The organism is uncultured Rothia sp., from assembly GCF_916715725.1.
GTDB lineage: Bacteria > Actinomycetota > Actinomycetes > Actinomycetales > Micrococcaceae > Rothia.
This window is the reverse complement of sequence record NZ_CAKAPD010000003.1, coordinates 115,344-173,014: the sequence shown is the minus strand read 5'-3', so window position 1 is coordinate 173,014 and position 57,671 is coordinate 115,344. Positions and strand designations below refer to the sequence as shown.

Below are 57,671 nucleotides of genomic sequence, written 5' to 3'. Positions count from 1 at the left end.
GCGGGTTGTAATCCTGATGCGCCTGCATCACCAGAGCGGCAATACCGGTCACATGCGGGGTAGCCATGGAGGTGCCGGTGAAGGAAACACCCTTATTACCCATACCCACAGCGGCAGACACAATCTCAGTACCCGGCGCCGCAAGGTCAGGCTTAATGAAGCCGTCAGAACCGTGCTGACCGCGAGCACTCGAAGTGTTCAGGTCAAAAGCGTGCGAGTGGGAGCTACGACCCGAAGCCTTGTAGTCCAGGTTCATCTCAACGGTCACAGGGCCGGCAGCCAGAGCCTTCTCCAGGTCCTTCGTCGAAGAAGCAGTCAGACGCAGACCCGGAATGGTTGCGTTACCGCCAATGCCGATGGAGTAGCGCTCAGCCTTACCTGCCATCACCACACCAACACCGCCGGCAGCCTGAACGTTATCGAAACGCACCTTCGAACCGCACGGGAACGTCAAATCGTCCTGGTCCCAGTCGAAGTAAACCCACTTACCCTTCAGAGCCTTCGCCTCTTCAGCGGTGAAAGCCTCGCAGGCGTAACGGTTACGCTTCGGCGCGGCAACAACCTCGCCGCGCAGCTGATCAGCGGACGCCTTCGAATAATCGAAGTTCACCGAATAATCACCCTGCAACCACTCCAAACCGGTCTTCGTGGTCACGCGGGCACGGTCAATCGGCTGAGTGGAGCCGTAGGCGTTCGCCACCGACAGCGCCGCAGCCGCATTCGCCGGGCTACCCGAATCGGAGTAGGTGTCACCCACACCGTTGTAGTTATTCGCGTTACCGGCAGCAGCCACAGTGAACACGCCCTGGCGCGCCATCGTATTAATCATGTACGACTCAGGGTCGTCAGCCGGGGCGAACTCGCCACCGAGCGACAGGTTCACAATGTCGGCGCGGTCAGAGAAATCACCGTCACCATTCGGGTCCATGACAGTATCGAGCGCCTTCATCACAACACTCGAATTGCCGTAGCAACCGAACACGCGAATCGCCAGAAGCTGAGCCTCAGGAGCAGTACCGGGGCCAATAGACATGCCCTTCAGCTGCTCCTCCGTCAGGTTCTTGTAATCGCCACGGTAAGTCGTACCGTTCGCCGTCACACCATAACCGGCGGCAGTACCCGCCACGTGCGTGCCGTGACCGCCAGAACCGAAACCATCCGGGCGGCAATCCAGCGGGTTATTATCCGGCTGCGGAGTCGACTTCTCAGCCACCGACGCATTGTAGTCATCACCGACCAAGTCAATGCCGCCAATGAACTTATTACGATCAATCAGACCCGAATCAGCAGTCGGAAGCTCCGTCATCGCCTTAGCCTTCAGGTACGAATCCACCGTACCGGGGCCACCAAAATCAGCGTGCGTATAGTCAACACCGGAGTCAACGATCGCAATCTTCACGCCCTTACCCGTGTACCCCGTATTCTCACGAGTCCACGTGGCAAGAGTCTTCGTATCGATCTCGCTACCGGAGTTCATGCGCTCCTTCGCGATAATCGGCGAAATACGCTCCACATCCGGGCGCTCCGCCAACGCACGAATCTGCGCAGCATCACCAGTAATCGCCGCACCACGCATCGCATTATGCGTGGTGTACATCAGCTTCGCGCCAGAAGCAGCCGCCACAGACTGAGCCTGCGACTGCACCTGAGCTGCAATAGCCTGCACCTGCGCCTGACGGTTCGCCGGCGCCTCCTTACGTGCCAGAACAGCCGCGGACTGGGTCTGCTCATACGCGCCCTTGCCCTTGAACTGCACATACACGGTGATTTGGCCTTCAGCCTTCTGCAGGCCCGGGCTAATACGCGAAGCAGCGTTATCGGATGCGCTCGCAGTGCTTCCTTCGACCTGCTGGGGGCTCTGAGCGTGAGCTGCAGAGAAAGTGGCGGGAACGCCGAGAGTAAGGGCAAGAGCCGCACTCAAACCGGTCGCACCGACAGCCTTCATTCTGCGGCGTGGCGCATGAGGCGTTGTCATGGAATCCTCCTTCGGATTTTCTATTTTTCGATAGTGCTGTGTGCTCTGTGGTTGTGTATCGGTGATGTGCGGAGGCGGCTCCACCGGCAGACGACGAGTGAGTGCATCCGCCGGTGAAACCGCCACCAAAACTTGAGAGGTTCCGGGATTTTCAGGCCCCGGAGTCTGCCGGTTCCAGGTGCCCCTCCCACCCCATGCAGGAGGTGGGAGGGGACCCGAACCGTTCGCTACCGGTTAGCTACCGTCTAGCGGCCGGCCTGGTTAGCAACCTTCTCGGTGTAGCGGTAGATGAACGCCGCCATTGCGTCGCGGGCAATGGGGGTCACCGGGCGGTAGGTGCCGTCCGGCCAGCCGGTGCTGATGCCCTTCGAAGCCAGCCACGTGATTTCACGGTAGAACTGGTTATCGGTGGAAACATCGCTGAAGTGGCTGGTTGCGGGCAGATCCACGTGCGGGGAACCCGCTGCACGGTAGAAGAACGCAGCCATGGCGTCACGGTTCACCGGTGCGGAGGGGCGGAACGTGCCGTCCGAGTAGCCGGTGGTGATGCCCTGAGCCTTCATCCACTCAATCTCCTTGTAGAAGGGGTGCGTGGTGGGCACGTCCTTGAAGCTCGGAGTGGAGGGGGCAGTGAACTGCGGGGAACCCTGCATGCGGTAGAAGAACGCCGCCATTGCGCCACGTTCCACGGACTCCAGCGGGCGGTAGGTGCCGTCCGGGTAGCCGGTGGTGATGCCGCGCTGAGCCAACCAAGAAATTTCGGTGTAGAACTGGTCGGTGTTCTTCACATCGGTGAAGCGGGACGGAGTGATGTACTCGGTCTGCTGCTCCTTGATGTTCAGCACCTCGGCGCGGTTGCCCTTGGCGCCGTTGGTACCGGAGAGGTCGCCGGTGCCGTTGTGCAGGTGCAGCAGCAGCGCCTTGGCGGGGGTGCCGGATTCGCCGAGCGCGGGGATTGCGTCAGCGGAGCGGTGCGCCGTCAGGGTGGTGGTGGAGGCATCCGGGTGAAGGCCAGCCACGGCGGAGGAGTCGCCGCTGAACCACAGCTTGGGGCTGAAGGGGCGGTACTTGATCCAGCCGGTTTCGCTGACGTTACCCCACTCGTACTGGGTGGTTGCGCTGACTCGGTACTGGATGTCCGGGTTGTTTGCGCTGGTCAGGCCCAGGTCCTTGAGGGGTGCACCCATGATGAGGGTGTTGGTGTCCATCATGTTGGTGTCCACATCACCCCAGGCGCCGTTGAGCGGGTAGTAGGCGAGCTCAACGAGGTTGCCGTTCTTGTAGCCGTAGAGGCGAACCAGCGGGTAGTCCAGGCCCTTAGCACGGTCGGTGACCAGCTTGTAGTCGGCACGGTTGTTGCCGTCGGTGTCGATTTCTACGGTGAAGGTGTTCTCGTAGGAGACAACATCCCAGTTCGCCCAGGTGGAGATACCGAAGCGCAGGGTGCCGTCATCGGCGTTGCCGCCGGCAGCCTTCAGCGCGGGCGCATCCGAGGAAGCACCAACGTACTGCAGGTTCGCCTTAACGTTGCTGTTCAGCGACAGCGAGGTGGGAGCCACACGGTCCACGCTCGCACCGTACTCGAAAGCGCCAAGCAGGGAGCGGTAGCCGCCCTGGCTGACCTCGGTGCCGCGCAGCGAAATCTGGGACTTGGTCCAGCCGGTGTCTGCCTTCTGTGCCTCGTCGCTAGAGGGCTTCTGAGTGAAGGTGACGGTGTCTTCGGCAGCGTGCATGGTGCTCACGGGCTTGGGTGCCACGTGGATGGGCAGGCGCAGTGCCTTGGTGCCGTCTTCAGTGAGGACGAGTCGGCCGGATGCGCTCGCAATGTACTGACGGTACTGTGCGGGAACGGTTTCGTTGCCGGTGTAGTAGTCAGTTGCGTTCTGGGTTGCGTCCATTGCCGCGTCGCGGGTCTTCTCCAGCTTGGACGGGTCGATGCGCACGCTCAGTTCGAACTTCTTCGTCTCACCGGGTGCGAGGGTGACCGAGGAGGGGAAGGAATATTCCACACCGGGAATATTAGTGCTTTCAGCGTAGGACAGTGCATAGGTGTGCGCCACGGAGTCGGTGTTCTCAACCGTCACCTCGCGGGTGAGGGTCTGAACGCCCGCATCCGGTGCGTACTCAAGCACGCCAAAGCTCAGGGACACGGTACCGCTCTTGTCAGCGTTGTAGACGAGGGACTTCGACTGCACAGCAGCGAGGGTGTCGACTCGTCCAGCGCCCACACGGTCCACCGCGTATACGGCACCGGATTCGGTGCGCACATCGTGGGTGGCGGTGTTCATGAGGGCGGACTTGACCTGTGCGGGGGTGTAGGTCGGGTGGCTCTGCATGACCAGGGCGGCGGAGCCGGTCACGTAGGGTGCCGCCATGGAGGTGCCGCTGAAAGTCACGGAGTTGCTACCGGTCGCTACCGCCGCGGAGGTGATGTACGAGCCGGGTGCCGCAATGTCGGGCTTGGTGTAGCCGTAGCTGCCGTGGAAGCCGCGGGCACTCATGGGGTTCAGCTGATCCAGCTTGTCGGTGTCCACGCGCAGGGAGGACTTCAGCTCATTGCCGAGGCGCACGGTCAGGGGCTTACCTGCCGCTTCTGCTGCGGTGATCTGTGCACGCAGGTCCTTAGCGGCGGATGCTGCCAGGCGGAAACCGGGCAGGGTATCGTTACCGGCGATGCCCAGGCCAGGCTCTTCATCGTTGCCTGCAAGCAGTACGCCCTTGGCGCCTGCCGCCTCCAGGTTGTCGAAGCGCACCTTGGAGCCGCAGGCGAGTTCACCGTCATCTTTAGCCCAGTCGATGAGCACCCACTTGCCCTTCACGGCTGCCGCTTCGGCGGCGCTGAGGGCGTTGCAGGCGTAGCGGTTGTTCTCGGAGATTGCGGTGAGTTCACCGGTGAATTCCTTGGTGCCCGCCTGTGCCCAGGGGTAGGAGACGCTGTAGTCGCCGCGTACCTTGCGGGTGGTGCCGGTGGCGGGGTCGGTCAGCTCTGCCGCATCCACAGCGCGGGTGGAACCGTAGGCGTTAGCTACGGTGATTGCGCTGGCTGCGGTGGCGGGGTGACCCGAGTTGGAGTAGGTGTCGCCACGCAGGCTGTAGTCGTTGGCGTTACCCGCGGAGATCACGGAGAGCACGCCGGCGCGGGTGAGCGCGTCAACGGCGTAGGCTTCGGGGTCGTCCTGCGGGGAGAATTCGCCGCCGAGGGACATGTTGACTACGTTCACGCGGTCGGAGAAGTCGCCATCACCGTTGGGGTCAAGGGCACGGTCGAGTGCCTCAATCACGACGTTGGTGCTGCCGCTGCAACCGAAGACGCGGAAGGCGTAGATTTCAGCGTCGGGGGCGACGCCGGGGCCAATCTTCATGGTCTTGAGCTGCTCTGCGGTGAGCTTGCTGTAGTCACCGGTGAAGGTGGTGCCGTCGGCGTTCACGCCGTAGCCTGCCGCGGTGCCCGCCACGTGGGTGCCATGGCCGCCGGTGGTGCAGTCGAGCGGGTTACCGTCGGGAACGGCGGTGTTGCTGCCGTCGTAGTTGTCACCGACGAGGTCGTAGCCGCCAGCAACCTTGGTGCGGTTGATGAGTCCGGAGTCTGCGGAGGGCAGCTCGGTGAGCTTGGATGCCTTCTCGTAGTCTTCGAACTTGCCGCTACCGCCGAAGTCGGTGTGGGTGTAGTCGATGCCGGAGTCGATGACGGCGATCTTCACGCCCTTGCCGGTGTATCCGCCCGCGCCGGCGGGGTTGGTGGTGCCGGTCCAGGTGGCGAGGGAGCCTGCGTCAATGGCGGCGCCCGCGTTCTGGCGGTACTTGGGCAGGATGGGCGAGATCTTCTCCACATCGGGGCGGTTGGCGAGTGCCTTGATGGACTCGGCGTCACCGCGCACTGCCACGCCGCGTACCGCGTTGTGGGTGGTGTAGAGGACCTGCGCGCCGGACTGGCTGCTGACCTGCTGTGCCTGGCTCTGCACCTGGGAGGCGATTGCCTGTACCTGTGAGCTGGTGTTGACGGGTGCCTGCACGCCGGCGCGTACGCCTGCGGGCTGGGTCTGTTCAAAGGCACCCTTACCCTTGAAGCGGACGAAGGCGGTGACGGTGCCGCTGGCGTTCTTCATGCTTTCGCTGAGTACCTGCTTGACGGCGTCGGGGTCTTCCGCGGCGTGGGCGGTGGTGCCCAGGGCTGCGAGGGGGCTCAGTGCCATGCTGAGGGTGAGTAGCCCGCTGCCGATTCGGCGTCGATGCGACCGGCCGCGGGGGTTTGGGGAGGCGGTGTGTGTCACGGTGCTCCTTTGCTTGGCTCCCGGGGTGTTTCTGGGAGGCTTGTGGTGTTGTTCTGGTGGGTTCCAGCTGAACTTGAACACACTAGATGTGAACTAGGATACACCTCAAAATGGCTTGTGAAGCGTTTATTACTCCTAAATGCATCAAATTGTGGACATGTTCGACCCTTTTCTTTTTCACGTTTTTCATTTGCACTTGGGTTCAGGTTCTTTTCAGGTTTGGTTGTTACTGTAAAACCATCTATTGAACATCTATCAAAAATGTTGGGATAGGGAGGGTCGAACCATGGTCAAGCGACGCGTTTCCACTGAGGATTCTGTTCTGCTGATGTCCTCCCAGGTTATTTACGGTCGCCCCGGCCCACGGTTGGAACGCATCCATAGGGGAGAGGTGCAGGGCATCCTCACCGAGTACAGCTCATCCGCCTGGCAGATTGGCGAGGTGGCAGGCTACGCCCCCATGGAGAAACCACCCGAAACCCTGGATATGAAGAGCCTTTTCACCGACTGGAGCGGCTTCACCTGGTATGTCCTGGGGCCGTTGCTTCGGATGGTGTTCTGGGTAGCTCTCTTGATCGCGCCGGTGAGCCCAATGTTCCTCTCCCAAGGTCCTTGGGGAATAAGTGAGGAAATAGGGACGGTGATCTTGATGGTCATCTTTATCCCCCCGCTACTACTCATTGTGGGTTTCGTCGGCATCCTCGCAGGACTCTGGTGGCTGTTCCTCTGCGTAGGAAAGTTTCTGAATGCTGTTGGGGATGCTGTCGAATCGACGCGCCTGCTCGTTAGGCAGCACAAGATTCAGCAGGATTTTCAATTCCGGCTGGTGTACGAGTGCACCCCGTCCGCTGTTAGTTCACCCGCGGTATCACCGCATCACACTGCTGAGGAGGAATCATGACCACCGATAAGAACCAGCCCATCGACGACCAACCCGTTTCCCCTCATCAGCGTGTTTTGAAGGTGGCACCGCAGGTGCATTACGGTCGCCCCAACCCGCAGCTGATGCGCATCCACGCGGATGATGTTCAGGGAACTCTCCCCCAGGGAGAATTGCCGGAGGAATACGGTGGCGAGCTGGTCGGATACAGCCCCGTATCGGTTCCTTACCGTAAGCCGAGTTCAGGGAGAGTTGGAGTAGAGGCGCTAGTATGCCTGGCGTTGGCTATCGCGGCAAATCCATTCGTCTATTTCCTGGCAGGTTCTAGCCTGAGCGAAGATACCCTGGCATCTCTTTTTGTGGCAGGCATAGGATTTTCGATGCTGAGCTTCGGTATTCTTCCGCTGGTGCTGTTCGTCTTCTCCCTGTGGGCTGTTATCAACTTCTTCGCTGTGATGGTGAAATCCACCGGTAAGCGCGAGACCGAGAAAAGATTCAAGTTCCGGTTGGTGTACGAGTGCACCCCGTTCTCTGAAGAAAGCCAGGAGGGCGACGCTTTACCTCAGCGTGGTGGTATCGACCAACCGGTGATGGACCCTGGCTCCCTGCCCACTTCGTTCCAGAAGCAGGGAGCATGGTTTCTGTTCCTGGGAGTTTCTATACTGAACCCCTATATTGCGGCGGCGATTCTCTCTGTCACCGCTCTATTCGGGCGGGGAGAACTCGTCGCAGGTCTCTTTATGGCGGTGAATCAGGTGAGCGTAGGGCTCATGGGGATTCCCGGCATCATCTGGTGCGTGGCGTGGATCCTGAGCATTGCGCGGCTTGATGACGTGTACGGGGCAGATAAAGGCTTCAAGTAGGTTAGCGACTCGCTCAAAGAACAGCTGCGGGATTGAGCCCCCGCGCATCGAACACACAGTGTAGACAACACAACAGACACATAACAGCAGACACGCATTGGAGGAGGTCACCGTGGCGGAGCATAGCGAAGCACCGAAAAACCCTCAGAACCCAACCGAGAAGAGCGATAGCGGGTATCAGCCGCTGTGGGATATGGAGCAGCCCGCACCCGAATACTCGGCTTTGCTTCTTCATGGAACGCCCGTTCCCCCGCCGACCGGGGAGATCCCCGAGCCGGTGAAGGAGGTCATGGAGATACAGAAGGCTCGTTCTGCATCCGCGGCTGCTGGCCCGTCGGTTCCTGCAGCGCCTGATTCTGCGGTGCCCGCTCCTGCAGCGTCTACTCTGGCGGTTTCGGCTCCTGCGCCCTCTGCGCAGGCGGCGAATTTTTTCCCCTCGGCGACGGGTCACCCGGTGCTGAACCGACCGCTGTACGGTCGCCCGGGCCCTACGATGCGCCGCATGTCCCCCATGGGCACGGATGCTGGCGCATCTGCACACCGGCAGGTGCCGACCGCTTTTCCTGCCTGGATGGATGAGAAAGTAGTCGGTACTCCGCGACCTATCGGGTATATCTCAGCAACCCCACTTGCGGGCAAGGTGCGCGGATCAGACCTGTGGAAGAAGGCCTGGCCTGAGCTCATTGCCCTCTTCTTCGTGGGTGTGGTGTTTAATCCCCTGACTTATCTTCTGTTGGCTACCGTTACAGGGGACCCTCAGATCGGTGGGTATGTCTTCTACTACTTCTTGATGCTTTCTCTGCTGACGATGGGTCTTCCCATGTTCTTGTGGGGTGGGGCACTGTTTTTTGCGCTACTCCGAGTGAGCCGAAAGTATCGGGCGCTGAAGTGGAAGGCCATGCCTCTCGGGTCGTTCTGGTTCTATCTGGTGTATGACCGCTTGCCCATGAACGCCGAGGAGATGCAGTGGATCCTGGGTGCGGCGTCTTCGATGTCTTCGGTGGCGCCAGCCCCTCAGCCGCCGAGTGCCCCGAGCCCTACCTCAAGCCCTGTTCCAAACTCAGCGGATGCATCGTAGTCGACTTCCCGTGGGTCCCTGGGCTCCAGTGGTGCTGAACCCCCGGCAGTGTTAACACGTGCATGTTGGCGCTTGTCGGGGGATTTTTCTCAGCTTTTATCGGGCAGGTTTCAAGGGACTGCCCAGCGCACGCTGGTACGGTGGTGCCACTAGGAGTATGTCTGGTAAGCGAAGGAGACGACCATGGCAGACCGACTCACTGAAAAGAAGGAAGCTGCAAAGAAGGACGAGGCGTACCAGCCCCTCTGGGACACCGACCAGTCCATCCCGGAATACATGGCGCTACTCATGGACCAGCAGGCCTCAGAACAAGAAGACGCTGAGCTGCACGAAGCCTCCGACAGCGAAGACTCCGACGGTAGCAACGAACCGGAAGACACCTCAGAAGATACTCACGAAAACGAAGTAGAAAACCAACCGGTAGCGCTCGCCTCCGCTCAGTCCACCGGGCCCGCCCAGCCTGTGCTTTCTGCCCGTGAGCGGGCGCAGGTAATGCAAGCCCAGACAATGCAGGCAGCACAGGCAATGCAAACTCAGACGACGCACGCCTATGGCGAGTACGTTCGGTTGGAATCCCTCGGTTTGAGCCCGGGCGCTATCCTGCCGGTCATCCCCGACCCACTCTTCGGCACCCCCGACTCAAAACTCATCGAAATGCGCCTGCTCGACCGCTCCCATGACGAGTCCGCGCCCATGCAGGCGTGCGCTACTCACCTGAACCCGGTCAAGGCTGAGGAGAACCCCGTGTCGCGGGCGGCAATGCTGCAGCCGGTGGGCTACGTACCCATCAATAATCCGTTGGCTGGCACCAACATTGAAGAGATCGAGAGTCAGCGCACCTTCTGGAAGACCGTGCTTATTGTCCTACTGATACTGAACCCGTTTGTGCTGGTTCCTTTGGTGAGCATGTTCGATAGTAGTGCCGGCATGTCGATGCTGTTCTTCTTCATCATTATCGGTCTGGGCTCATTTTTAGTGGTGCCGATCCTGTGGATTGTGGGTATTGTTCAGGCGGTGAAGCATAAGAACCGGCTGAGGGAACTCATCCAGAAAACAAAGACGACACATGCCGAGTTCTGGTACTACCTCGTGTACAACCGCCTGCCGGACGGCTACACAGGCGTCAATGGCTTCACGAAGGAAGAAGAGGATTCTTTCTCGGTGTACGAGTTTCTGAAAAAGCAAGAACACGCAAAGCTACACGAGGCCGCCGCACAGCGCGAGGCCTCCGCACTACAGAAGCGCGCCGCGCATCCTGCGCTCGCCGATGAAGAGAAACAGGGCTAGCGACCAAACCACACAGCCCCGAACTGTATAACGCCCTGCCCCTCCACGTACGTAACACCGCGTGGAGGGGCAGAGCGTCTTTTCTTGTCATATTCGGGTTTCTTCGTCTATTGTCCGGCGAGGGTTAATATTCCATTTACTTTGCCTTGATAGGGTGAAACCATCACGAGCGTTGCGACCAAGTAGAGCGAGGCGGGCACCCTCCGAGAACGGCGAGTTAGCCCGCCGCTGCACCTCAATGATTAGCTGTATCCACTTATCAATAGATTAAGGAAAAGAAAGATGTCCCAGAACCCGAACCCTGAACAGTACAACCAGTACTCCCAGCAGGCACCCTCCTACTCGCAGGCGCCGGGTCAGCAGCCCAACGGTTACGTAGTCTCTTCCAAGGACGACCAGAACATGGCGATGCTCGCGCACCTGGCTTCTGCAATTCTGTCTCTGCTGTCCTTCGCATCCGCAAGTATTCTCGCGCCGCTGGTCATGTGGTTCATCTACAAGGACAAGCCCGGCTACGGTTTCACTAAGGAATCGGCACGCCGCGCGTTCAACTTCAACTTCTCCCTGTGGCTCGTCAGCATGGCTTCCTGGCTACTGATGGTGGTGACCTTCGGTCTTCTGTTCTTTGTCCCGTTGATTGTCTCGGTGGTCGTGACCGTCCTGATGGTTATCTTCCACAGCCTCGCTGCTATGGCCGCAAACCGCGGTGAGCAGTACACCTACCCGATGACCTTCATCGAGCTCATCAAGTAGTCTTCACGGCTCATACCGGTAGCGCCCCCGTCCGAATATCGGATGGGGGCGTTGCCGTGCCCGGTGAGGCTCACCGGCACCGTATCCGGCACGCCTACCGCCCCGTCACACGGGACTTAAAGGGGCGGGCACGGTATCATTAGAAGAGGTGTGCCTACCCGAAACATGAGGCGGTAGGTCGCCGCCGCGCCGTGAAATCCGGTGCGTATCTTCAAGGCTTTCAAGGAGCACAAAAATGTCAGCTGTCGTGATTGTGGGCGCCCAGTGGGGCGATGAGGGTAAGGGTAAGGCAACCGACCTGCTCGGCCCCCGCGTAGACTACGTGGTCAAGCCCAACGGCGGTAACAACGCCGGTCACACCGTGGTGGTGAACGGCCAGAAGTTTGAGCTGAAGCTGCTGCCCGCGGGTATTCTGAGCGATAACGCCGTCCCCGTGATTGGTAACGGCGTGGTTGTTAACCCCGAAGCTCTGTTCGCTGAGATTGACGGCCTTGAGGCACGCGGTGCAGACACCTCCCGCCTAAAGATTTCCGCTAACGCACACCTGGTCGCACCCTACCACCAGACCATGGACAAGGTGACCGAGCGTTTCCTCGGCAAGCGCGCTATCGGCACCACCGGCCGCGGTATCGGCCCCGCCTACATGGATAAGGTTGGTCGCCTCGGCGTGCGTGTTCAGGACATCCTGGACGAGTCGATTCTGCGTCAGAAGGTTGAGGGCGCACTGCGTCAGAAGAACGAACTGCTGGTGAAGGTCTACAACCGCCGCCACGTTGAGGTCGACGAAATCGTCGAGTACTTCATGTCTTACGCTGAGCGTCTGAAGCCGATGATTGTGGACACCACCCAGCTGCTGAACAAGGCACTGGACGAGGGTAAGACCCTGCTGATGGAGGGCGGCCAGGCAACCTTCCTGGACGTTGACCACGGCACCTACCCGTTCGTGACCTCCTCCAACCCGACCTCCGGCGGCGCATGCGTCGGTTCGGGTGTGGGCCCGACCCGTATCTCCCGCGTGATCGGTATTCAGAAGGCGTACACCACCCGCGTGGGTGCCGGCCCGTTCCCGACCGAGCTGTTCGATGAGATGGGCGAGTTCCTGCGCACCACCGGCGGCGAGTTCGGCGTGAACACCGGCCGCCCGCGTCGTTGCGGCTGGTACGACGCCGTGCTGGCGCGTCAGGCTGTGCGCATCAACGGTTTCACCGACCTGTTCATCACCAAGCTGGACGTGCTGACCGGCCTAGATAAGATCCCGGTCTGCGTGGCTTACGATGTTGACGGTGTGCGCCACGACGAGATGCCGATGACTCAGACTGAGTTCCACCACGCTAAGCCGATTTTCGAGTACTACGACGGCTGGACCGAGAACATTTCGGATGCGAAGAGCCTGGATGAGCTGCCCGAGAACGCCCGCAAGTACGTGCTGAAGCTGGAAGAGATTTCTGGCTGCCGTATCTCCGCGATTGGTGTGGGCCCGGATCGTGACCAGACTATTGTGGTTCGCGACCTCATCAACGAAGACTAAAAACTGACGCGAAGGACCCCTGGCGAGGCTTTAAATGCCTCATCGGGGGTCCTTTTAGCTGCGATAATTTGTAATATACTGTCTTATTTAGGGCACTATTTTGAATTAGTGTCATTCTGACGTTGATAAATGCTTATAGTAATGAGTAGACTTTTCTGTAGTCAGGGTTAAATAATTATCTAATATGAGGTTTATCTTTAAATGAATAAATCCAAAAACCATAAATATGGATAAAATTTATTTCGCGTGAGTGATAAGATTAAATCATCCAAGATATACCGCATCGGTATACAGGATTTAAGTGCTAATACGTCATAAAATACTTATGCGCTGAATGCATTTAATATTCTCACTCAACACGATTGGAGACAGCGATGTCTGCGTTATCGCGCCGCTCAATGATTGCTGGTGCCGCATTGTCAGTTCCGTTTGCCTCAGCAATGGTATATGCTGATGCGCATGCTGATGAAGTTCAAGGTGGAATTACTCCGCAAAATCACACGAAAAACTACATTAATCTCCTGAGTAATCCGCAGGTGAAAGCTGATGGGTCTCAAGATTGTACTCAGGCCATTAATGATGCAGTAAGGACTTTGGCTTCAGCTGGAGGTGGAGCTCTAGAAATTCCTGCTGGAAAGTACAGGGTCAGTGCTCCTTTTATTCAGCTACTTGACCGGGTTGAAATCTTTGGGCATGGTAAGGCCACACAGATTATTGCTCATCCTGGCGGTGACCTAGTGCAGAAGGACGAAGACGAAGCGGAGTGTGTTGGTGTTTTCCACGTTGGATCTTACCTTGTTGCTGGACCGGAAAAGCCAAAGCCAGGTGATAAGGGGGCCAATCAGTGGTTCTCTGAGGCCCCTATGCGTTTTGGGGTTCGTGATTTAGTTATTCGTACGAATGCTGATAATGTCCGTCTAAATCGGGATGACCCTTATAGTCGGGCTCGGCACACTCCCATTATGAAGGGTGTGGCGGGAGTTATTTTGCATACGTACTATGCAAATAAAAACTATCGGCCTGAGCCTGAAGCAGTTGCAACACTAGAGAACCTTGAAATCTGGGATACAGATATGGGAGTTGCTATTTTGGGTCTCCATGACCGTGCGATGAAGGTCCATGACATTCGCGTGCGTATGACATGGAGGCAGGGATTCCTTGTGGGTAAACCTATTGGTCATAAGGCAATTAATGTGGATGGTATCGGTGCAGCTGATAATAAGTTCAGTATGTTGGATGTATCCGATGCCAACAAGTGTGGCAGGAATTATGCCGGCATTGAGGTCTACGCTTCGCAGTGTAAGTTTTCACAGTCAACGAGTTGGTATAACCACCGGTATTCGTCTGGAGAATCGCTGTATCAGTCGCGCCAGGAGGGGAAGCCACATTACGCATATGCAGGTAAGGCTGGTGCAGGCTGGTATGTTGCGGCAAGCCGTAATATGTTTATCGGATGCACTGCTCAAGAAAATGGGGGTCATGGCTGGGTAAGTGATTTTGAGCGTAATATCTTTGATGGTTGCATTGGCGAATCGTCCAGCTACTTCGATACAGTTCATAACGAAGCTCAAAATAATCAAGCAGCCAATTGGTACATTAGCAATTGGTCGCATGAATGTAAGTTCATCGCTCCACGTTCCGATAATCCTCATAAGGTAGGTGATGGTGCTGTAAAAGCGGAGAAAGATGTACGTGCTGCACGGTGGGGCTTCTACTTTGAGCAAAATTGTAGGGATATTGTGGTAGTTGGTGGTGATGCCTACGATGAGCATCGTAAGAAGCATCCAGATAATTACTCATGGAAAGTTCACTTTGGCCCGTGGCGTGCAGGGTATATGGATGTCACGATTAATAACTTTGTTATGCGGTATGGAATGTATGACATTGAAGAAGAATCCAAGAAAAACCGGAAATATTTTGACAAAAATTCTAATTACAGTCGCAGTATTTATGAATCTAATTCCGTTGAATTTTAAATAAATATTTTGGGGCTCTATATCAATACCAGTATTGATATAGAGCCCCAATATTCTAATAAATTCCATTCAAGTCCAAATGGTATAAGGTATATAGGATACTCGAAAAAGTTACTTCATCTTCGGTGTTATAACCGCAGCTCATGTCTGGTGAACCATACCAGCTACGTGCCTTGTGCATGTCGCTATTTTCTTTAACACAATGTGCGTATTTTTCAGGGATGGGGGTAAGGTTGACCGTCGGCTTACCGTGCATCCGATAAAGGAAAATGAGTGCAGTGTCATAGTAGGCGATGTCATTGTAGTGGAACTTTCCGTCTCCCCATCCGCTGCTGATACCTTCACGAGTAGCCCAGATAGCAATAGGGTAGTGCGGATCATTGACCGAGATGTCACTGTACGGCGAAGTAGCAGGAAGATCCTTAACCACGGGCCTGCCCTGCACATGGTACAGAAACTCAAGAAGCTGCCCACGACTCATCGCCGGCTGGGGAGCATTCTTATTCTTCTGAAGATAAAGACGGCGGCCGTGAGTAATAAGCCCAGTGCACTCCGCCCAAGCAATCACCTTATCCTGATAATCACCCGGAGTATTGTACTCAGACTCATTAATGCAAGTAACTTCCAGTTCATCACCCGGAAAAGGAGAAAAAGTCTTAGGGTGCAATTGCGCCGCAGAAGCAGGCACCGCCGCAGACAACAAGAGAGAGGCAGCGGCAAAAGTACACGCCGCACCCTTCACAAACGGTTTCAACAGCATCGTTGACTCCTCAAAAGAAAATAGTGGTTGGTTCTAAGACAATCCCAGTCTCATTAACTAGAAGTGTAGACTTTCTTAGTCCTCAAGGGAAGGTTGAAACTCTACAATCCCCAGATATCTTAAAAAGAAAATCCAAGACTCGCCACAACACCTCAACCCCAACACAGCATCCCGAACACCCCGAGCCCGTGCATGTGACCGGGCGGGGCGCGTGCCGTATGCTGGAAAGAGCGCCCACACACGGGGCGCCACAGCGTACAGAGGAGGACAACGATGACCTACATTACCGGAGCCATCTACCCCAGCGGCGACCGCATCCGCGTGGGCGCACCCGAAGAAGAAACCCTCAACGCCTACAAATCACCCGACACCGCCGTAGCCCTCGGATACGCCAACACCGGCATCCACGAACTGCACAGGCTACAAGAAACCTTCAACCTGCACGAACTCGCCATCGAAGACGCCGGACGAGGCCACCAGCGCGCCAAACTAGAACGATACGGCGACTCCCTCTTCACCGTCATCCGCCCCGCCATCTACCTCGACAAAGAAGAAGAAGTGCGCCTCAGCGAACTGCACCTCTTCACCGGCCCCCGCTACACCCTCGCACTCGTTCGCGACGAACAACGCAGCAACCAGCGCATCAACGACCAGTTCAACCTGCTCTACGCCACCCCCGATGCATCCCCCGCCCGACTGCTGCACCGCATCCTCGACAGCACCGTCGACGGATACGCACCCGTGCTCGACGGCCTCGAAAACGACAGCGACGAAATCGAAGACATTCTCTTCTCCCACAGCGAGCGGCGCGAGGCCAACTCCCTCGCACAGCGCATCTACGAACTGCTCAACCAGGTTATCGACTTCCAGCGTGCCTGCCGACCCCTCGAATCCATGATCGGTCGCATCATCGAAGGGATGCGCACCGGCGCGCTCGACCCCTCACCCTACCCGGGCGTATCCGACGAAGAAAAGAACGAAGAAGCGGTCGAGCTCGCCCGGCAATTCCGCAACGTGCTCGACCACGTAACCCAAACAAAAGAACGCCTCGAAGACCTTCGCAGCTCCCTCGAAAACGCACTGCGCGTGCACGACACCCTGCTCGGTCAGCAGCAGAACGACGACACCAAGAAAATCTCCGCCTACGCGGCGCTGCTCATGGTGCCCACCATCGTTGGCTCCGTGTACGGCATGAACTTTGAAGTCATGCCCGAACTCAAATGGGAGTTCGGCTACCCCGCCGCGCTGCTACTCATGGTGGGCTCCTGCCTGCTCCTCTACTGGTTCTTCAAGAAGAACAAATGGCTCTGATATGCGCGTATGCCGCATAAGGCATACACGATATACCTTATGCGGCGCGGTCGTACTGGGCACGCATTGCTCGGCGGCAATCACGACGCTCACGCTTGAACTTCTTACACACGGCCTCCGAATCGGCAAACATGTAGAAGTCCTCCGGCTCAGCCGACAAACCCAAAGTCGACAGCTCAACCAGCGACAGCATTGCGTAGAACACCTTGCGGCGCAGCTCAAAATTGCAGGCACCCGGAGCGGACTCCACCGCGAACACGCCGCCGGTGCACTCCAGCGCACGCATCGCCCAGTGCTGAGTCCACAGGTCACCATTGACCGGGCTCACGCCCAGGCGAGTCAACGCCAGGCCGGTACCCTGCACACGCTCAAAGCGCAGGCACATCTCCAGGTCCTTTTCCAGGGGGAACACGAACAGCAGAGCGTTCTGCGCCGCCGCACGCAGCTCAGCCAGGTTCGCCTCGTAACCGGAAGCACCCTGAGTCAGGTGACGCATCACGCGGCCCATCGTCGAAGACGCCGGCGCGGTGCGGAAGCACGAACCGTCAGCCACCAGCTGCTCCAGAACGCCGCGGAGCTCCTCCACGTTGAAACGCTCCATACGGACGATGGTGCCCGCCTGCATCAGCAGGTTGAACTCTGCATCACGGCACAGCTGCTCATCGGCGGTGCAGGAAATCTCTGCGTTTGCGTACTGGCTCTCGTGAGTGGTGTTGTCCATGACCGTTCCTTCCGTAGATGCTGAATCAACCTAGCGGCAACACCGCAGGAGACGGCGTGCCCGGTCGGAAGGATCGTCCCTTCCAACACCTACACTCTATGAGCGACCCCTGACACGATAAGCAGTTTTTAATCTACCCCGGGGTAAAACTGGGAAAATTCTGAAAAATTCTGAAACCACCCGTGAAACCCAGTGAAACCCCGTGAAACAGAGAAAACCGGGTGCCCCCACAGTCGGGAACACCCGGTCACTCATACGGAATAAGACGGCGCAACTAGCGCTGACGGTACAGCAACCACAACATGTACACGCCACCCAACGCACCCGTCACCAGGCCCACCGGAATCTGGAACGGCGCCAACGCACGAGCCGACACAAAATCAGCCAGCACCAAAATCACCGAACCCAGCAACGCCGAATGCCACATCGCCATGCCCGGAGTGTTCCACAGGCGGCGCGCAATCTGCGGGGCAACCAGCGCCAAGAAACCAATCGGGCCCGCAACAGAAATCGCCACAGCCACCAGGAGCACGGCAGCCGCCACCAGCATGTTCACGGTCCTCTTCACCGGCAGGCCCAAACCCGCCGCCAAATCGTCGCCGAGCTCCAAGACGCGCAGGCGATGCGTCAGCATCAGCACCAGCGGAATAGCCACCAGCAGTAGCACCGCCTGCACCGACATCTGGTTCCACGACAGCGCATTTAGCGAACCGTGCTGCCAGGTCTTCGCCGCCTCCGCCTTCTCCAAATCACCGCGGGTAATCAGGTAATCGTTCACGGAACTGAGCATTGCACTGACCGCAATACCAATCAGCACCATCTTCTGACCCATCGTCGCGCCACCGCGCACACCCGCCAGAAGCATCACCACAGCCGCCGTCGCAAAACCGCCAATAATAGCGCCCATGCCCATACCCACGCCGGTAGAACTCAACGACCCGATCAGCGCCACCGACAGGGCACCGGTCGCCGAACCCACCGTGAAACCGATGATATCCGGCGAACCCAGAGCATTACGTGACACCGACTGAAAAATAGCGCCCGACAAGCCCAAAGCCGCACCCACCACCACGGCGGCAAGCATACGCGGCAGACGCTGATTGAGCACCAGCTGACGCTCAATATCCGTGCCTTCGCCGTTAAAGATGAGGTGGAACACCTGATCCGGGCTCATCTGATAACTACCAAACACCAGGGAGGCGACCGCCGCCGCCAGCAGCACCGCCACCACCAGCAGGGTACGCGGAATAGGGGTGCGGTAACGCCCGGGAATACGCACAGGCCCGGTAGCAGAACGAGACATAACGCTCACAATAAAACCTCTCAGGAACCGGGACCTACGAACCAGATACGCCAGATGAACCAGCCGAACCAGCCGAGCCGCGCACAACAGGGCGGTGAGCATGATGCGGACCGTGCTCCGACACGTGAGCCGGACCCGCCTCGTCGTGCGCCTGCGCCTTCGTGCCCATGCGGCTCTTCTTCGCACCGCGCGCACCGGTACTCAAATGCAGCACCAGAACCATCAGCACCGGGGCGCCAATAAAGGCGGTCACAATACCCACCTCAAGCTCGCTCGGCATGACCAGAACGCGACCCAAAATATCGGAGGCAAGCACTAGCACCGGGCCGTACACCAGCGACAGCGGCAGAACACGCGCAATATCGGAGCCCACCAGCAGACGCACCACATGCGGCACGACCAGGCCCACAAAACCAATCGGGCCCGCGATCGCAGTCGCCGCACCACACAGCGCCATAATCGCAATGATCGTCGCGCCACGCACCATCGTCACCGGCACACCCAGGCCGGCTGCCGCATCCTCACCGAGCGCCAGGGCACGCAGGGGACCAATCAGTATGAATGACAGCACCAGGCCCAGCGCCACAAACGGCAGCGCCGAGAGCACCTGCTCGAAGGTGCGGTTCTCCAGCGAACCCACCACCCAGAAACGGTGCGAATCAAAAGCCTTGGAATTAAACATCGTGATAATGCCGGTGATAGTGCCCAGGCAGGCATTCACCGCCACACCCGTAAGAACCAGGCGCGCCGTCGAATCCAGGTTCGGCTTAGAATCCACCAGGCCCATGACGAACACCAGCGCCGCCGCCAGACCCGAACCGGCCAGTGCCAGCCAGAGCTGCACGAACGGGGACGACACCCCAAAAACGCCCACGCCCACCACCACGGAGGCGGCAGCACCCGAGTTCACACCCAGTAGGCCAGGCTCAGCCAGCGGGTTGCGGCTCAACGCCTGCATGAGCACACCCGACACCGCCAACGCGGCACCAACCAGCAGCGCCGCGGCGGTACGCGGGGCACGCTTCGCCCAAATTAGTTTCGATTCGACGGTGTTCGCCTCCGGGTGGAGGAAGCCGTCAATCGAGCGGTCCAGGGTGAACATGCGCGAACCCACCGCAAACGACAGCGCGCACAGCAGCACCAACAGAACGCCGCCAATAATGAGCGCAACCGCCAGACGCGAGATAGACTTGCCGCCCTTACCGCCCGAGGAAGCGCCAGATACGGCGTCCGAAGAAGCGGAGAGGGCACGAATTTTCGCCAGGGAAGCATCGCTGACAGCAAGTCCTTCGCTGACGGCGGGTCCGGAAGAAGTGGTGGTCTGTGGGGTCATATGCCTTGGAGGTGGTGGGGGAGCGGTGTGCTCCCGTGCGGGCGGAAGGTGCTTAACGTATCAATAGATGAGTATTAAGTATCGCATATGCATATATGAGGTTATCCTAATAAAATGGCAAATATGACGAAAAAGATCACCCGCCGCTCCTTCGGCGCACTCGCACTCGGTTCCTTCGGTGCCTTCGCCCTGGCGGCTTGCGGCTCCTCCAATACTTCCGGCTCTTCCTCCTCCGCGTCTGCTTCTGCGACCGGTAAGAAGGTGGCACCCTCCGCACTGCCCTCCGGCATGGGCACCACCACCGTTGACGGCGAATTCCCCCGCACCGTCAAGCACTTCCGCGGTGAAACCACCATCAAGTCCGCACCCTCCAAGGTTGTTATTCTCTCCACCGGTCAGCTCGACGGCGTGCTCTCCCTGGGCATCGTGCCCGTCGGCGCAGCAACCGCAGGTGATGCCGACCTGGTCCCCACCTACCTGAAGACCAAGTTCTCCGATAAGTCCGCAGAGCTCGACAAGATTGCCAAGGTCGGCAAGCGCACCGACCCGGACGTTGAGGCCATCGCGAACCTCAAGCCCGACCTGATCCTCATCAACAACACCAACAAGAAGGACGAGCTGTACGACTCCCTCGCCAAGATCGCGCCGACCGTGGTCACTGAGGGCACCGGCATCAACTGGAAGCAGGACTTCCTGCTGATTGCCGCCGCGCTGGGTACCACCGAGAAGGCTGAGAAGCTCATGGAGGAGTACAACACCAAGGCAAAGTCGGTCGGCCAGAAGGCTGGCGCCGAGAAGACCTTCTCCTTCCTGTACGCTTCTGCTGACCGCACCCGCATCTTCGCGAAGTCCTCGTTCGTGGGCTCCATCTGCGCTGACGCATCCCTGGCACGCCCCGCAGCGGCACAGGTTGAGAAGACCTCCGTGGACCTGAGTGCTGAGCAGCTTGACCAGGCTGACGCCGACTACCTGTTCTACGGTGTGCAGGGCGGCGACGAGTCCAAGCTGATCAAGGAGGCCCTGTGGAGCACCCTCAAGGCTGTCACCGAGAAGCACGCACACAGCGTGGATGCCGACATGTTCTTCCTGAACGCTGGCCCGGCTGCCGCGCTCGGCGTTCTGGAGACCATCGAGAAGGCGCTCTAAGCCTTTCACGGTCTCTTGTAGAGATTCGTTTTCGCTGGAAGCCCCGTCTTCTTACCCCGTATGAGGGTGAGGAGGCGGGGCTTTCTGTGCACTTTGCACCAGCGTTTCTGCCCGCCGGATGCACGGGTGACCTACACGGATGACCGAAACCGGTGCGCGCCCGCCCGAAATAGGGTCTAATGGGGGTAGAAGGCGCCGCGGTACCGTTGCCTCGCGCCTTCCACACCGAACCTTTCACACCGATTAATTCACCGACGAAACGAGCACATCATGCCGATGAATAACCCCTCCGAAGAGACCCTGGCGCAGGCACGCCGCGTTATTGACGCGCTCAACGAGCGTGGCGCGCGTAAGCAGGCGATTCGCCTGAAGGTGAGCCGCCCCGATGCGCCACTGCCGCAGACCGCCTCCAAGTTTGGCGGCCGCCCGTACCTGCCCGCGGGCGAGTCCGCGCCGACCAATGAGAAGGGCGAGCCGCTGGGCATGATCGCGCAGATTAACTGCGCTGACCTGCCCGAAAACGATATCTACCCGGCGACCGGCATGCTGCAGTTCTGGATTGACCCGAACGATGACGAGTGCATGTGGGGTTACAACTACGGAAAGCCGCTCTCGCAGAAGAACCACCGCGTCGTCTACTACGAAACGCTGGGTGAGCCGAACCCCGAGGCACCGTACCCGACCGTGAACTGGGATGACTACGGCTGGCCCTTTGGCCGTGACGGCAAGGGTACCGCTGAGGAGGTTGTCGAGTACGCACTCGCCTTCGAGACCTGGGAGCAGGGCTTCCTGGATGGCGGCTACGAAATCTACGACCAGTTCGCTGACGCCTGGGACGAGATGTACCCGGACCAGAAGCTGCCCGAGGAACCGAACGCACGCGATGACGCCTCCTACAACCTGCTGGAGCCCTTCGAATCGGAGGAGAGGGATTACTCGCATATTGGCGGCTACCCCTCGTTCGTGCAGAATGATCCGCGCGACGAGTTCGAGGAGTTGAGCGGCCACACGGTGAACCTGCTGACCATCGAATCGGAGTGGGGCGAGGACGCCGAGGAGGGCGTGTACATGATGTGGGGTGACGCTGGCGCGGCGAACTGGCTGATTACTCCGGAGGCGCTTGCCGCCCGAGATTTCTCGCAGGTCGTCTTTGAATGGGCTTGCGGCTAGGCACCGTACTACTTTCACATCATCAATGAGGAGATTCTAAGATGCTCGACAACAAACCGTTCAAGGATATTGAAAAGCAGGTGAAGCACGTTATCGACCTGCTCAATCAGGAGGGCGCTCGCAAGAAGGCTATCGCCCTGAAGCCTTTCGTTCCCGATGCGCCACTGTCGCAGACCGCCTCCAAGTTTGGCGGCCGCCCGTACCTGCCCGCGGGCGAGTCCGCGCCGACCAATGAGAAGGGCGAGCCGCTGGGCATGATCGCGCAGATTAACTGCGCTGACCTGCCCGAAAACGATATCTACCCGGCGACCGGCATGCTGCAGTTCTGGATTGACCCGAACGATGACGAGTGCATGTGGGGTTACAACTACGGAAAGCCGCTCTCGCAGAAGAACCACCGCGTCATCTACTACGAGACGCTGGGCGAGCCGAACCCGGAGGCGCCGTTCCCGAACGTGGACTGGGACGAAGGCGGCTGGCCCATCGGCGGTTTCGACTGTGAGAGCGGCCCGCTTGAGATTGAGTACGGCGTGACCTTTGAGGTGCGTGAGCAGGGTGTGACTGCATCCGGCTACGACTACTACGACGTTTTCGGTGCGAAGTGGGATGAAACCTACCCGGATGAGAAGCTACCCGAGGCGCACGAGAATCCGTACAAGAACCAGCCGCGCCGTGAGGCCATCTACGAGCTGACGGAGCCTTTCGAATCGGATGAAGAGTACTCCCACATGGGCGGATACCCGTACTTCGTGCAGAATGACCCGCGTGACGAGTTCGAGGAGTTGAGCGGCCACACGGTGAACCTGCTGACTATCGTCTCTGAGTCGGAGAACGAGGAGAACGAAGACGAGGAGATTGAAATCATGTGGGGTGACGCCGGTTCTGGAAACTGGCTGATTACTCCGGAGGCGCTTGCCGCTCGCGATTTCTCGCAGGTCGTCTTTGAGTGGGCTTGCGGCTAAGAATGTCTTGGCTGAATAGCCGCAGAGGAGGGAAATAGAGAATAACCGCTCTATTTCCCTCCCCTTTTACGTACCTTTATCGGGCGCTTCTAAGCCGCGCGATACTTACGGTTCTTGCTACGCGGTGGAGCGGTAGGAACAATCAGCTTCGCCTCCACAAGACGGCGCAGGTCATTCGTAATGGACGTACGTGAAGCACCCCGACCCCAATGCTCCTGGATATACGCGGTGGAGACCGCCTCGCCCTGTGCACGCAGGCCGCGTACAATACCGGCCTGGCGCTCACTGAGGCCGTCAAGCGTTGAATCAGCTCCCGACGCCTCGACGGTGTCCGCTGAATGTTTGCTCTCGGGATGGGTTGCTTGCTGAGTTCTGTCTTCAAGAGCGGGTTTCTGCGCCCCGAAAGACATACCCTGCGGAGGCTGCATCAGAGTGACCTGCACGTAAAGCAAACGGTCAGCAAACTGGGGAGCAGGCAGACCCGCCTCCTTCAACGCGCGCAGAACCGTGGGAATACCCGAAGCCCTATTCTCTGCAATCAAACGCCCCGTCCCCGGGTCGGGCAGGTCAGTCAGAATGCTCGCCAAGTAGCTATTGCGGGTTGAAGAAACACCGGGCTGACCAAAATCTCGGATAGTCACGGCACCGTAAATACCGCCCGGGCTACGCACCACCAGGCGGTTGGTATAGAGCTCAACCTGCACCTGCGAGCCGCGCGCACCCGGCGAATAGTCGCGGTGCATGAGGGCGTTAACCAGGAGCTCACGGATAGCTTCCAGCGGATACTCGTAGCGCTCAACCCGCCCGATACCGCTGCTGTTGAGGCCCTCCATCGTGGATGTTTTGCGCATGTTGCGAACCAAAACGCCCATCGCTTCATCCAGCATGGAGGGGATAGGCCCGGTACAGCTGTGATTGTCTAGGAAACGTCGACCGTCCTCGGTGACCTCGCCGAGTTCTTCACCGGGAAGAACAACGACGCTCATCATCAGCTGCGGGAAGAACGCCTGCGGGTATGAGCCCATGGCGAGAAGCGCCCCAAGAGTGGGCACTTCTCGACCCTCAGAATCGATGCGTAGAATGCGCGCCTGCAGAAGAACCTCACGGTCAGAAAGCGCGGCAAAAACGCGAGGCTGTTCCTCGCGGAGGCGCGCAACGTAGGCGCTGACGAGGGTGGGGGAGAGGTCCTTGAAGCTTGCCTCGCTGACAAGTTCTTCGTCGTAGCGGGGCTGACTGCGGTTCTCTAGGAGGGGGTCAATCTCGTATTTGGTGAGGCGAATATCGGCCTCACCAACACGCTGATAGGAGCCGTTATACATGCCGTGTGCTTCGATGTAGTAGGGCTTCTGTGTCGGGTCGCCGGGGAGTACATCGATGCGCACGATACGGTGCTGCTCATCTGCCGCCTCAATTTGAATATCTACCGGGGGTCGAGGCGTGATCTTGGAACGGATTGCCTCAACGGATGCGTCGTGGACTGCCTGTGCGTTGAAACCTTCAACCGGTTGCAGACCTTCTGCCGGGTCGGTCAGGCCAAGAAGAATGGTGCCACCGTCGCCGTTAGCGAAGGCGCTAACGGTTTCAAGAACGGACTTGGGGAACCCGCCAGCGGCAGCTTTGACTTCTACTCGCCCGTTTTCAGCCTGGCTACGGCGTAGGTATTCGATGAGTTCGGCGGTGTTTGTTTCCATGTATGCTCCCGGTGGCTACTTCTTGGTGAACGTCATAGCAACGTCATAACAGCATCATAACAATTTCTGCGATGATATTGTTATGATCCTGCGATGATGTTGATATGATTCGCTGTTTTCCTTGCACCTAGAATCTTGAAAACCCCGGAATTGCAGGCTAAAACCGGGAATTCCTGTCAGTCACATTGACCACGCATCATAACAACCGTCATAACAAATTCTGTTATGACGGCTGATATGACGCCTCGCTAAGACCCGTACGGCAGTCCCTGCTCACCGAAAAATAGCCCGTCATAATCCGCAATAAACGACATATAGGTACCCGCACTTGGTGCGCCCCGCCGCCGGTGGCACAGTATAAAGTCGAGCCACTATCGACTCCCCGCACACAGGCGGGCAGATACACCAGGAGCAAACCAATGGCTGAACACACTTTCGGCTTCCGCACCCGCGCACTACACGCGGGCGGCACCCCCGACGCTGAGCACGGTGCCCGCGCGGTCCCCATCTACCAGACTTCCTCCTTCGTCTTCAAAGACGCTGACGACGCCGCGAACCTCTTCTCCCTGCAGAAGTACGGCAACATCTACTCGCGCCTGTCCAACCCCACCGTCGCCGCGCTGGAGGAGCGCATCGCCTCCCTCGAAGGCGGTATCGGTGCGGTTGCGACCGCCTCCGGCATGGCTGCCGAGTTCATCACCTTCGCGGCTCTGTGCCAGCAGGGCGACCACATTGTGGCTTCTTCGCAGCTGTACGGCGGCACCGTCACTCAGCTGGACGTGTCCCTGCGCCGTTTCGGCATTGAGACCACCTTCGTTCCCGGTACCGACCCCGCCGACTACAAGGCGGCACTGACCGAAAACACCAAGGCGATTTACACCGAGATCGTGGCGAACCCCTCCGGTGAGGTTGCCGACCTGGAAGGCCTCGCAGAGGTCGCCCACGAGGCGGGCATCCCCCTGGTCGTGGACGCAACCCTGTCCACCCCGTACCTGATTCGCCCCCTCGAGCACGGCGCGGATATTGTTATTCACTCGGTCACCAAGTTCCTGGGCGGTCACGGCACCACCCTCGGCGGTATCGTGGTCGAGTCGGGTCGCTTCAACTGGGGTAACGGCAACTTCCCGTCCATGACCGAGCCGGTTCCCTCCTACAATGGCGTGTCCTGGTGGGGTAACTTCGGCGAGTACGGCTTCCTGACCAAGCTGCGTTCTGAGCAGCTGCGCGACTTTGGTCCGTCGCTGAGCCCGCAGTCCGCGTTCAACCTGCTGCAGGGTGTTGAGACCCTGCCGCAGCGCATGGACGCGCACCTGGCGAACGCTAAGCAGGTCGTCGCCTGGCTGGTTGAGGATGAGCGTATCGCCTACGTGAACTACGCTGGCCTGCCCGACCACCCGCACTACGAGCGTGCGAAGAAGCTGCTGCCGCTGGGTGTCGGTTCCGTGTTCTCCTTCGGTGTGAAGGGCACCGAGAAGGCTTCGGGCCGCCTGGTCGGTGGCGAGTTCATTGGTGCGCTGCAGCTGGCAAGCCACCTGGCGAACATTGGCGACTCCCGCACCCTGGTGCTGCACCCGGGTTCGACCACGCACCAGCAGCTCTCCAGCGAGCAGCTTGAGGCCGCCGGCGTGGGCGAGGACCTGATCCGCATTTCGGTGGGTCTGGAAGATGTGGAAGACATCATCTGGGACCTGGACCAGGCGCTGACCTACGCGACCGGCCTGAACCACGCCGGTGAGCGTGTGGGCGAGTCCAGTGCAGACAAGATTGTGGAGGCCGAGGAGGCGGTTGCCGCCGCCAAGGCCGCCGAGGACGCTGCCGCCGCTGAGGCTGTTGCTGGCGCATCCTGCTCCCTGCCCGCCGCTACCGCTCAGGAGGAAAAGTAATGACCGAGAAGCGTACCTGGGTGGGTCCTTCCGCCCCCGAGCGTCTGAACATTCTGCGTAATACCCGCACCATCGCGATTGTGGGTATGAGCGATAAGATTTCGCGTGCCTCCTACTTTGTGGCGACGTACCTGCAGTCGGCGTCGCCGTACAAGCTGTATTTTGTGAACCCGATTCTGGCGGCGAAGGGCAAGCTTGTGCTGGGTCAGCCGGTGTACCCGTCGCTGCAGGACCTGCCGGAGGTTCCGGATCTGGTGGAGATTTTCCGCCGTAATGAGGACCTGCCGGGCGTGGTTCAGGAGGCTGTTGACCTGGGCGCGAAGACCGTCTGGATGCAGCTGGGCTCCTGGAACGAGGAGGCTGCCGCGATTGGTGAGGCTGCCGGTCTGAACGTGGTGATGGATAAGTGCGTGAAGATTGAGCACGCGCGTTTCCACGGTGGTCTGCACTTGGCTGGTTTCAATACGGGCGTGATTTCTTCGAAGCGTCAGGTGCTGTCGAAGTAAGCAGCCTGCGCTGTATAAGCCGCGGCTGTGGCTTGTAATTACAAAAATCAGGCGCTTGTCAGTGTTTGAATGGAGGGGCGTACCCGGGGTGATTCCCGGGTACGCCCCTCCTGCTATGCCCGGTGTAGTGCCCGGCAGAGCATCCGGCACGTTCTGAGTAAGAATGAGGGCGCAGCATCGCCCCTTGTGGAGGGCGGTTCAGCTTTAAGGTAAACCTACCCTTACGCTTTCGCACCGTAAGCCGGTATCCTAGTGTGGAGCCCGGCGGCCGGTACTCAGCACACACGTGTACCGACCGCCGGGTCTTTTCACACCCGAAATATGACGAAATATATGTCTAAAATGTCGAAATATAACGCTATTTTTCAGTCATAAAAAGTCACTCGGTCACAGAAAAGAAAAAACTAGTCAGCTCTCAAAAAGAGCCATAAGCTAGCAATATATTTATCCCCCGCATTTTATGCATAACCTTAGCCGAGGACAGCATGACCGGATTCACCACGAAGGCAATTCACACCACGGACCGCGACAACCCGTACGGCTCCATCCTGCCTCCGATCTACACGACCACCACCTACGCCCAGCCCTGTGACGGCACCGAAGGCCCCTACGACTACCAGCGCGGCGGCAACCCCACCCGCGGAGCCCTCGAAACCACGCTCGCAACCCTCGAAGGCGCCAAGCACGCCTTCGCCTACCCCTCCGGAATGGGCGCCACCGCTGCCGCCCTCGGCATCCTCAAAGAAGGCGAAACCCTGCTGCTGGGCATGCCCTCCTACGGCGGCACCTACCGCTTCGCAACCATTGAACTGCCCGCCCGCGGCGTCAAAACCCGCTTCATCGGCGACTTCACTGCCCTCACCGACGAGGACTTCGCCGACAACGTGACCATGGTGTTCCTGGAGAGCCCCTCCAACCCGCTCCTGCGCGTGAGTGACATCGCCGCCATCGCAGAAATCGCCCACCGCAACGGCGCAATCGTGGTCGTCGACAACACCTTCATGACCCCGCTGCTGCAGAAGCCCCTCGACCTGGGCGCAGACATCAGCGTGCAGTCCGCCACTAAGTACCTGGGCGGCCACGCCGACCTGCTCGGAGGCGTCGCCGCAACCAACGACGACGCACTCGCCGAGCGCCTCTGGCACCTGCAGATGATTACCGGCGCAATGCTTTCGCCCACCGACTCCTACCGCCTGCTGCAGGAGGTCAAGACCCTCAAGCTGCGCCTGACTCAGCAGCAGAAGAACACCATCGAGGTCATCAACTACCTGGAGGCGCACCCCGCCGTGAAGCGCGTGCTTTACGCGGGTTCGCACAGCGAGTATGAGGCGCAGGTGCACGCCCGCCAGGCGAACGGCCTGGGTGCGCTCATCTCCATGGAACTGGTGGACGGCGCCGACCTGCCCGCCTTCCTCGAAGCCCTGAAGATTTTCACCCACGCGGTGAGCCTGGGCGGTATCGAGTCGTTGGTGGTTCGCCCCGCGCTCATGGTGCAGGCCGCCTACACACAGGCGCACCGCGACGAGTACGGCGTGAGCGACAACCTCATCCGCCTGGCGATTGGTATTGAGGAGATTGAGGACATCATCGAGGATTTGGAGCGCGGCCTGACCGCAGCTCTGGCTCATTAGGCGTAGTTCCTGAGTATCAGATACCGCGCAATCGTATGGCGTGATTCTAGGCGCCCAGAATATACGACGTAATATCGCTCAAAATACCCGGATTAATGTATTTCTTTCAATGTAAAAGAATGTTTTTAATGCGGGTATTTTGTGCGCCCTCACCGCATTTTTATATGACGTTGCGTGAACATATTAACCCCCGTGAAGTTTATCTAGAACGGCATAAAAAATGCGGGTAGGGTAAATCTCAGATACACGACGACACACAGCAGCTACACCCGCGTTCGGGGTAGCCCGAACAGAAGAGAACCACCATGAGCCAGCAGAACCAGCTCGAACCGACCGGTTTCACGACCCGCACCATCCACGCCGTGCACGATACCCGCTACGATGCGTCCGTACCACCGGTCTACCTGGCGAGCACTTTCGGTACCGCAGGTGAGGACACCACCTACATGTATCAGCGCGGCGCGAACCCCACCCGCGATAACCTGCAGGCGACCCTCGCTGCCCTCGAGGGTGCCGAGCACGCTTATGCGTACCCCTCCGGCATGGCGGCAACCGCGGCGGCTCTTGGTGTTCTGGAGGCGGGCGACACCCTGCTGCTGGGCATGCCGACCTACGGCGGCACCTACCGCTTTGCGACCACCGAGCTGACTAAGCGCGCCGTGAAGACCCGCTTCATCAGTGACTTCACGACTCTGAGCGATGAGGACTTTACCCCGGACGTGAAGGTCGTCTTCCTTGAGACCCCCACGAACCCGACCCTGCAGGTCACTGACATTGCCGCGGTTGCGGAGCTGGCGCACCGCCACGGCGCCCTGCTGATCGTAGACAACACCTTCATGACCCCCTACCTGCAGCGTCCCCTGGAGCTCGGCGCGGACATCACCGTGCAGTCCGCCACCAAGTTCCTGGCCGGTCACGCAGACCTGCTTGCCGGCGTTGCGGCGACGAACGACCCCGACCTGGCGGTTCTGCTGCACCGCGGTCAGCTCGTTAGCGGTGCGCTGCTGCCCCCGATTGACTCCTACCGCCTGCTGCAGGACGTGAAGACCCTGGCCCTGCGCCTGGATCGTCAGCAGCAGAACACCCGCAAGATTATCGAGTTCCTCTCCGAACGTCCCGAGGTTGAGAAGATTTTCTACGCCGGTAGCTCCTCCGAGGAACAGGCGGAGGTGCAGTCCCGCCAGGCAAGCGGCATCGGCTCCGTCTTCTCACTGCTGCTCAAGGACGGCGGCGACGCGCAGGCCTTCGCCCGCGCCCTGCCCATCTTCGTGAACGCCGTGAGCCTGGGCGGCATCGAATCGCTCGTGAGCCTGCCCGCGCACACCACGCACGGCGCCTACGCCCAGGAGCACCGCGACGAGTTCGGCGTGGACGACCGCCTCGTGCGCCTGGCGATCGGCATCGAGGATGTTCAGGACCTCATCGCGGCACTGGAGATTGGCCTGAAGGCCGCCTTCGCCGGCTAAGTTCGTACCGCCGACTAGGCCTGTACCTCCGGTGAACGCCGCCGGTCCGTACCGCAGATTTCAACTTTCACACCACACATCAACGTAGATTAAGGAACCAAGAATGACCGTTCTCAACACCTCCACCGTGCTGAACCGACGCTCCCTGCTGCTGGGCGCTGCCCTTGCCGGAACCACCGGCCTGCTCGCCGCCTGCTCCGGCGGTAACAGCTCTAGCGCAGGCAGCTCGCAGAGCGCCTCCAACCTGCTGGAGTCCATCAAATCCGCGGGCAAGATCCGCATCGGCGTGGAGGGCACCTACCGCCCCTACACCTACCACGACGCCTCCGGTAAGCTCGCCGGCTTCGAGTACGACATCGCCGAGACCCTCGCCAAGGACCTGGGCGTGACCGCCGAGTACATTGAAACCCCCTGGGACTCGCTTATCGCCGGCGTGGACGCGGGCCGCTACGACATCGTGCTCAACAACGTGGCACCTACCGACGAGCGCAAGAAGAAGTACGACTTCTCCGTACCCTACGCACACTCCCGTGCCCGGGTGGGCGTGAAGAAAGACTCGAGCCTGAAGAACGCCTCCGAGATTTCTGGCCACAGCGCCGCCCAGAGTGCCACCAGCAACTACCGCAAGCTCGTGGAAGAACGCGGCGCCACCATCATCGAGGTCACCGGCTTCGATGAGGCCATCGAGCAGGTGCTCACCGGCCGCGCCGAGTTGACCGCCAACGACTCCGTGTCCTTCGCCGAGTATTTCAAGGAGCACCCGGACGCCAACCTGCGCCTGCTGGAGGGCGAGGTCGGCCCCGGCACCAACGTTGCCGTTCTGCTGCCTAAGAACCAGACCGCGCTGAAGGATGCGATTGACGCCTCCATCAAGAAGCACCTGGGCAACGGCGACTTCAAGGCAATTTTCGAGAAGCACGTGGGTGAGGACCTGAGCCCCGCCTCCTAAGCTTCTCGGAACAGCCTTCTTGGAGGCTCGGAGAAGCCCAGCTTTCCAGGACTTCCGATGCCGCGTCGTGGTTGATGTATCAGCGGCCTATCCCGCATTGATGAGAGAATATGACGGAATGTTACGTTGAATTCTTTCCGACCGGGAATAGCTGTAGGATAGCCAGCGTTGCACCCGCAGAGAGGGGCACACACCGCACGATGCCCCGGGTTACCACAGGGTGACAACCCGCAACTACAAGAGCATCAACTACGACGCAAAGGAAGAACCATGTCCGCAATGATTAACCGCCGCACCGTCCTCGCAGGCTCCGCCTTCACCGGCCTGGCTGCACTGCTCGCAGCGTGCGGCTCGTCCAGCAGCACCTCCGCATCCAGCACCAACAAGCTGGAGGCTATCAAGTCTGCTGGCAAGATTCGTGTGGGCCTGGAGGGCACCTACCGCCCCTTCTCCTTCCACGACTCGAACGGCACCCTGGTCGGCTTCGAGAAGGAAATCGCCGACCTGGTCGCTAAGGACCTGGGCGTGACCGCCGAGTTCATCGAGACCCCCTGGGACTCGCTGATTGCCGGTGTGGACGCTGACCGCTACGACATCGTCATCAACAACGTCTCCGCAACCGACGAGCGCAAGCAGAAGTACGACTTCTCCGTACCCTACCTGTACTCGGAGCCGAAGGTTGCCGTGAAGAAGGATTCTTCCCTGCAGAACGTGAGCGAGATTTCCGGTCACTCCTCGGCACAGTCTGAGACTTCGAACTTCCGCAAGATGGTGGAGGCGAAGGGCGCCTCGATCGTGGTCGTATCCGGCTTCGATGAGGCTATCGAGCAGGTTCTGTCGGGCCGTGCCGAGATGACCGCGAACGACTCCGTGTCCTTCGCCGAGTACTTCAAGGAGCACCCGGACGCTAACCTGCGCCTGCTCTCCGGTGACCTGGGCACCGGCAGCAACTCCTCCATCCTGATGGCTAAGGGCCAGGACGCCCTGCGCAACGCTATCGACGAGTCGCTGAAGAAGCACCTGGAGAACGGCGATATCAAGGCCATCTACGAAAAGTACGTGGGCGAAGACCTCTCCCCGAAGAACTAATACTTTCTATAAGGAGCTGAGTTCCGTTCATGGAACGCTACCTGAATCTTTGGGCTGAGTCCCTGCCTCAGCTGCTGGGCTCGACCCTGGCAGTGACTATTCCGCTGTCGCTGATTTCGTTCGCGGTGGCGCTGCTGGTGGGCATTGTGTCTGCTGGCGCGCGTACGAGCCGCTTTGCACCGGTGAACTGGCTGGCGTGGGTGTACATTTGGGTTTTCCGTGGCACCCCGCTACTGGTTCAGCTGTTCATCGTCTTCTACGGCCTGCCGAAGGTCGGTATCGCCCTGGACGTGTGGAGCGCCGCAATCATCACGATGAGCCTGCACACCGGCGCGTACGTGGCGGAAACCTTCCGTTCCGCGGTGGCGGCTATTCCGCGCGGCCAGTTTGAGGCGGCGGCAACCCTGAACTTCACCCGCATGCAGACCCTGCGCCACGTGGTCATTCCGCAGGCGGTGCGTATTGCTCTGCCGAACCTGGGCAACAACTTCATTGACCTGATTAAGGGCACCTCGTTGGTGTCGGTCATTTCGATGGTTGACCTGTTCCAGACCGGTAAGCAGATTGCGTCGCGTACCTTTGAGCCGCTGGCAATGTACTCCGAGGTCGCCATCATTTACCTGGTGATTTTCACCCTGCTGACCGCCGCGCAGTCGGCGCTGGAGAAGTACAGCAACCGTTACGTGAGGAGCAACAATGCTTAGCGTTGATTCCATGTCGAAGAGCTTCGGTGAGACGCAGGTGCTCAAGAACATTAGCCTGGACATCCCCGACGGTGAGACCACGGTGATTCTGGGCCCCTCCGGCAGCGGTAAGTCCACTCTGCTGCGTTGCCTGAACCTGCTGGAAACCCCGCAGTCCGGTACGCTCACCATCGACGACGCGCAGGTGGACTACAGCCAGAAACTCACCGACGCGCAGGTGCGTGACATTCGCTCCCGTTCGGCGATGGTGTTCCAGCAGTTCAATCTGTTTCCGAACTACACGGCGTTGAAGAACGTGGCGCTCGCCCCGACCCTCAACGGCACCCTGAGCGCTCAGCAGGCGCAGGAGCGTGCCCGCGAGTTGCTGGCGAAGGTGGGTCTTGCCGACAAGGTAGATTCCTACCCGGACGCGCTCTCGGGCGGTCAGCAGCAGCGTGTGGCGATTGCCCGCGCCCTGGCGCTGGAACCCTCCTACCTGCTCTTTGATGAGCCGACGAGTGCGCTGGATCCCGAGCTGGAGGCGGAGGTTATCCGCGTGCTCATGCAGCTGGCGAAGGAGGGCCGCTCCCTGGTCATCGTGACGCACAATATGGCGTTTGCGAAGAAGGTTGCGGATCGTATCGTGTTCCTGGAGAACGGTACCCTGCGTTACAACGGTGAGCCGACCGGTTTCTTTGCTTCGGATGATGAGCGTATCCGTAAGTTCTTGACCGTGTACGACAGCACCGAGTACACGATTTAGCCGTACTGTACATAGCGAATATGGGCTGGTTTCTGCCGGTCAGATAATCATCTGACGTGCGGAAACCAGCCCATATTCTATATTCAGCATATATTCGTTCTACTCTGAAGGCCTCTTAGAACGACGATACTCATCCAGCTGCTCAGGACTGACCACCTGTAGCTGGTCGGTGAGCGGGGCACCTGGTGACCAGCCCTCATCCTGAACCGAGTTCTCTTCACGGTTGAAGAAGGTGAGCAGGCGGGGGCGGTGCACCTGCAGGCCGCCCGGGGTGGTCGGCAGCTGCCAATTCTTCATATGGGAGAGCACACCAAACACCAGGCACAGGAGAATAGATAGTGCCATCGCCAGGTTAGGGCGGTGGAACAAGCCGGTTACCAGAGCGGTTTCAGAAGCACCCATAAACGCGACCGTTGCGTACAGGGAGTTACCACCAAAGATCGCCGGGATGCGGTTGACCATAATGTCACGGATAACGCCGCCACCAACCGCGGTGGTGATGCCCAGCGCGATAGCGGGCAGCCAATGCAGGCCCAAGTTCAGGGACTTAATGGTGCCGGTTGCAGCCCAGCATCCCATACCCACGAAGTCGACAACGAGCATGGTTCGGGTCGCCCAGCGGGCACTCAAGTCGATGCTGTACGCCAGAATCGAGGAGCCGATAGCACCCACCCAGTAGCCGCCGTCAGTGAGTGCCACGGGCAGTCCGGAGTTCAGTAGGATGTCACGAATCATACCGCCGCCCATGCCGCAGGCGACCGCAAGCAGCAGGAAGCCCACAATGTCGAATCGGAAGGCGCGCGCCACAGCACCGCCGAGCAGACCGTTAGCGACAACGGCGGCAATATCGACGATGCGGAATACCTGATCCGGGTCAAAGAGCTCGTGCATGGGCGTTCTCCTGCGTACGTGATGCGTGTGCTGCGGGTGCCGGTAGGGGAAGTGTGCGCAACGGGGGGTCGGGTGACGACGTTATCACCGCATCCGGCTCTGTTTGCCTGTGCGCGTACCTGAAATGGCACCGATTTATTGTAGACCCGCCGCAGCCTCTGCTCCTAGTTGAAAGGTGCTCATGACGAGCTCTGAGACGTAACGGAGAAGCTTGTGGGCGCGCTAAAAGATGGGCGTAGAATGAGTGAATCTCCACCCCCAATGCTCTGTCATGATTGTTTTTGCGCTGGGTTCTTTCCAGTACGGTAGCGGCATCATTTCTTCGCTACTGTTGGCATTGAGCCCCCTGAATGCGGTGGAGTCCATGGCGGTCATGATGTTTGCCGGTGCGGCGCTGTCGGCGCTCATGGTGTGGCTACCCTCCCGTAAGCTGAGCGCTCGCTAAGCTGGAGCTAGACGAATACTAGAGGCATGTGGCCCGGTCGTTTGATAGACCGGGCCACATCGCAAATCGTTATCTGCGTAAGGTGAAAGGAACCGCCGTGACGGTATCGCGTGACGAAGTTTTCGAAATCCTGCGGGGCGTGGTGCCCCGCCTGGAGGAGGCGCTTCCCGGCTGGTCGGTGCGCCCCAACATCACGGGTACCGGCGCGGTGGGGCTCTACCTGGACGGCCCCGCAATCTACCGGGACGGCGAGCCTCTGGCCGGCGTGAACGCCGAGGGTGAGCCGGTCGTTCGGCACCTGTGCGGTACGATTCAGACCGCCGACCGCGGCCTGCCGCAGGAGCTCGGGCAGGTGCGCTACCAGTACATTCTGGGCGTGAGCGTGGCGGAGCACGAGAGCGAGTACCCCGAACTGACCGACCTGGCGAGCATGGGGGAGCCGAGCTGGGTTCCTGCACTGAGGGCCCTGGAGGCGCTGGTGGAGTCCGAGGGCCGCGAGGCGCTGTTCATCAGCCGCGGCGGGTACGTGCCGGGTCGCCGCGCCCTGGGTAAGCGCCGTGTGGCGCTGCGGCGCGAGTTCTTCCCCGGTAAGCCCTGGCTGGGTTTGGGCACGATTGACTGGTGCGCAGGCGTGCGCTCGACCCCGGTGTACGCCGAGGATCTGGTGGCTCTGGTTGCCGCGGCGACGCGCCTGGCGAGCGGCTGGGATGCCGCCCTGCGAGCGGACTCGGCGACCAGCTGAAACAAAAGTAGCTAAAACAAAGCGGCGCATCCGACCCGCAAAGGGGTGGACGCGCCGCTTGTTTCAAGCTCTAACGCTTAGTGGGTTTAGCCCAGTGCCTCAGCCAGCTTGAACGAGTCGAGCCGTATCAAGCCGCATGCGATATTGCCTTATCGATAGCATGCAAGGGTGATGCATCCTGCTGCCTCTACGGGGGCGTAACCGTAGCGTTTGTAGAGCGCAACGGCGTGTTCAGTACCGACGTCGGTAGTAATGAGTCGCTGTCGAATGTCTTCTCGGTCAAAGTCCTCAATGACACGCTTTAGAAGCGCAGAACCAACGCCCTGTCGTTGGGCGTGCGGATGCACTAGGAGGTCCTGAATGTAGGCGATAGAATGTCCATCCCCGACGGCGCGGACTAGCCCGACGAGCCGTCCCGTTCCGTCCGTGGTTGCCTCTCGTGCGGTGTAGAGATACCGCGACCCTTCCACCATCGGGATGAGACGTTTAGGCGTTTTGGTATAGGCACTCCAGCCCACAGAATCGTAAAGCTCAGTAAGTTCTTCCACGCTGGGAAGGGGGCTGGTGGAGTCCAAAATACAGTACCGCATACAGGCATTGTATAGCGCCAAATCGGGGGAGCTAGGAAACCGCCGTCCAACGCGTTTTTAGCTACTGCAGGGCATAATCTGTGCATAAAGGAAGCGGCGCATCCGACCCGTGACGGGTGGATGCGCCGCTTCTGTGTAAGCTCTAACGCTTAGTGGGTTTAGCCCAGTGCCTCAGCCAGCTGAATGCCCTGTGCCACGCCACCGAGGGTTGCAGCAATACGGATCAGGTCGTTGACCTGTTCCTTGGTTGCGCCCTCTTCACGCAGGGTGTGCTCGTGAGCCTCAACGCAGTGGGAGCAGCCGTTGACTGCGGACACTGCTAGAGCGAACATCTCGAAGTCCAGCTTCTCAATGCCACCGTTCTTGCCGATGATCTGCATACGCAGGTTTGCACGCTGGTCATCGTATGCACCGTTCAGGAAGCCACGGGTGCGGTAGAAGATGTTGTTCATGCCCATGATGGTTGCAGCACCCAGAGCAGCCTCGTAAGCGGTGTCGCTCAGGTGCTCCTTAGCCTCTGCAGCAATCTCAACAACAACAGAGTCAACCTTGGTTGCTGCTGCGGTTGCGAGGATTGCGCCCCAGAGCTGCTGCTCGGTGAGGGAGGTGATGCGGGGCAGGGAGGACAGGTTGAGGTTCATGTCCTTCGCGTAGGAAGGCAGAGCCGAACGCAGGTTATCGATGCTCATGGATTACTTCATCTCCTTGAATGCGTCGATGGTTGCTGCACCCTTCTTCCAGTTGCATGCGCACAGCTCGTCGGACTGCAGTGCGTCCAGCTGGCGGAGCACCTCGTCGGTGTTACGGCCGACGGAGTCAGCGGTAATGGAGACCGACTGGATGGTGTTGTGGGGGTCGATGATGAAGGTTGCGCGGTCTGCAACGCCGTCCTTGTTCAGGATGCCCAGTGCTGCGGTCAGTTCGCGCTTGAGGTCGGATGCCATGACGATGGGCAGGTCCACGAGCTCTTCGTGGGAGCGGCGCCATGCGTAGTGGGTGTACTCGTTGTCAACGGAAACACCAATCACCTGGGTGTCGCGTGCCTCGAACTCGTCAGCGAGCTTGCCGAATGCTGCGATCTCGGTGGGGCAAACGAAGGTGAAGTCCTTCGGCCAGAAGAAGACGACGCGCCAGGTGTCTTCGTCCAGACCCTCGGAGGAGACGGTGGTGAAGTAGTCTTCGGGCTTGGTTGCTTCGATGTCAGCCAGCTTACCGGGGACAACGCCGGTGAGCTCGTATGCGGGGAACTGGTCGCCGATGGTCAGAACTGCCATAGTGTTCTTCTTTCTGCTTCGTGCCGCGCGGATTCGTTGCGCGGCGCTTGTTCTAAGTGGTGCCCATTGGGCGGGCTCGATAACTATTTTATTATGAATAATTCATAATAATCAAGTGATGACGCATTAAAACAGAAGTGTTTAACTATGATTTGCATCACCGAGCATTCTAGGATGCTCACAAAAGCTTTTCCGGCGCACAAACCTGAGGGTTTAAGCTCGAATCATGACCCCCGAACACAGTAACTTCTCAGAACACAGTGACTTCTCAGGACACAGCGAACATGCAGAGCCCAGCCAGCCTGAACTCATTACCGAACGCCTCACCCTGCGCCACCTGCGCGAGGCGGATATCCCCGACATCGTAGAAGCCTGCCGCGACCCGCAAATGATTCGCTACACCCGCGTACCGCTGAACTACACTCGCGCCGATGCCGAGGACTCCCTACTCACCACCGCCCGCCAGATTGCCGCCGGGCAGATCCGACGCTGGGCGATTGACGCCTCCGGTGTGTTCGCGGGGAGTATCGAGCTGCGCTTACCTGACGGAACCCCCGAAAGCCCCGGAACCCGCGCCGAACTGGGCTATTACACCGCCCCGAAGGCGCGCGGCAAGGGGTATATGACCGAGGCGTTGCGAGCCGTCCTTGGCTACGCTTTCGACCCGCTCGGGCTGGGTCTCGAGACTGTTCGCTGGACCGCCCTGGCGGGTAACGAGACCTCCGAACGTGTGGCGGTTAAAGCGGGTTTCACCGGCATCTACGACGATATTGACCCGAACTCCGGCCGCCCCGACGAGAACGGTCACCCGGTGCAGCATCGGGTGCGCCGCGCCGATATGACCCGCGCGCAATTCGCGGCGCTCTGGGCTAACTAGGCTCGGAGGCTATCTAGCTACCTGATGCCGAAGCCGCGGAACGAGCCGGACGGCTCCTCCCACTCGACGACCACCTCGTCAACCCGGCCCGCGGTGTCATCACCGCGCAGCACATCCACCAGGCGAGCGCAGGAGGCGGCGGTACCCTCCGCAACGACCTTGACGCGCCCGTCGTCGAGGTTTTCGGCGTAGCCGGTCAGTCCCATGGGCTTGGCGGTTCCGGCGCACCACCAGCGGAAGCCCACACCCTGCACTTTGCCGCTGACGAAAGCGACGAGGCGGATTTCGGCGGGTTCTGCCGGGGTGCGGTCGGTGAAGAAGTCAAAGAAACCCATGGGTCCTCCCGGGGGTCGTCTCGTTGAGGGTGGTCTGATGGGGCGCTGGTGCTAGCGCCCCGATAAGCTTCTATAGCTTCAGTCTAGTGGGTGCGATGTGCTTATTGCCGGGTTGCCGCGGACGGGCGCCGGTAAGCCGCTGATGAGCGCTGATTAGGGTAGAGCAACCGGAGCCGCGCCCACAAGGGGAGTAAGATGGGGTGATATTTATTAGCGGCAACGCTGAACACGCAGACTGTACCCGCAACGCTCATCCGCTGGAGGATCATTGAGTTCACGCCCCAAGAAAGCGCCTCTCGTCGGTAACCCGGCGAAGACACCCTACAAGCCCTGGCCTGCTCTCTGGTCCCTGGTTGTTGGCTTCTTCATGATCCTGGTGGATGGCAATATCGTCACCATCGCCCTGCCGCACATGCTGCAGGATCTGGATGCATCCCTGTCGGCGGGTATGTGGGTGACGAGCGCCTACCTGTTGGCGTACGCGGTGCCGCTGCTCATTACCGGTCGTATGGGTGACCGCTTCGGTCAGAAGAACCTGTACATGATCGGCATGGGTATTTTTACGCTTGCTTCCCTGTGGTGTGGTCTGGCGGCGGACGTTGAGTCGCTCATCGCTGCCCGCGTGGTGCAGGGCCTGGGCGCATCGCTGATGACCCCGCAGACCATGTCTCTGATTACGCTGATGTTCCCGCCGAATGCGCGCGGTGTTGCGATGAGTATTTGGGGTGCGACTGCGGGTGTCGCCTCGCTGATTGGCCCGATTCTGGGCGGCGTGCTGGTGGATGCCCTGAACTGGAGCTGGATTTTCTTCGTGAACATTCCGGTGGGTCTGATTGGTCTGTTCCTGGCGTGGCGTAATGTGCCGGTGTTTGAGCAGAAGAAGCACAGCTTCGACTGGTTGGGCGTGGTCCTGTCGGCGGTCGGCCTGTTCCTGCTGGTCTTCGGCATTCAGGAAGGCGCTAGCTACGACTGGGGCATCATGACCGATTCGTTCCTTGGTACCGGCATTGCGGTGAGCGTGTGGGGTCTGATTATTGCCGGCATTCTGGTGCTGGGCCTGTTCATTGGCTGGCAGGCTATTAATCCGCGTGAGCCGCTGGTTCCGCTGAGCCTGTTCAGTGACCGTAACTTCTCCGTGTCGAATGTGGCTATCTCCGCTATGGGTGTGGTTGCTATCAGCATGGCGTTCCCTCTGACCCTGTACCTGCAGCAGGTGGAGGGTCTGGACCCGACCCAGGCTGCACTGATGACCGCCCCGATGGCGTTGTTCTCGGGCGCGTTGGCGCCGGTGGTGGGTGTGCGCCTGAACCGTAACGACCCGAAGTGGATTGCCGTGATTGGCTTTACGCTGCTGGTGATTGGTTTTGCTCTGCTCCGCCCGACGATGGTTGCGGACGGCAACCTGTGGCTGATGGTTGGTCCGATGATTATTCTGGGCGCGGCGAACTCCTGCATTTGGGGTCCGCTGTCGGTGTCGGCGACCCGTAACCTGCCGCCGCAGCGTGCAGGTGCCGGTTCGGGCGTGTACAACGAGACCCGCCAGATGGCGTCGGTGCTCGGATCGGCTGCGATTACCACGATTATGGCTTCTGCGATTACCTCGCACCTGTCCGCGTTGGGTCCTGCTACCGCAGCGGGCGGTGGTTCTCACGGCGGTGCTGGAGGTGGCGTGCTTCCCCAGGTCCTGCGTGAACCCTACGCGGCGGCAATGGCTGATTCCATGATGCTTCCCCTGGTCGCCGCGGCAGTGGGTGCGGTCGTGTGCCTGTTCTATGCCTCCAAGAAGACCTCCGAGGCGAAGGGTGCCGCACAGAACGCTGAGGTGGAGGCCACTAAGTAGAAGGCTTATCAGAGCGCTTTACGTCATAAACGGTGCATAACTTGAGATGCGGTGCAAATACCGGGACAAACTAGATGCACTCTGTGTATGATGAGGCGGGTCACCGTCGAACAGAAGAGAACCAAGAATGGCTCCTTTTCCTCCATCGGAGGGTTCGGCAGTGACCCGCTGTCTTTTAAACGCCGTGCTCACTTGCGGCATGCCGGCTGCACACCGGCAACAGCGATACACATGACCACCGCACCGCGCGGCTACCGTCTGACACTTATACCTACCAGTGGACCGGGCCCGTATGACCCATACCGTACGCAACGTCAGATGAAGTAATCTAACGCGCGGCCAAGACACGAAGAGAGATCCTATGTCTTTTCTGACCTCAAATCGCGTGGTGCGTACCGCGCTCGCTTCGGCGGCACTGCTGGTACTCGGCACTGTTGCGGCCCCCGCAGCGCAGGCGTACAACCCGGACATTGACGGCGACGGCATCCCCAATACCTGGGAAATGAAGGGCTACGACGCCGACGGCGACGGCAAAATCGACGTGGACTACCCCGGCATGGGCGCTAACCCGCTGAAGAAGGACCTCTTCGTGGAGATGGACTACATGCCCGGCCTGCTCGCTAGCGAGGAAGAGCTCGACCGCATCACCGAATCCTTCGCGCAGTTGCCCCTCCGCAATCCGAACGGCACCACCGGCATTAACATTCACCTGGATGCCGGTAGCGCCCGCAGCGCTAAGTACAACCTCGGCGGCGGCAACGAAGTGGCGCACGAACAGCTCGACAACACCATGACCAAGTGGGTCGAAATCCGCTCCAAGAACATGGACCCCAACCGTGAAAGCGTCTTCCACTACATGATTTGGGGTGACGCCTACGATGAGTACGGTTCCTCCGGCCTGGGCTACGTGGGTGGCCGCGGCTTCATCGTGACCGTCGGCCCGCGCTTCTGGGGCAAGTCTGCAACCTCCGACGTGCGCGTGGGCACCTTCATCCACGAGCTGGGCCACAACCTCGGTCTGGGTCACGGCGGCACCGATGACGTGAACGACAAGCCGAACTACCTGAGCGTCATGAACTACATGTACCAGATCTACGGTGTGCGCCGCGCCAGCGGTGAGCTGAAGTTCAGCTACTCGACCCGCGCCTACAAGACCCTGGACGAGAACAAGCTGGACGAACGCGCCGGCTTTGGTCGCAACGCCTACGGCTGGCTGTACTTCCGTAAGCCCGCCTGGGAGGGTATCGACTTCAACGGCAACGGCAAGATTGATGACGAGCCGGTGTCGGTTGACCTGAACGGTGACGGCGAGCTGACTGAACTGACCGCTCCGAACGACCTGGCGACCCTGAAGCTGCAGGCTGAGGGCACCGAGGCGCAGGGCGGCGTGTACCGTTCCGAGAAGCACCTCTCGGCTGAGATTGACCACAATGAAATGACTGCCGACCTGGCTCGCTCCAAGGGCATGGTCCCCGCTAAGGACTAGCCTCTAGCGGCTGTCGGCGGTAACCGATACGCTGAGCCTTAAATACGGCGAGGGGCCCGGCATCCATAACGGATGCCGGGCCCCCGGTGTTTAAATTCGCTGTCTTAGCGGGCCATCTCCCTTAGCGGCTAATGGTTGCCGAAGCGCGCAAACCAGCCAGGTCCTGGAAGGTGTACTCGCCACCCTCGGTCAGCTGCATTGCGACGCTACCGCTGGTGATCTGAGCGGTGGTGGTCAGGGTGTAGCTGGAGGTCACCTCGGTGAAGTACACCGGAACCAGCGAAGCCAGAACCTGCGCGTAGCTCACGCCGTCCTTCGCGGTGGCTTCCAGGTAGTCGGAGGTGCGGATGTCCAGTACGCCGGTCCAGACGTTGTCCTCGATGACCGGCTCGTAGAACTTCGCAGTGTATGCGATGCCGTTGAACGCCGCCACGGCGGGGTTGTTGGTCTTTGCGCCGCCCGCACTCTTGGCGAGTGCCGGGATCTCAACGTCGTTCTCGGTGTCCCACAGCAGCGGGTCGGTGACGTCCTCGGCGGTGGGGAAGGTGAATTCGAAGGTCACCTGCAGGTGCGCCTGAGGGTACAGCCAGGAGCTGCCCTGGAACTCGCCCTTGGAGTTGATGGGTGCGGAAATCCACAGGCCCGCGCCACCGTACAGGCCTGCACCGACGCTACCGCCGGGGGTGAAGGTGCCGCCGCCGAGGCTCTGCGGGGTGGTGGAGGTCGCGGTGATGTTGGGTACCTGCACGGTGTAGGAGTCCAGGCCGTAGCGGGTATCAAAGTTGTTGGCGGGGTTCGAGTTGAACGCCTGAGTGAAGACACCGAACCTCAGGGTCGGGGTTTCCTGCGCATCGGTGGACGCCGCGTAGGCGGGTACCGCCGCCGCGGTTGCGATGACGGGGGTGCTCCAAGCGGCACCCTTGATGAGTGCGCGGCGGTTCAGACCGTTAGTGGTGTTCGAGGAAGAAGTCATAGGATCTCTCTTGTTGTGAAGAATGTGGTGATGCGTGTGAGTTGAATTACTGATACTCTAATGTAATTCAGCTCATCTTCAAAATTATCTCAACTTTTACCTTAATGTATGAACATTACGGTACCCAGCTCACCTAGCGCGTGAAACGGGAGCATCATGGAAACCGTGGAGAACGCCCTCCCGGAAAACTCCACAGAAACACCACCGGTCACCACACACTGAAGGAACACAACATGGCATTTCTGAAGAGCGCACGCGTCACGCTTGCCTCCCTCGCAGTGCTCTGCCTGGGCACTATCGCAGCCCCTGCAGCAAACGCCTACAGCCCCGACATTGACGGCGACGGCATCCCCAACACCTGGGAGCTGAAGGGCTACGACGCAGACGGCGACGGCAAAATCGACGTCGACTTCCCCGCAATGGGCGCAGACCCCAACCACAAGGACATCTTCGTCGAGATGGACTACATGGCAGGCCTGTTGCCCAGCGAAGACGAACTGGACCGCATCACCAAGATTTACGCCGACCTGCCCCTGCGCAACCCCGACGGCACCCACGGCGTGAACATCCACCTGGACGCAGGTGACGCCCGCAGCGCCAAGTACAACCTGGGCGGCGGCAACGAAATCAGCTACCAGGCACTCGACAGCGAGTTCAAGGCACTCCACCGCATCAAGGCGACCGAAGGTAAGTTCAACCCCGCCCGCGAAGGCACCTTCCACTACGTCATCTGGGGCGATTACTACGACAACAGCACCTCCTCCGGCATTGCTAACTTCGGCGGCCGCAACCTCATGGTCACCGTCGGCCCGCACTTCTGGGGCAAGGCAACCAGCGACATCCGCGTGGCAGTGTTCGTGCACGAGCTCGGCCACAACCTCGCACTGAGCCACGGCGGCTGGGACGAAATCAACTACAAGCCCAACTACTACAGCGTCATGAACTACCAGTACACCCTCACCGGCGTGCCCATGGCTGACGGTAGCCGCTACTTCGGCTACTCCACCGCCGAGTACCGCATGCTCAACGAGGCGAAGCTGTACGAGGCGCGCGGCTTCGGTCCTCGCGCGGCTGGCTTCCTGTACAAGGGCAAGCCCGCCAACCAGCCGATTGACTTCAACGGCAACGGCAAGATTGATACCGAGCCGGTGTCCGTGGACCTCAACGGTGACGGCATGATCACGAACCTGGGCGCGGCAAACGATGTGAAGATGATCCGCTTCCAGGCGACCGAGCACCCCGAGAAGGACAAGGGCCCCGAGCACATTGAACCGAGCGGCATTACCGCTGAACACGCTCGTTCGCTGGGCCTGATTTAAGCGGCGCAATGCCGAAGAGCCTTGTCAGCTCTATAAAATGAAAAGGTGCGGATACCGAATCATCATTCGGTATCCGCACCTTTACTCTATGTAGCTTTCGGCTCAGCTCAGTAACAGAGCCTAGACAGCCTCGCTCACGCGGCCAGTATCCACCAGCACCTGCGCAATGTGGCCCAGCGCCTCCTCATTCTGCAGCGAAGAAACATCGCCCAAAGAACGGCCCTGGTACAGCTCACCGAGCAGACGGCGAGTAATCTTACCCGAACGGGTCTTCGGGATATCGGCAACCGCCACAACGTCCTTCGGCTTAGCAATCGGGCCAATGTGCTCACGCACGTGTGCGGTCAGCGCCGCCTTCAGCTCATCCTCAGTCAGGTCCTTACCCTCATCGGTGAGCGTCACGTAGGCGACCGCCTGGTGACCGGTCAGCTCATCCTCCACGGGGCAGACACCAGCCTCAACCACAGCCGGGTGAGTCACCAGCGCCGACTCAATCTCAATCGTGGACAGGCGGTGACCCGAAATGTTAATCACGTCATCAATACGGCCGAGGATGTACACGTTACCCTCTTCGTCTTCCTTCGCGCCGTCGCCAGCGAGGAACCAGCCGCGCTCGCCGTAGTGACGCCAGTAGGAATCCAGGAAACGCTGCGGGTTCTGCCACACGGTACGAGCCATTGAGGGGCCAATCTTATCGACCACGATGAAGCCCTGCTTGCCGGGTTCGACCGGGTCGCCGTGCTCATCCACCACGCGGGTGGACACGCCGGGAACGGCGCGGGTAGCGCAGCCGGGCAGGGGAGTGCAGTGCGGGGTACCCTCCGGGTAGGTGCCCTCGGGTGCGAATGCCGGGTCGTGCGGGCGCGGGGAGCACACGGTCGAACCGGTCTCCGACTGCCACCAGGTGTCGATGAACGCCGCGGTGCCGCCGCCCACGTGCTCGCGTAGCCAGCGCCACGCCTCCGGGTTGATGGATTCGCCCACCGAACCGAGCAGACGCACGGTCGAGAAGTCGTACTTGCCGGGCTCCGGGCCGTTCGGGAACGCACCCATGAGGGAACGAATCAGGGTCGGCGCGGTGTAGTAGTTGGTCACGCCGTAGCGTTCGATAACCTCAAAGTGGCGACCGTAGTGCGGGGTGTTCGGGGTACCCTCGTAAATCACCTCGGACACGCCGTTGACCAGTGGACCGTAAATTTCGTAGGTGTGGGCCGTGACCCACGCCAGGTCGGCAGTGCACCAGTGAACGGTGGACTCAACCTTTTCCGGGTCGTTAACAGCTGACAGCTCGTCGGGGCGCAGCACGCCGTTCTCGTCCACGTAATCCGGCAGCAGATCGTAGAGCAGCGCGTGGGTGTACGCGGTCTGCACCAGGTATCCAGCCATGGTGTGTACCAGGCCCTTGGGCTTACCGGTCGTACCGGAGGTGTAAATAATGAACAGCGGATCCTCTGCGTCATGCAGTTCGTAGGCGTGGGTGTCCGGCTGGTCGTCAACCAGGTCGTGGTACCAGACGTCGCGGCCCTCAGTCCACGGCACAGCGGCGTGCGCTACCGGGTCGGAGGCGCTGGTGCGGTCCACCACGATAACGTGCTCAATGTTGTTCTCGCCGGAGCATGCTTCGTCGGCGTTGACCTTCACGGGAACGACCTTGCCGCGGCGGTTCTGACCGTCGGTGGTGATGAGGACCTTCGCGCCGGTGTCTTCCACACGGAACTTCAGCGCCTCGGCAGAGAAGCCACCGAAGACGAGGGAATGGATCGCGCCAATACGCGCGCAGGCGAGGGTGAAAATAATGGTTTCGGGGATGACGGGCAGGTAGATGACCACACGGTCACCCTTGCGCACGCCCAGGGACAGCAGGCCGTTCGCTGCCTTCGCGATGCGGCGCTGCAGTTCGGCGTAGGTGATGGCTTCACGGTCGCCGGGTTCACCTTCAAAGTAGAGGGCTACCTTGTCGCCGCGGCCCGCCTCCACGTGGCGGTCCACGCAGTTGTAGGCGACGTTGAGCTTACCGCCCTCGAACCACTTAATTTCGGGGATGCTGAACTGTTCGATGCCGTCCTCATCGAAGCCGAGGGACTTCGGCTTCTCGAAGCGGTGCGCGGTGTGCCAGGGCTCAGCCCAGGTGAGGCGCTGCGCCTGCTTCTCCCAGAACGCGACGCGTGCCTCGTCAGATTCGAGGGCGGGGTTCGGGGTGGGGTTCAGCGGGTCGGTGAACGAGTAGGGGGTGGGCAGTCCCATTATTCTCCCATCGGTTGCTGGCATTAGCACCCTTGCTCGCCGTGCCGCTGTCTGTGTGACCGTGGGGTCTGTGTGTGCGTTGGCGAGGGGGTTGCTGCGACGTCACGGAGCCAGGTCTCTCGGTCGCTCTGGATGGTTTGCCTTCTTAGTAAAGCGCGCTCCGGGCCAGGAAGCAAAGGAGCCCGTCATATTCGGCATGCTGTGTATCGGTTCGTAATATTCCGAAATATTTAAAGACCCCGCCCCGCGCTCACTGCTGTGGGGCGCGGGGCGGGATTCATCATCATCATTCAGTAGGCGACAGGTTTCCCCGCCGACTTCTTTCTCCGGCGCGTAGCGATGATTAGCTCACCTTTGGGGAGCAGCCACGCGGCGGACATCTCTCCTAAAACTCAGCGCGTGCTGAGTGTTGCGTTTAGCTGTGGTGCTAATTGCTGGTGGCGTTAGTTGCTGGGGTACTTCGCCTTCACCCAGCGCTCGAAAACACCCACCAAGGCGTCGGTAATCTTACCGAGCACCGCCAGCGCCACAATAGCCAGCAGCAGGCGGTCGGTGCGGCCGTTGTTCTGCGAGTCGGTCAGCAGATAACCCAGGCCCATGGATGCACCCAGCAGCTCAGCGGCGACCAGGAACAGCCACGCCTGAGCCAGCGCCAGACGCAGACCCGAAACGACCGACGGCAGAACCGCGGGAAGCTGAACCGTGGTGAACAGGCGCAGACCCTTCAGGCCGAAGGCGCGTGCCGCCTCCACAAGCTTGGGGTCAACGTGCGCCAGAGCCGCAGAAACCGTGGTGTACACCGGGAAGAATGCACCAATAGCAACCAGGGTCACCTTGGAATTCTCACCGATACCGATCCACAGCAGAAGCAGCGGAACCCACGCCAGGGACGGTACGGCACGTAGCGCACCAATGGTCGGCGCGGCAATCAGACGCACCGGCGCAGACAAGCCAATCAGCGCACCCAGCACCAGGCCGAGCACGGCACCAATACCGAAACCAATCAGCACACGCTGAGTAGAAATCGCCACGTGGCGGCCCAACTCGCCGCGCTGTGCCAGCTCAACACCGGCGCTGACCACACGGTCGGGGGAGGGCAGCTGAACCTGGGTGAACACGCCGTTGGTGCTCAGAATGTACCAGAGGGCAATCAGCGCCAGGGGCAGAATCAGGCCCAGGTACTGCTTACCGGCGAACGGGTTCGACGGCAGCTTCACAGAAGTAGCGCTCTTCTCGGCATGCTCAGCGTGAGCGCTGGAGGTGGCACTAACCGTTGCGGCGGTCATTACTTCTCAACCACCTTTGCGATCTTCTCGACGGCGGCGCTGTCAGCCTTCTTGGCGAACTGGTCGTCCACGATGCTGTTCAGGGCCTTGTCCACGTCGGACTGGGAGGGGACGTCGCCGGACTCGACCAGAATCGGGCCAACGCCCTTGAGTACCTCAACCTGCTTAGCGCCCGGAACCGGGTCGATGTCCAGGTGGGTGCGGTCCATGACGACCTGGGCGGTCTCGTGCTTAATGCCGGACTCTTCCTCCACAATCTTCACTGCCTCTTCGGGGTTCTTCTTAGCCCAGGCGCGAGCGTACTCGTACACGTCCACAATGGTCTGTGCGGCGGTCGGGTTGGACTGGATGAACTTCTCGGTTGCGTTCAGGAAGCCGTAGGTGTTGAAGTCCAGGTTGCGGTAGAAGAGCACGTCGCCGCTTTCCACCTCGGCGGCAGCCATAATCGGGTCCAGGCCGCTCCACGCGTTGACCTGACCGTTATCCAGTGCGGTGCGGCCGTCGGCGTGCTGCAGGTTCTGAATGGTCAAATCCGAAGCAGAAATGCCCTCCTGCTTGAGTGCCTGCAGCAGCAGGAAGTAGGGGTCGGTACCCTTGGTCACGGCAACGGTCTTACCCTTCAGATCCGCAACCTTGGTGATGCCCGAGTCCTTGCGGGTGACGAGCGCCGACCACTCGGGCTGCGAGTAGAGGCTGATGACCTTGATGGGGGAGCCGTTCGCGCGGGCGAGCAGTGCCGCCGAGCCCGCGGTGGAGCCGACGTCGATGTTGCCGCTGCGCAGCGCCTCATTCGCCTTGTTCGAGCCGGCGGACTTGACCCACTCAACCTTCTTACCCTCGGCGGACAGGGCGGTCTCGAGCCAGCCCTTCTTGCGGATAATCAGCGAGAGCGGGTTGTAGGTGGCGTAGTCAATGGTCACGGTGTTCTTGTCGCCACCACCGGCAGCACCGGAGGCGCTAGCGGAACCGGAACCCTCACCGGCGCAGGCGCTGAGCAGAGTAGCAAAAGCGGCGGCTGCGGCAAGGGACTTGAGGGCGGTACGGCGAGACGGGGAGAAAGTCATGATGGTTCTTTTCGCTTCTGAAGATGATGATGTGATGTATTGATGAGATGAAATGCGGCAGCTCTAGCGTTGCCTGCGGTTCTGGCGTTGTTGCGGCCTAGGCGATATCTTCCACGCCGAGCTCAGCGAGCAGTTCGCTACGCAGCGCCGTGATCTCTGCATCGGCGCGGTCACGCGGGTGAGAACGGTCAACGGTCACAATGCGCTGGATGGTGGCGGGCGCCTCCGGGGTGTCCTTACCGAGAACAATGACCCGGTCAGAGAGGTACAGCGCCTCTTCCACATCGTGGGTGACCAGCAGAATGGTGGTCGGATCCTGACGATGCACGTCCAACAGCAAATCCTGCATGTTGATGCGGGTCAGCGCGTCCAGAGCACCGAAGGGCTCGTCGAGCAGCAGCACGCCGGGGTTGCGTGCGAGCGCTCGCGCCAGGGACACGCGCTGAGCCATACCGCCTGAAATTTCCTTGGGACGGTGGGTTGCATACTCGCCCAGACCGACCAGGTCGAGCAGGCGCGCTACGGATGCTGCGCCGTCAGATTTTTTGGTGCCCTGCGGCAGTCCGAGCGCCACGTTGTCGGCGACGGTGCGCCAGGGGAGCAGGCGCGGTTCCTGAAAGCCGATAGCCACGCGGGGATCGAGTCCGGTCACGGCCTTCTCGCCGATACGCACGGTACCTGCGGTGATGCGGTTCAGGCCTGCTGCTGCACGCAGGAGGGTGGATTTGCCGCATCCGGAGGAGCCGATGACGGAGATAATCTCGCCGGGGGCTGCGGTGAAGGAGACTCCGCGAAGAACTTCGTGGGTTCCGCCGGGCACGGGGAAAGATTGCCCGACGTCTTCAAAGCTGAGGGGGACGGCGGCGGTGGATACGGCGTGTCGGCCGGTGTTTTCACTGGTGGGTACGTCAGTTACTGCACTGTTGAGTGTCATGTCACTTCCATCGTTCCTGGCGTTAGCACCGGGGGCGGAAGAATCCGTGCCGGTTGCTGCGACGTCGTGGAGCCAGGTCTCTCAGTCGCTCTGGATGGTTTGCTCCTTCAACCCTATGGGCTGTGCCACGCCTCAATCAACCTAACGGGCGCGTATGAATTTCTATGACTCTTTATTTCGCATTTGTCACGAAATATTTCGGTCCCCCCGTCACAAAAAGATTTTTTCGTCACAAACGTGACCTCCCTCCCGCGCGCCCCGTACACTCAAACCACGAGATCATGAGTCCCGGCGCTAAGCTCTGGCTAGCCGGGCGGCAACCCTCTCCCGTAGCGGGGTGCCCCAGATGATGATCTGGCCTCAACGGAATGAGGCAAGTACGGCGCGAACGCGCCACCTGCACGAAGGTCACCACCGAACGCAGAAGGTGTCAGGAGGCGGCGCGCGGGGTGCAGGGTACAAACCCGATCGTCCCCGATCATTCGCGAAAGGAAAATCGATGGCTGAGCAGAAGAAGCGCATCGTAGTTAACGCATTCGAGATGACCTGCATCGGTCACCAGAGCTTCGACCTCTGGCGTCACCCGCGCTCCCGCGCAACCGAGTACAACACCATCAAGTACTGGACTGACCTGGCTAAGACCCTTGAGCGCGGCCTGTTTGACGCCGTGTTCATCGCTGACGTGGTCGGCATCTACGACGTGTACAAGAACTCTGCCGCTCCCGCCATTGAGGGTGCCGCTCAGGTTCCCGTGAATGACCCCGCAACCCAGATTTCTGCGATGGCTGCAGTGACCGAGCACCTCGGCTTCGGTGTGACTGCTGCCGCTACTTTCGAGCAGCCCTACACCCTGGCTCGCCGCTACGCCTCCCTCGACCACCTCACCGAGGGCCGCGTCGGCTTCAACGTGGTGACTTCTTACCTGCCGTCGGCTGCTGAGAACCAGGGCCTGCCCACCCAGATTCCGCACGATGAGCGCTACGATATCGCTGACGAGTTCCTGGACGTCTGCTACAAGCTGTGGGAAGGCTCCTGGGAAGACGGCGCAGTCATCAAGGACCGCGAGCGCGGCGTCTACGCTGACCCCTCCAAGGTCCACCCGATTGGCCACAAGGGCAAGTACTTCTCCGTGCCCGGCATCTCCCTGACCGAGCCGAGCCCGCAGCGCACCCCCGTGATTTTCCAGGCTGGCGCATCCAGCCGCGGTCAGAAGTTCTCCGGTAAGCACGCTGAGGCTGTGTTCATCAGCGCCCTGCGTCCCGACCTGACCCGCGTTGTGACCGACCGTATTCGCACCGCTGCCGAGGAGCAGGGCCGTAGCCGCGACGACGTCAAGATCCTCGCAATGCTCTCCGTCATCGTGGATGAGACCGAAGAGAAGGCAAGGGCAAAGTACGAGGATTACAAGAAGTACATCAACCTCGACTCTGCACAGGCTATCATCGGCGGCTGGTCCGGCGTTGACCTGTCCCAGTTCGACGAGGACGAGGTTCTGAACTACGTGCAGACCGAGTCGATTCAGTCCTTCCTGACCCCCTTCACCCTGCAGGCGAAGGACAAGAAGTGGACCCGCAAGGCCATCGCTGAGCACACCACCCTCGGCGGCATGGGCGATGTCATTGTTGGTGACCCGGTTCAGGTTGCTGACGAGCTGGAGCGTTGGATTGACGAGGGTGGCCTGGACGGCATCAACCTGGCGTACCACGTCTCCCCGGGTTCCTTCGAGGACTTCATCGAGTACGTTGTTCCCGAGCTGCAGAAGCGCGGCCGCTACCGCACCGAGTACGAGGGCAACACCCTGCGTGAGAACATCTTCGGTAAGGGCCACACCAAGGTCGCTGACAGCCACCCGGCTGCTAAGTACCGTGGCGCATACGTGGGTAAGCCTTCGGCTGCTGACACCCCGGCTCGCGCAATCGCTGAATAAGCGTTGCCGCTGATGCGCACCGTGTAGGTTCGCTCAAACTTAACGATTGAAAACAAGAACGCCCGTTCTGCTGAGGATAGTATCCTCGGCGGAACGGGCGTTTCTTTGCGCTGTGCTTTCATGAGGCGGTGCCTTCTTGACGTGGCGCTTTCTCTATACTGGGTGGCATGACTGAACTAAACCATGATGACCGCTGCCCCTGCTCGAGCGGCGAGGTGTACGGCGCCTGCTGCGGCAGGTTCCTGGGCGAGTTTGCCGCCTCCGGTGCGCTGACTGCGCCTGCGCCGGAGCAGCTGATGCGCTCGCGTTTTACCGCGTTTGCGACCGGGGATGCGGCGTACCTGTTGGCGAGCTGGCATCCGAGTACCCGCCCGGGCACGCTGGATTTGGAGGATGATATCCGCTGGTACCGCCTGGATATTCTGGGTTCTTCAGGCGGCCCGTTTGATGCGTCCGGCACGGTGGAGTTTGTCGCCTACTATCGGTCGGTGCCGGGCACCCCTGCGGAGGAGCGGGTGAAGGGCAGCATGCATGAGCTGTCGCGCTTTGAGAAGGTGGGCGGCGCCTGGTTCTATGTGGATGGTGACGTCCGCTAACTCTAGCTCTCGTCGCCCCTGTCTCGTGCAGGGTGCGGGCACATAAAGAAATGGCAGAATCATTCCGAAACCGGAACGATTCTGCCATTTCTTGTTTTAGTTAGCTTCTATCTTTTAGAAGCTTTTCAAGATATTTCTCTAAACGAGAGGCTACCTCCAGCTCACGGTCAGAAATAATGCCGGTATATTCGTGAACCGACCTCGAAATACCGTCATGAAGGCGATATATCTGTTTTCCAGAAAGCGTCGGGATATCTCGACGCTCTTGAGAATTAAGAACCGAAGACAAAAGAATAATGTCTCGGAAATGCCGACTTTTATCGGAATCTCCATTGTTGAGCAGAGCCGATACCTTCTCGTAAAGAGCGCCCAAACCATCAGGAACATTGACTGTAAATTGGCGGTCAGCGCAGAGTACAGATGCTTTACGGGTGCGTTCAAGCCCAAACTGGGCACCACGAGTCTCTAGCAGGCGACCAAACCCCGGATACTCATAGGTGCGAGCGGCCTCCGACTGTCCCGAAGGAATGAGGATATCTATCTGAGCTTCACCTCGAACCCACCGGTGATTTTGACCTGATGCATTGAATCCGGCAATTGAAAATCCGGCATTGTTAAGAGCCTCATGGAATTGGTGAATATGCGCTCTTGACGCACGAATATCAAGAATAACGTCGATATCGTGAGTGGAGCGAGAACCCGCGTAGCTTCGTTCTGAAGCCAACAAACGCATCATGCTTCCGCCAGCCAGGGACCATCCTTGCGGCATAATCTCTGAGATATCAGCCAGACCAAGCCAAGAGGCGCGCTCTGCCCCAATAGCAGGAATCAAAATAGGGGATGCGGTCATGACTAAGACGCTTTCTTGAAAACAGAATCGTGAAGAATGCGTTCTGCCTCAGCGGAGCTTCGCGGATCCCCCAAATCTAGAAGATCTACCGCCACATGCAGGGGCAGAATATGGGGCGGCTCATCGCATTCACGCAAGATGACATTCGCTGAATCTGCGGAAGCCGGGACCAGATTGTACAGAAAAATGATGTTCTCTAAATCCTGGCTCGAAACATATGCATCAACCATTGAGCCGTACACCTGCGAAATATCGCTACTAATACCGGTCAGCGACAATGCAGGGTCTTCCAAAATTGCAGGAATCTCAGCGGGAGGAGCTAACAGGTGATGCACTTTCAACCCGCGGCGGGCTCGGTATCGCTCAACAGACGCTGCCCCTTGCACCTGAATCGCTGAGGCACGTTCTTTTGCCCTGCGGCGTTCCTCAGCAGATAGAACAGACGCCTGCCCATCGAAGTATCGAGCTAGGGTGTTGAATGCATCGAAGGAAATAGGGCGGCCAGCATTACTGCGGTGTGCTGCAGGGAGGGAATCTACGACCCAGCGGCTTCCCAATTTACGCCCTTGAAGCATCCCGCGTTCTAGGCGGGCGCGCACGCTTCGCTCTGAAACTTTAGCTTCTTGGGCATACTCTTGAACGGACATCATGGCAGAATCATACCGGAAACGGAATGATTCTGCCATGATTTTTCCTTGCACCCAGGCGCGATAAGGAACATGTAAGAGCGAATCAGATACACAAAAGGCAGGCCCTTCGGCAGCTTGAAAACTTACGTTCTCAACCGCCTCAGGAACCTGCCCTCAGCAAATATGTGCTCCGTTGGAGTTAGTGGGTCCAGCCGTTAATGATGCCCATACCGAAGTAAATCACGAACACCGCGGAGACCAGGTACATCAGCCAGTGCACGTCCTTGCCGCGGCCCTGCACCAGACGAATGAAAGTGTAGGACACGAAGCCGGCACCAATACCGTTCGCAATCGAGTACGACAGCGGCATGAAAATAATGGTCAAGAACGCCGGAATACCCAGACCCCAGTCAGTCCAGTCAATATTCACGGCCTGGCGAATCATCAGGAAGCCAACCACGACCAGCGCCGGAGCAACCGCCTCGAAAGGAACGATGGTGACCAGCGGCGAGATGAAAATCGCCAGCAGGAACAGCACACCGGTCACAATGTTCGCAAAGCCGGTGCGTGCACCCGCACCAATACCGGTAGCGGACTCCACGAAAATCTGGTTCGCCGAACCGGACGCGCCACCACCGACAACGGAACCGAAAGCGTCCACGAGCAGGACCTTGTCAATGTCCTCAACCTTGCCGTCCTTCATGGTGCCAGCCTCGGCGGCAAGACCCACCGAAACGCCCATCGCGTCGAAGAACACGGACAGCAGAATGGTGAACACCAGCAGCGAAGCAGCTAGCGGACCGATGTGGGTGAATGCGCCGAACAGGTCAGCGGAACCGATGAGGGAGAAGTTCGGGGTGGTGAACTTCATGTCCGCCAGGGAAGGCACGTTCAGGGACCAGCCGGTCGCCGCCTCCTTCACAGAACCGGAGGGGACAACCGCCTCCAGAATCAGGGACAGCGCGGTGGAGGCGAGCACGCCCCACAGGATCGCCCCCTTCACGTTACGGATGAACAGGGCGATGGTGAAGAACAGACCGAAGAGGAAGACGAGGGCGGGCCAGCCGAGCAGGTGACCGCCCGCGCCGAGGCTCACCGGAACGGTGGTGCCAGCTGCGTCAGGCATGCGGCGGATAATGCCGGAGTCGACCAGACCGATAAAGGAAATAAAGAAGCCGATACCGACCACAATCGCGGTCTTGAGCGACTCGGGGACCGCCTCAAACACCGCGGTACGGAAGCCGGTGAGCACCAGAACGGTCATGATCAGACCAGCAAGAACGACCAGACCCATGATGTCTGCCCAGGTCAGGTTCGGGGTGGTGGCAATGGTGGAGGCGAGCAGCGCGTTCACGCCCAGGCCAGCCGCCATGGCGAAGGGCTGCTTGGCGATAACACCCATGAGGATGGTCATCACGCCGGCAACCAGTGCGGTCACAGCTGCGACGGGTGCGATACCGAGGGTGCGTTCGGATGCGTCCTTGCCGAGGCCGATGACGAGAGGGTTCAGCACCACGATGTAGCTCATGGCGAAGAATGCGGCGAGGCCACCGCGGAATTCTGCGGCGATGGAGGAGCCGCGTTCGGAAATCTTGAAGTAGCGGTCGAGCGCACCGGTGGGTGCTGCCGCCTTCGGGGTTTCAGACATGTGAGGATCCGTTGATGTTGTTCGGTGTGTACTGTTGCGCCGCCGGTTTCACGGGTGAAAGCCATGTCGGGCGCCACAATGGTTCAACCATTGTAGGCGCCGCCGCTCAGCTCGTGCCGGTGAAACGCGTTGTGTGCAGCGGTTCAGTCGGTGATGTGGTGTTTTCCCCGCCCGCAGCCGGCGCAAGTAACCAGACTCGGTAGCTGGAGCCAGGGGGGCAAGGGAAGAATAGCTCAGGGCGGGGTACCGGCAACCCAAATGGTGCCGGTACCCCGCCCTGATGGTGCCCGCGCCTCCACGTGTGGAGGGTTCGGCACCCGATGTATTTAGTGCATCCAGCCGGTAATCAGGCCGTTAGCGAAGAAGATGAGGAACACTGCGGAAACCACGTACATGAGCCAGTGCACGTCCTTGCCGCGGCCCTGCACCAGGCGGATGAAGACGTAGGACAGGAAGCCTGCGCCGATACCGTCCGCGATGGAGTATGCCAGCGGCATGAAGATGATGGTCATGAATGCGGGGATACCCAGACCCCAGTCGTTCCAGTCGATGTTCACTGCCTGGCGAATCATCAGGAAGCCAACGAACACCATTGCGGGTGCAACAGCTTCGAAGGGCACGATGGTGACCAGCGGGGACAGGAAGATTGCGACGAGGAACAGCGCGCCGGTGACGACGTTCGCGAAGCCGGTGCGTGCGCCCGCGCCGATACCGGTTGCGGACTCCACGAAAATCTGGCTGGAGGAGGAGGAAGTGCCACCGCCGACTACGGAGCCGAGGGCGTCCACGAGCAGGACCTTGTCGACGTTCTCGATCTGACCGTCCTTGATGGTGCCTGCTTCGGTTGCGAGACCGACGGAGGTGCCCATTGCGTCGAAGAACGCGGAGATGAGGATGGTGAAGATCAGCAGAACGGCGGCCATGCCGCCGAGAGTGCCGAAAGCACCGAACAGGTCAGCGGAGCCGAACAGGGAGAAGTCGGGCAGCTTGCTGGTGTTGGAGTCCCAGACGGGGACGTTGAGGGACCAGCCGGTGGGGGACTGAAGCGAGCTGCCGGAGGGCACGACCTTTTCCAGGATGATGGAGAGGGCGGTGGAGGCGAGCACGCCGTAGAGGATTGCACCCTTCACGTTGCGGATGAACAGCGCAATGGTGAGGAACAGGCCGAAGAGGAAGACGAGGGTGGGCCAGCCGAGCAGGTGGCCGCTCACGCCGAAGGAGACGGGCACGGTGGTGCCGGCTGCGTCGGGCATACGGCGGATGATACCTGCGTTGACGAGGCCGATGAAGGCAATGAAGAAGCCGATACCGACGACGATTGCGACCTTGAGCGATTCGGGGACCGCGTTGAACACTGCGGTGCGGAAGCCGGTCAGCACGAGGATGGTCATCAGCACACCAGCCCATACGACCAGACCCATGATGGCGGGCCAGGTCAGTCCGGGGGTGGAGGCGATGGTGGTTGCCAGTAGCGCGTTCACGCCGAGGCCTGCCGCCATGGCGAAGGGCTGCTTGGCGATGACACCCATGAGGATGGTCATGACGCCTGCGACCAGTGCGGTCATTGCTGCGACCTGCGGTACACCGAGGGCGTTGCCGGATGCGTCCTTGCCGAGGCCGATGATGAGGGGGTTCAGCACGACGATGTAGCTCATCGCGAAGAAGGTGGCGAGGCCGCCGCGGAATTCGGCGGCGATGGTGGAGCCTCGCTCAGTGATTTTGAAGTAACGGTCCAGTGCGCCC

48 protein-coding genes and 2 riboswitches (2 of these 50 cut by a window edge) are annotated in these 57,671 nt (G+C 59.8%); of the genes, 27 read left to right on the top strand and 21 right to left on the bottom strand.

Features of this window, described 5'->3' with window-relative positions; translation table 11 throughout:
- Both QZ822_RS03555 and QZ822_RS03550 read right to left on the bottom strand, forming a co-directional pair.
- Positions 1–1,975, bottom strand: the 5' portion of a protein-coding gene (locus tag QZ822_RS03555) for a S8 family serine peptidase (protein ID WP_294642648.1). 2,012 nt of this gene lie to the left of the window's left edge; only the first 1,975 of its 3,987 coding nucleotides appear in the window; the start codon lies at positions 1,973–1,975; the stop codon falls past the left edge of the window.
- Between the two features lie 245 nt (positions 1,976–2,220).
- A complete protein-coding gene (locus QZ822_RS03550; RefSeq protein ID WP_294642645.1) occupies positions 2,221–6,246 on the bottom strand; it encodes a S8 family serine peptidase in 4,026 nt (1,341 codons plus the stop codon).
- A gap of 286 nt (positions 6,247–6,532) precedes the next feature.
- Between QZ822_RS03550 and QZ822_RS03545 the strand changes: the two genes are divergently transcribed.
- The 7 genes from QZ822_RS03545 (at position 6,533) to QZ822_RS03515 (ending at position 14,611) form a co-directional block, all read left to right on the top strand.
- The gene (locus QZ822_RS03545) at positions 6,533–7,147 is read left to right on the top strand and encodes a hypothetical protein (RefSeq protein WP_294642643.1); all 615 of its coding nucleotides are present in this window, start codon (positions 6,533–6,535) and stop codon (positions 7,145–7,147) included.
- Positions 7,144–7,989, top strand: a complete 846-nt coding sequence (locus QZ822_RS03540; RefSeq protein ID WP_294642642.1) for a type VI secretion protein — start codon at positions 7,144–7,146, stop codon at positions 7,987–7,989. Before QZ822_RS03545 ends, QZ822_RS03540 begins: the two co-directional genes overlap by 4 nt.
- Before the next feature lie 112 nt (positions 7,990–8,101).
- Positions 8,102–9,067, top strand: a complete 966-nt coding sequence (locus tag QZ822_RS03535) for a hypothetical protein (RefSeq protein WP_294642640.1) — start codon at positions 8,102–8,104, stop codon at positions 9,065–9,067.
- A gap of 183 nt (positions 9,068–9,250) precedes the next feature.
- Entirely contained in the window at positions 9,251–10,354 is a 1,104-nt protein-coding gene (locus tag QZ822_RS03530; protein WP_294642639.1) for a pyruvate ferredoxin oxidoreductase, read from the top strand.
- Between the two features lie 282 nt (positions 10,355–10,636).
- Positions 10,637–11,107 carry a DUF4870 domain-containing protein gene (locus QZ822_RS03525; RefSeq protein ID WP_294642638.1) on the top strand — a complete coding sequence of 157 codons (471 nt, stop codon included), beginning with the start codon at positions 10,637–10,639 and terminating at the stop codon, positions 11,105–11,107.
- 235 nt (positions 11,108–11,342) lie between these two features.
- Positions 11,343–12,635, top strand: a complete 1,293-nt coding sequence (locus QZ822_RS03520) for an adenylosuccinate synthase (RefSeq protein WP_049338292.1) — start codon at positions 11,343–11,345, stop codon at positions 12,633–12,635.
- Between the two features lie 374 nt (positions 12,636–13,009).
- On the top strand, positions 13,010–14,611 hold the full coding sequence (locus QZ822_RS03515) for a glycosyl hydrolase family 28-related protein (protein ID WP_294642636.1): 1,602 nt from the start codon (positions 13,010–13,012) through the stop codon (positions 14,609–14,611).
- A 55-nt stretch (positions 14,612–14,666) separates the two neighbouring features.
- Here the strand turns inward: QZ822_RS03515 and QZ822_RS03510 are convergent, their stop codons facing one another.
- Positions 14,667–15,371, bottom strand: coding sequence for a hypothetical protein (locus QZ822_RS03510; protein ID WP_294642634.1), 705 nt, complete (start codon positions 15,369–15,371; stop codon positions 14,667–14,669).
- Positions 15,372–15,644: 273 nt separating this feature from the next.
- Between QZ822_RS03510 and QZ822_RS03505 the strand changes: the two genes are divergently transcribed.
- On the top strand, positions 15,645–16,682 hold the full coding sequence (locus QZ822_RS03505) for a magnesium and cobalt transport protein CorA (protein WP_294642632.1): 1,038 nt from the start codon (positions 15,645–15,647) through the stop codon (positions 16,680–16,682).
- A 37-nt stretch (positions 16,683–16,719) separates the two neighbouring features.
- Here the strand turns inward: QZ822_RS03505 and QZ822_RS03500 are convergent, their stop codons facing one another.
- From QZ822_RS03500 to QZ822_RS03490, 3 genes are all read right to left on the bottom strand, one after another.
- Complete coding sequence (locus tag QZ822_RS03500) at positions 16,720–17,403, bottom strand: integrase (protein WP_294642630.1); 684 nt, start codon at positions 17,401–17,403, stop codon at positions 16,720–16,722.
- Between the two features lie 274 nt (positions 17,404–17,677).
- Positions 17,678–18,706: an iron chelate uptake ABC transporter family permease subunit gene (locus QZ822_RS03495; protein WP_294642665.1), complete on the bottom strand. Its 1,029-nt coding sequence runs from the start codon at positions 18,704–18,706 to the stop codon at positions 17,678–17,680.
- Positions 18,707–18,740: 34 nt separating this feature from the next.
- Positions 18,741–20,039, bottom strand: a complete 1,299-nt coding sequence (locus QZ822_RS03490) for an iron ABC transporter permease (protein ID WP_294642628.1) — start codon at positions 20,037–20,039, stop codon at positions 18,741–18,743.
- Positions 20,040–20,162: 123 nt separating this feature from the next.
- Between QZ822_RS03490 and QZ822_RS03485 the strand changes: the two genes are divergently transcribed.
- From QZ822_RS03485 to QZ822_RS03475, 3 genes are all read left to right on the top strand, one after another.
- Positions 20,163–21,185 (top strand): iron-siderophore ABC transporter substrate-binding protein, encoded by a 1,023-nt coding sequence (locus tag QZ822_RS03485; RefSeq protein WP_294642627.1) that lies wholly within the window; start codon positions 20,163–20,165, stop codon positions 21,183–21,185.
- Between the two features lie 270 nt (positions 21,186–21,455).
- Entirely contained in the window at positions 21,456–22,355 is a 900-nt protein-coding gene (locus QZ822_RS03480; protein ID WP_294642625.1) for a DUF1963 domain-containing protein, read from the top strand.
- Positions 22,356–22,396: 41 nt separating this feature from the next.
- The gene (locus tag QZ822_RS03475) at positions 22,397–23,317 is read left to right on the top strand and encodes a YwqG family protein (RefSeq protein WP_294642623.1); all 921 of its coding nucleotides are present in this window, start codon (positions 22,397–22,399) and stop codon (positions 23,315–23,317) included.
- Positions 23,318–23,406: 89 nt separating this feature from the next.
- Here the strand turns inward: QZ822_RS03475 and QZ822_RS03470 are convergent, their stop codons facing one another.
- A complete protein-coding gene (locus QZ822_RS03470; protein ID WP_294642621.1) occupies positions 23,407–25,008 on the bottom strand; it encodes an ATP-binding protein in 1,602 nt (533 codons plus the stop codon).
- 419 nt (positions 25,009–25,427) lie between these two features.
- On the opposite strand from QZ822_RS03470, the gene QZ822_RS03465 reads away from it, so the two are divergent.
- The 8 genes from QZ822_RS03465 to QZ822_RS03430 all read left to right on the top strand — a co-directional run bounded on the left by QZ822_RS03465 (position 25,428) and on the right by QZ822_RS03430 (position 33,978).
- A complete protein-coding gene (locus tag QZ822_RS03465; protein WP_294642619.1) occupies positions 25,428–26,891 on the top strand; it encodes an O-acetylhomoserine aminocarboxypropyltransferase/cysteine synthase family protein in 1,464 nt (487 codons plus the stop codon).
- Positions 26,891–27,397 carry a CoA-binding protein gene (locus QZ822_RS03460; protein WP_012904274.1) on the top strand — a complete coding sequence of 169 codons (507 nt, stop codon included), beginning with the start codon at positions 26,891–26,893 and terminating at the stop codon, positions 27,395–27,397. Before QZ822_RS03465 ends, QZ822_RS03460 begins: the two co-directional genes overlap by 1 nt.
- Before the next feature lie 485 nt (positions 27,398–27,882).
- Positions 27,883–29,028, top strand: coding sequence for a PLP-dependent aspartate aminotransferase family protein (locus QZ822_RS03455; RefSeq protein WP_294642617.1), 1,146 nt, complete (start codon positions 27,883–27,885; stop codon positions 29,026–29,028).
- Positions 29,029–29,333: 305 nt separating this feature from the next.
- Positions 29,334–30,494, top strand: a complete 1,161-nt coding sequence (locus QZ822_RS03450) for a PLP-dependent aspartate aminotransferase family protein (RefSeq protein WP_070833433.1) — start codon at positions 29,334–29,336, stop codon at positions 30,492–30,494.
- 103 nt (positions 30,495–30,597) lie between these two features.
- On the top strand, positions 30,598–31,443 hold the full coding sequence (locus QZ822_RS03445) for a transporter substrate-binding domain-containing protein (RefSeq protein WP_294642614.1): 846 nt from the start codon (positions 30,598–30,600) through the stop codon (positions 31,441–31,443).
- A 270-nt stretch (positions 31,444–31,713) separates the two neighbouring features.
- Positions 31,714–32,532: a transporter substrate-binding domain-containing protein gene (locus QZ822_RS03440; RefSeq protein WP_294642612.1), complete on the top strand. Its 819-nt coding sequence runs from the start codon at positions 31,714–31,716 to the stop codon at positions 32,530–32,532.
- Positions 32,533–32,561: 29 nt separating this feature from the next.
- Positions 32,562–33,236 (top strand): amino acid ABC transporter permease, encoded by a 675-nt coding sequence (locus tag QZ822_RS03435; RefSeq protein ID WP_012904266.1) that lies wholly within the window; start codon positions 32,562–32,564, stop codon positions 33,234–33,236.
- A complete protein-coding gene (locus QZ822_RS03430) occupies positions 33,229–33,978 on the top strand; it encodes an amino acid ABC transporter ATP-binding protein (RefSeq protein WP_294642611.1) in 750 nt (249 codons plus the stop codon). Before QZ822_RS03435 ends, QZ822_RS03430 begins: the two co-directional genes overlap by 8 nt.
- 99 nt (positions 33,979–34,077) lie before the next feature.
- On the opposite strand, the gene QZ822_RS03425 is transcribed toward QZ822_RS03430, so the two are convergent.
- Positions 34,078–34,869: a trimeric intracellular cation channel family protein gene (locus QZ822_RS03425; protein WP_294642610.1), complete on the bottom strand. Its 792-nt coding sequence runs from the start codon at positions 34,867–34,869 to the stop codon at positions 34,078–34,080.
- Positions 34,870–35,140: 271 nt separating this feature from the next.
- On the opposite strand from QZ822_RS03425, the gene QZ822_RS03420 reads away from it, so the two are divergent.
- Positions 35,141–35,314 carry a hypothetical protein gene (locus QZ822_RS03420; RefSeq protein ID WP_005509188.1) on the top strand — a complete coding sequence of 58 codons (174 nt, stop codon included), beginning with the start codon at positions 35,141–35,143 and terminating at the stop codon, positions 35,312–35,314.
- Between the two features lie 97 nt (positions 35,315–35,411).
- Positions 35,412–36,056 carry an L-alanine-DL-glutamate epimerase gene (locus tag QZ822_RS03415; RefSeq protein ID WP_294642609.1) on the top strand — a complete coding sequence of 215 codons (645 nt, stop codon included), beginning with the start codon at positions 35,412–35,414 and terminating at the stop codon, positions 36,054–36,056.
- A 149-nt stretch (positions 36,057–36,205) separates the two neighbouring features.
- On the opposite strand, the gene QZ822_RS03410 is transcribed toward QZ822_RS03415, so the two are convergent.
- The 3 genes from QZ822_RS03410 to QZ822_RS03400 form a co-directional block, all read right to left on the bottom strand.
- Complete coding sequence (locus QZ822_RS03410; protein ID WP_246823124.1) at positions 36,206–36,529, bottom strand: N-acetyltransferase; 324 nt, start codon at positions 36,527–36,529, stop codon at positions 36,206–36,208.
- Positions 36,530–36,804: 275 nt separating this feature from the next.
- The gene (locus QZ822_RS03405; protein ID WP_070688070.1) at positions 36,805–37,335 is read right to left on the bottom strand and encodes a carboxymuconolactone decarboxylase family protein; all 531 of its coding nucleotides are present in this window, start codon (positions 37,333–37,335) and stop codon (positions 36,805–36,807) included.
- A gap of 3 nt (positions 37,336–37,338) precedes the next feature.
- Entirely contained in the window at positions 37,339–37,920 is a 582-nt protein-coding gene (locus QZ822_RS03400; RefSeq protein ID WP_005509190.1) for a peroxiredoxin, read from the bottom strand.
- A 226-nt stretch (positions 37,921–38,146) separates the two neighbouring features.
- Between QZ822_RS03400 and QZ822_RS03395 the strand changes: the two genes are divergently transcribed.
- A complete protein-coding gene (locus QZ822_RS03395) occupies positions 38,147–38,797 on the top strand; it encodes a GNAT family N-acetyltransferase (protein ID WP_294642608.1) in 651 nt (216 codons plus the stop codon).
- Positions 38,798–38,814: 17 nt separating this feature from the next.
- Here the strand turns inward: QZ822_RS03395 and QZ822_RS03390 are convergent, their stop codons facing one another.
- Entirely contained in the window at positions 38,815–39,132 is a 318-nt protein-coding gene (locus tag QZ822_RS03390; protein ID WP_070605110.1) for an acylphosphatase, read from the bottom strand.
- Between the two features lie 268 nt (positions 39,133–39,400).
- Here QZ822_RS03390 and QZ822_RS03385 point away from each other — a divergent pair, with 268 nt between their 5' ends.
- Positions 39,401–40,972, top strand: coding sequence for a DHA2 family efflux MFS transporter permease subunit (locus QZ822_RS03385; protein WP_294642606.1), 1,572 nt, complete (start codon positions 39,401–39,403; stop codon positions 40,970–40,972).
- Positions 40,973–41,333: 361 nt separating this feature from the next.
- Positions 41,334–42,458 carry a zinc-dependent metalloprotease family protein gene (locus QZ822_RS03380; RefSeq protein WP_294642605.1) on the top strand — a complete coding sequence of 375 codons (1,125 nt, stop codon included), beginning with the start codon at positions 41,334–41,336 and terminating at the stop codon, positions 42,456–42,458.
- A 121-nt stretch (positions 42,459–42,579) separates the two neighbouring features.
- On the opposite strand, the gene QZ822_RS03375 is transcribed toward QZ822_RS03380, so the two are convergent.
- Positions 42,580–43,431, bottom strand: a complete 852-nt coding sequence (locus QZ822_RS03375) for a transcriptional initiation protein Tat (RefSeq protein ID WP_294642603.1) — start codon at positions 43,429–43,431, stop codon at positions 42,580–42,582.
- Between the two features lie 233 nt (positions 43,432–43,664).
- Here QZ822_RS03375 and QZ822_RS03370 point away from each other — a divergent pair, with 233 nt between their 5' ends.
- Positions 43,665–44,750, top strand: a complete 1,086-nt coding sequence (locus QZ822_RS03370) for a C4-dicarboxylate ABC transporter substrate-binding protein (protein WP_294639640.1) — start codon at positions 43,665–43,667, stop codon at positions 44,748–44,750.
- Positions 44,751–44,870: 120 nt separating this feature from the next.
- Here QZ822_RS03370 and QZ822_RS03365 read toward each other — a convergent pair whose 3' ends face one another.
- The 4 genes from QZ822_RS03365 to QZ822_RS03350 form a co-directional block, all read right to left on the bottom strand.
- Positions 44,871–46,994, bottom strand: a complete 2,124-nt coding sequence (locus QZ822_RS03365) for an AMP-binding protein (protein ID WP_294642600.1) — start codon at positions 46,992–46,994, stop codon at positions 44,871–44,873.
- Between the two features lie 443 nt (positions 46,995–47,437).
- Complete coding sequence (locus QZ822_RS03360; protein ID WP_294642598.1) at positions 47,438–48,280, bottom strand: ABC transporter permease; 843 nt, start codon at positions 48,278–48,280, stop codon at positions 47,438–47,440.
- On the bottom strand, positions 48,280–49,344 hold the full coding sequence (locus QZ822_RS03355) for an aliphatic sulfonate ABC transporter substrate-binding protein (protein WP_294642596.1): 1,065 nt from the start codon (positions 49,342–49,344) through the stop codon (positions 48,280–48,282). The genes QZ822_RS03360 and QZ822_RS03355 overlap by 1 nt, the downstream gene beginning before the upstream one ends.
- A gap of 97 nt (positions 49,345–49,441) precedes the next feature.
- A complete protein-coding gene (locus QZ822_RS03350) occupies positions 49,442–50,278 on the bottom strand; it encodes an ABC transporter ATP-binding protein (RefSeq protein WP_294642594.1) in 837 nt (278 codons plus the stop codon).
- A 4-nt stretch (positions 50,279–50,282) separates the two neighbouring features.
- Positions 50,283–50,379, bottom strand: a riboswitch (SAM riboswitch).
- Between the two features lie 176 nt (positions 50,380–50,555).
- Positions 50,556–50,664, top strand: a riboswitch (SAM riboswitch).
- A 113-nt stretch (positions 50,665–50,777) separates the two neighbouring features.
- Here QZ822_RS03350 and QZ822_RS03345 point away from each other — a divergent pair.
- Positions 50,778–52,205, top strand: a complete 1,428-nt coding sequence (locus QZ822_RS03345; protein WP_294642592.1) for an LLM class flavin-dependent oxidoreductase — start codon at positions 50,778–50,780, stop codon at positions 52,203–52,205.
- A gap of 167 nt (positions 52,206–52,372) precedes the next feature.
- Positions 52,373–52,801, top strand: a complete 429-nt coding sequence (locus QZ822_RS03340; protein ID WP_294642591.1) for a YchJ family protein — start codon at positions 52,373–52,375, stop codon at positions 52,799–52,801.
- 100 nt (positions 52,802–52,901) lie between these two features.
- Here QZ822_RS03340 and QZ822_RS03335 read toward each other — a convergent pair whose 3' ends face one another.
- The 4 genes from QZ822_RS03335 to QZ822_RS03320 form a co-directional block, all read right to left on the bottom strand.
- Positions 52,902–53,651 carry a hypothetical protein gene (locus QZ822_RS03335; RefSeq protein ID WP_294642589.1) on the bottom strand — a complete coding sequence of 250 codons (750 nt, stop codon included), beginning with the start codon at positions 53,649–53,651 and terminating at the stop codon, positions 52,902–52,904.
- A gap of 2 nt (positions 53,652–53,653) precedes the next feature.
- A complete protein-coding gene (locus QZ822_RS03330; RefSeq protein WP_294642587.1) occupies positions 53,654–54,337 on the bottom strand; it encodes a hypothetical protein in 684 nt (227 codons plus the stop codon).
- A 142-nt stretch (positions 54,338–54,479) separates the two neighbouring features.
- Entirely contained in the window at positions 54,480–55,928 is a 1,449-nt protein-coding gene (locus tag QZ822_RS03325; RefSeq protein WP_294642585.1) for an NCS2 family permease, read from the bottom strand.
- 326 nt (positions 55,929–56,254) lie between these two features.
- On the bottom strand, positions 56,255–57,671 hold the 3' portion of the coding sequence (locus QZ822_RS03320) for an NCS2 family permease (RefSeq protein ID WP_294642583.1). Its footprint extends 50 nt past the window's final position; the window shows 1,417 of its 1,467 coding nt (coding positions 51–1,467); its start codon lies beyond the right edge, outside the window — the gene reads right to left on this strand; its stop codon occupies positions 56,255–56,257.

Excerpts from the sequence above, each read along its gene's own strand:
- QZ822_RS03545 (WP_294642643.1), top strand. The coding sequence starts at position 6,533 with ATGGTCAAGCGACGCGTTTCCACTGAGGATTCTGTTCTGCTGATGTCC.
- QZ822_RS03540 (WP_294642642.1), top strand. The coding sequence starts at position 7,144 with ATGACCACCGATAAGAACCAGCCCATCGACGACCAACCCGTTTCCCCT.
- QZ822_RS03530 (WP_294642639.1), top strand. The coding sequence starts at position 9,251 with ATGGCAGACCGACTCACTGAAAAGAAGGAAGCTGCAAAGAAGGACGAG.
- QZ822_RS03525 (WP_294642638.1), top strand. The coding sequence starts at position 10,637 with ATGTCCCAGAACCCGAACCCTGAACAGTACAACCAGTACTCCCAGCAG.
- QZ822_RS03520 (WP_049338292.1), top strand. The coding sequence starts at position 11,343 with ATGTCAGCTGTCGTGATTGTGGGCGCCCAGTGGGGCGATGAGGGTAAG.
- QZ822_RS03515 (WP_294642636.1), top strand. The coding sequence starts at position 13,010 with ATGTCTGCGTTATCGCGCCGCTCAATGATTGCTGGTGCCGCATTGTCA.
- QZ822_RS03510 (WP_294642634.1), bottom strand. The coding sequence starts at position 15,371 with ATGCTGTTGAAACCGTTTGTGAAGGGTGCGGCGTGTACTTTTGCCGCT.
- QZ822_RS03505 (WP_294642632.1), top strand. The coding sequence starts at position 15,645 with ATGACCTACATTACCGGAGCCATCTACCCCAGCGGCGACCGCATCCGC.
- QZ822_RS03500 (WP_294642630.1), bottom strand. The coding sequence starts at position 17,403 with ATGGACAACACCACTCACGAGAGCCAGTACGCAAACGCAGAGATTTCC.
- QZ822_RS03495 (WP_294642665.1), bottom strand. The coding sequence starts at position 18,706 with ATGTCTCGTTCTGCTACCGGGCCTGTGCGTATTCCCGGGCGTTACCGC.
- QZ822_RS03490 (WP_294642628.1), bottom strand. The coding sequence starts at position 20,039 with ATGACCCCACAGACCACCACTTCTTCCGGACCCGCCGTCAGCGAAGGA.
- QZ822_RS03485 (WP_294642627.1), top strand. The coding sequence starts at position 20,163 with ATGACGAAAAAGATCACCCGCCGCTCCTTCGGCGCACTCGCACTCGGT.
- QZ822_RS03480 (WP_294642625.1), top strand. The coding sequence starts at position 21,456 with ATGCCGATGAATAACCCCTCCGAAGAGACCCTGGCGCAGGCACGCCGC.
- QZ822_RS03475 (WP_294642623.1), top strand. The coding sequence starts at position 22,397 with ATGCTCGACAACAAACCGTTCAAGGATATTGAAAAGCAGGTGAAGCAC.
- QZ822_RS03470 (WP_294642621.1), bottom strand. The coding sequence starts at position 25,008 with ATGGAAACAAACACCGCCGAACTCATCGAATACCTACGCCGTAGCCAG.
- QZ822_RS03465 (WP_294642619.1), top strand. The coding sequence starts at position 25,428 with ATGGCTGAACACACTTTCGGCTTCCGCACCCGCGCACTACACGCGGGC.
- QZ822_RS03460 (WP_012904274.1), top strand. The coding sequence starts at position 26,891 with ATGACCGAGAAGCGTACCTGGGTGGGTCCTTCCGCCCCCGAGCGTCTG.
- QZ822_RS03455 (WP_294642617.1), top strand. The coding sequence starts at position 27,883 with ATGACCGGATTCACCACGAAGGCAATTCACACCACGGACCGCGACAAC.
- QZ822_RS03450 (WP_070833433.1), top strand. The coding sequence starts at position 29,334 with ATGAGCCAGCAGAACCAGCTCGAACCGACCGGTTTCACGACCCGCACC.
- QZ822_RS03445 (WP_294642614.1), top strand. The coding sequence starts at position 30,598 with ATGACCGTTCTCAACACCTCCACCGTGCTGAACCGACGCTCCCTGCTG.
- QZ822_RS03440 (WP_294642612.1), top strand. The coding sequence starts at position 31,714 with ATGTCCGCAATGATTAACCGCCGCACCGTCCTCGCAGGCTCCGCCTTC.
- QZ822_RS03435 (WP_012904266.1), top strand. The coding sequence starts at position 32,562 with ATGGAACGCTACCTGAATCTTTGGGCTGAGTCCCTGCCTCAGCTGCTG.
- QZ822_RS03430 (WP_294642611.1), top strand. The coding sequence starts at position 33,229 with ATGCTTAGCGTTGATTCCATGTCGAAGAGCTTCGGTGAGACGCAGGTG.
- QZ822_RS03425 (WP_294642610.1), bottom strand. The coding sequence starts at position 34,869 with ATGCACGAGCTCTTTGACCCGGATCAGGTATTCCGCATCGTCGATATT.
- QZ822_RS03420 (WP_005509188.1), top strand. The coding sequence starts at position 35,141 with ATGATTGTTTTTGCGCTGGGTTCTTTCCAGTACGGTAGCGGCATCATT.
- QZ822_RS03410 (WP_246823124.1), bottom strand. The coding sequence starts at position 36,529 with ATGGTGGAAGGGTCGCGGTATCTCTACACCGCACGAGAGGCAACCACG.
- QZ822_RS03405 (WP_070688070.1), bottom strand. The coding sequence starts at position 37,335 with ATGAGCATCGATAACCTGCGTTCGGCTCTGCCTTCCTACGCGAAGGAC.
- QZ822_RS03400 (WP_005509190.1), bottom strand. The coding sequence starts at position 37,920 with ATGGCAGTTCTGACCATCGGCGACCAGTTCCCCGCATACGAGCTCACC.
- QZ822_RS03395 (WP_294642608.1), top strand. The coding sequence starts at position 38,147 with ATGACCCCCGAACACAGTAACTTCTCAGAACACAGTGACTTCTCAGGA.
- QZ822_RS03390 (WP_070605110.1), bottom strand. The coding sequence starts at position 39,132 with ATGGGTTTCTTTGACTTCTTCACCGACCGCACCCCGGCAGAACCCGCC.
- QZ822_RS03380 (WP_294642605.1), top strand. The coding sequence starts at position 41,334 with ATGTCTTTTCTGACCTCAAATCGCGTGGTGCGTACCGCGCTCGCTTCG.
- QZ822_RS03375 (WP_294642603.1), bottom strand. The coding sequence starts at position 43,431 with ATGACTTCTTCCTCGAACACCACTAACGGTCTGAACCGCCGCGCACTC.
- QZ822_RS03370 (WP_294639640.1), top strand. The coding sequence starts at position 43,665 with ATGGCATTTCTGAAGAGCGCACGCGTCACGCTTGCCTCCCTCGCAGTG.
- QZ822_RS03365 (WP_294642600.1), bottom strand. The coding sequence starts at position 46,994 with ATGGGACTGCCCACCCCCTACTCGTTCACCGACCCGCTGAACCCCACC.
- QZ822_RS03360 (WP_294642598.1), bottom strand. The coding sequence starts at position 48,280 with ATGACCGCCGCAACGGTTAGTGCCACCTCCAGCGCTCACGCTGAGCAT.
- QZ822_RS03355 (WP_294642596.1), bottom strand. The coding sequence starts at position 49,344 with ATGACTTTCTCCCCGTCTCGCCGTACCGCCCTCAAGTCCCTTGCCGCA.
- QZ822_RS03350 (WP_294642594.1), bottom strand. The coding sequence starts at position 50,278 with ATGACACTCAACAGTGCAGTAACTGACGTACCCACCAGTGAAAACACC.
- QZ822_RS03345 (WP_294642592.1), top strand. The coding sequence starts at position 50,778 with ATGGCTGAGCAGAAGAAGCGCATCGTAGTTAACGCATTCGAGATGACC.
- QZ822_RS03340 (WP_294642591.1), top strand. The coding sequence starts at position 52,373 with ATGACTGAACTAAACCATGATGACCGCTGCCCCTGCTCGAGCGGCGAG.
- QZ822_RS03335 (WP_294642589.1), bottom strand. The coding sequence starts at position 53,651 with ATGACCGCATCCCCTATTTTGATTCCTGCTATTGGGGCAGAGCGCGCC.
- QZ822_RS03330 (WP_294642587.1), bottom strand. The coding sequence starts at position 54,337 with ATGGCAGAATCATTCCGTTTCCGGTATGATTCTGCCATGATGTCCGTT.
- QZ822_RS03325 (WP_294642585.1), bottom strand. The coding sequence starts at position 55,928 with ATGTCTGAAACCCCGAAGGCGGCAGCACCCACCGGTGCGCTCGACCGC.